This is a genomic window from Pseudomonas arabinosi (assembly GCF_047758675.1).
Classification (GTDB): Bacteria; Pseudomonadota; Gammaproteobacteria; order Pseudomonadales; family Pseudomonadaceae; genus Aquipseudomonas; species Aquipseudomonas arabinosi.
Map to the genome: position 1 here is coordinate 3177640 of NZ_CP180480.1, position 55911 is coordinate 3233550.

General features: G+C 57.3%; 53 protein-coding genes and 5 pseudogenes (1 of these 58 only partly in view). 24 read left to right on the forward strand and 34 right to left on the reverse strand.

From position 1 onward, the window contains the following. From ACMXYJ_RS14925 to ACMXYJ_RS14960, 8 genes are all read right to left on the reverse strand, one after another. Nucleotides 1-374, reverse strand: partial view of an MFS transporter gene (locus ACMXYJ_RS14925; protein WP_415760433.1) — the beginning only. It extends 946 nt beyond the left edge of the window; the window shows 374 of its 1320 coding nt (coding positions 1-374); it begins with the start codon at nt 372-374; the stop codon falls past the left edge of the window. Between the two features lie 50 nt (nt 375-424). After that, entirely contained in the window at nt 425-1651 is a 1227-nt protein-coding gene (locus ACMXYJ_RS14930; RefSeq protein WP_415760434.1) for a sugar MFS transporter, read from the reverse strand. Between the two features lie 116 nt (nt 1652-1767). Continuing rightward, a complete protein-coding gene (locus tag ACMXYJ_RS14935; RefSeq protein ID WP_415760435.1) occupies nt 1768-2115 on the reverse strand; it encodes an L-rhamnose mutarotase in 348 nt (115 codons plus the stop codon). Then, complete coding sequence (locus ACMXYJ_RS14940; protein WP_415760436.1) at nt 2112-2888, reverse strand: SDR family oxidoreductase; 777 nt, start codon at nt 2886-2888, stop codon at nt 2112-2114. Before ACMXYJ_RS14940 ends, ACMXYJ_RS14935 begins: the two co-directional genes overlap by 4 nt. After that, the gene (locus tag ACMXYJ_RS14945; protein WP_415760437.1) at nt 2885-3748 is read right to left on the reverse strand and encodes an amidohydrolase family protein; all 864 of its coding nucleotides are present in this window, start codon (nt 3746-3748) and stop codon (nt 2885-2887) included. The genes ACMXYJ_RS14940 and ACMXYJ_RS14945 overlap by 4 nt, the downstream gene beginning before the upstream one ends. Before the next feature lie 5 nt (nt 3749-3753). Further along, a complete protein-coding gene (locus ACMXYJ_RS14950) occupies nt 3754-5031 on the reverse strand; it encodes an L-fuconate dehydratase (protein ID WP_415760438.1) in 1278 nt (425 codons plus the stop codon). 14 nt (nt 5032-5045) lie between these two features. Beyond that, the gene (locus tag ACMXYJ_RS14955; protein WP_415760439.1) at nt 5046-5894 is read right to left on the reverse strand and encodes a fumarylacetoacetate hydrolase family protein; all 849 of its coding nucleotides are present in this window, start codon (nt 5892-5894) and stop codon (nt 5046-5048) included. 58 nt (nt 5895-5952) lie between these two features. Beyond that, the gene (locus tag ACMXYJ_RS14960; protein ID WP_415760440.1) at nt 5953-6693 is read right to left on the reverse strand and encodes an SDR family oxidoreductase; all 741 of its coding nucleotides are present in this window, start codon (nt 6691-6693) and stop codon (nt 5953-5955) included. Nucleotides 6694-6941: 248 nt separating this feature from the next. Between ACMXYJ_RS14960 and ACMXYJ_RS14965 the strand changes: the two genes are divergently transcribed. Beyond that, a complete protein-coding gene (locus ACMXYJ_RS14965; RefSeq protein ID WP_415760441.1) occupies nt 6942-7703 on the forward strand; it encodes a FadR/GntR family transcriptional regulator in 762 nt (253 codons plus the stop codon). Between the two features lie 203 nt (nt 7704-7906). On the opposite strand, the gene acs is transcribed toward ACMXYJ_RS14965, so the two are convergent. The 7 genes and pseudogenes from acs to ACMXYJ_RS15000 form a co-directional block, all read right to left on the reverse strand. Further along, the gene (gene acs / locus ACMXYJ_RS14970) at nt 7907-9871 is read right to left on the reverse strand and encodes an acetate--CoA ligase (protein WP_415760442.1); all 1965 of its coding nucleotides are present in this window, start codon (nt 9869-9871) and stop codon (nt 7907-7909) included. Between the two features lie 77 nt (nt 9872-9948). Continuing rightward, the gene (locus tag ACMXYJ_RS14975; RefSeq protein WP_415760729.1) at nt 9949-10662 is read right to left on the reverse strand and encodes a methyl-accepting chemotaxis protein; all 714 of its coding nucleotides are present in this window, start codon (nt 10660-10662) and stop codon (nt 9949-9951) included. 144 nt (nt 10663-10806) lie between these two features. Beyond that, nucleotides 10807-11832, reverse strand: a pseudogene (locus ACMXYJ_RS14980) (HAMP domain-containing protein); the annotation flags it as partial. Nucleotides 11833-12055: 223 nt separating this feature from the next. Then, entirely contained in the window at nt 12056-13576 is a 1521-nt protein-coding gene (exaC, locus tag ACMXYJ_RS14985) for an acetaldehyde dehydrogenase ExaC (RefSeq protein ID WP_415760443.1), read from the reverse strand. Between the two features lie 75 nt (nt 13577-13651). Then, complete coding sequence (phnX, locus tag ACMXYJ_RS14990) at nt 13652-14479, reverse strand: phosphonoacetaldehyde hydrolase (protein ID WP_415760444.1); 828 nt, start codon at nt 14477-14479, stop codon at nt 13652-13654. Between the two features lie 39 nt (nt 14480-14518). After that, a complete protein-coding gene (locus ACMXYJ_RS14995) occupies nt 14519-15862 on the reverse strand; it encodes an MFS transporter (protein ID WP_415760445.1) in 1344 nt (447 codons plus the stop codon). Nucleotides 15863-16135: 273 nt separating this feature from the next. Continuing rightward, nucleotides 16136-17302, reverse strand: a complete 1167-nt coding sequence (locus ACMXYJ_RS15000; protein ID WP_415760446.1) for a 2-aminoethylphosphonate--pyruvate transaminase — start codon at nt 17300-17302, stop codon at nt 16136-16138. A 587-nt stretch (nt 17303-17889) separates the two neighbouring features. Here ACMXYJ_RS15000 and dadA point away from each other — a divergent pair. Both dadA and alr read left to right on the forward strand, forming a co-directional pair. Then, nucleotides 17890-19194 (forward strand): D-amino acid dehydrogenase, encoded by a 1305-nt coding sequence (gene dadA / locus ACMXYJ_RS15005; RefSeq protein ID WP_415760447.1) that lies wholly within the window; start codon nt 17890-17892, stop codon nt 19192-19194. A 106-nt stretch (nt 19195-19300) separates the two neighbouring features. After that, nucleotides 19301-20374, forward strand: a complete 1074-nt coding sequence (gene alr, locus ACMXYJ_RS15010) for an alanine racemase (RefSeq protein ID WP_415760448.1) — start codon at nt 19301-19303, stop codon at nt 20372-20374. A 114-nt stretch (nt 20375-20488) separates the two neighbouring features. Here the strand turns inward: alr and ACMXYJ_RS15015 are convergent, their stop codons facing one another. Beyond that, on the reverse strand, nt 20489-21880 hold the full coding sequence (locus ACMXYJ_RS15015; protein ID WP_415760449.1) for an FAD-dependent oxidoreductase: 1392 nt from the start codon (nt 21878-21880) through the stop codon (nt 20489-20491). A 45-nt stretch (nt 21881-21925) separates the two neighbouring features. Continuing rightward, entirely contained in the window at nt 21926-22276 is a 351-nt protein-coding gene (locus ACMXYJ_RS15020) for a RidA family protein (protein WP_415760450.1), read from the reverse strand. Nucleotides 22277-22420: 144 nt separating this feature from the next. Here ACMXYJ_RS15020 and ACMXYJ_RS15025 point away from each other — a divergent pair, with 144 nt between their 5' ends. Together ACMXYJ_RS15025 and ACMXYJ_RS15030 are read left to right on the forward strand one after the other, a co-directional pair. Next, nucleotides 22421-23296 (forward strand): LysR substrate-binding domain-containing protein, encoded by an 876-nt coding sequence (locus tag ACMXYJ_RS15025; RefSeq protein ID WP_415760451.1) that lies wholly within the window; start codon nt 22421-22423, stop codon nt 23294-23296. Nucleotides 23297-23355: 59 nt separating this feature from the next. Further along, nucleotides 23356-23574, forward strand: a complete 219-nt coding sequence (locus ACMXYJ_RS15030) for a hypothetical protein (RefSeq protein WP_415760452.1) — start codon at nt 23356-23358, stop codon at nt 23572-23574. Between the two features lie 119 nt (nt 23575-23693). On the opposite strand, the gene ACMXYJ_RS15035 is transcribed toward ACMXYJ_RS15030, so the two are convergent. Together ACMXYJ_RS15035 and ACMXYJ_RS15040 are read right to left on the reverse strand one after the other, a co-directional pair. Next, nucleotides 23694-24224: a DUF2867 domain-containing protein gene (locus ACMXYJ_RS15035; RefSeq protein ID WP_415760453.1), complete on the reverse strand. Its 531-nt coding sequence runs from the start codon at nt 24222-24224 to the stop codon at nt 23694-23696. A gap of 23 nt (nt 24225-24247) precedes the next feature. After that, nucleotides 24248-24925 carry a DJ-1/PfpI family protein gene (locus ACMXYJ_RS15040; protein ID WP_415760454.1) on the reverse strand — a complete coding sequence of 226 codons (678 nt, stop codon included), beginning with the start codon at nt 24923-24925 and terminating at the stop codon, nt 24248-24250. Nucleotides 24926-25051: 126 nt separating this feature from the next. Here ACMXYJ_RS15040 and ACMXYJ_RS15045 point away from each other — a divergent pair, with 126 nt between their 5' ends. Then, a complete protein-coding gene (locus ACMXYJ_RS15045) occupies nt 25052-25606 on the forward strand; it encodes a TetR/AcrR family transcriptional regulator (RefSeq protein WP_415760455.1) in 555 nt (184 codons plus the stop codon). A 29-nt stretch (nt 25607-25635) separates the two neighbouring features. Here the strand turns inward: ACMXYJ_RS15045 and ACMXYJ_RS15050 are convergent. Further along, nucleotides 25636-25842: pseudogene (locus ACMXYJ_RS15050) on the reverse strand (HD domain-containing protein); the annotation flags it as partial. A gap of 358 nt (nt 25843-26200) precedes the next feature. Between ACMXYJ_RS15050 and ACMXYJ_RS15055 the strand changes: the two are divergent. Both ACMXYJ_RS15055 and ACMXYJ_RS15060 read left to right on the forward strand, forming a co-directional pair. Next, nucleotides 26201-26497, forward strand: a pseudogene (locus ACMXYJ_RS15055) (DNA/RNA non-specific endonuclease); the annotation flags it as partial. 303 nt (nt 26498-26800) lie between these two features. Continuing rightward, on the forward strand, nt 26801-27766 hold the full coding sequence (locus ACMXYJ_RS15060) for an endonuclease (protein WP_415760456.1): 966 nt from the start codon (nt 26801-26803) through the stop codon (nt 27764-27766). 298 nt (nt 27767-28064) lie between these two features. Here ACMXYJ_RS15060 and ACMXYJ_RS15065 read toward each other — a convergent pair whose 3' ends face one another. Then, nucleotides 28065-28685 (reverse strand): hypothetical protein, encoded by a 621-nt coding sequence (locus ACMXYJ_RS15065; RefSeq protein WP_415760457.1) that lies wholly within the window; start codon nt 28683-28685, stop codon nt 28065-28067. Between the two features lie 130 nt (nt 28686-28815). Here ACMXYJ_RS15065 and ACMXYJ_RS15070 point away from each other — a divergent pair. Further along, nucleotides 28816-28992 (forward strand): annotated as a pseudogene (locus ACMXYJ_RS15070) (transposase); the annotation flags it as partial. A 120-nt stretch (nt 28993-29112) separates the two neighbouring features. Beyond that, nucleotides 29113-29598 (forward strand): hypothetical protein, encoded by a 486-nt coding sequence (locus tag ACMXYJ_RS15075; protein WP_415760458.1) that lies wholly within the window; start codon nt 29113-29115, stop codon nt 29596-29598. 792 nt (nt 29599-30390) lie between these two features. On the opposite strand, the gene ACMXYJ_RS15080 is transcribed toward ACMXYJ_RS15075, so the two are convergent. Next, a protein-coding gene (locus ACMXYJ_RS15080; RefSeq protein ID WP_415759546.1) for an IS3 family transposase occupies nt 30391-31763 on the reverse strand; the annotation gives its coding sequence in 2 pieces (ribosomal slippage) (nt 30391-31292 and nt 31292-31763; 1374 coding nt in all). Nucleotides 31764-31848: 85 nt separating this feature from the next. Between ACMXYJ_RS15080 and tnpA the strand changes: the two genes are divergently transcribed. From tnpA to ACMXYJ_RS15110, 6 genes are all read left to right on the forward strand, one after another. After that, nucleotides 31849-32178, forward strand: a complete 330-nt coding sequence (gene tnpA, locus ACMXYJ_RS15085) for an IS66-like element accessory protein TnpA (protein ID WP_415760459.1) — start codon at nt 31849-31851, stop codon at nt 32176-32178. Continuing rightward, a complete protein-coding gene (gene tnpB / locus ACMXYJ_RS15090) occupies nt 32175-32510 on the forward strand; it encodes an IS66 family insertion sequence element accessory protein TnpB (protein ID WP_415760460.1) in 336 nt (111 codons plus the stop codon). Before tnpA ends, tnpB begins: the two co-directional genes overlap by 4 nt. A gap of 83 nt (nt 32511-32593) precedes the next feature. Further along, nucleotides 32594-34120: an IS66 family transposase gene (tnpC, locus tag ACMXYJ_RS15095; protein ID WP_415760461.1), complete on the forward strand. Its 1527-nt coding sequence runs from the start codon at nt 32594-32596 to the stop codon at nt 34118-34120. A gap of 56 nt (nt 34121-34176) precedes the next feature. Beyond that, entirely contained in the window at nt 34177-34554 is a 378-nt protein-coding gene (locus ACMXYJ_RS15100) for a DUF6678 family protein (protein WP_415760462.1), read from the forward strand. 128 nt (nt 34555-34682) lie between these two features. Continuing rightward, complete coding sequence (locus ACMXYJ_RS15105; RefSeq protein WP_415760463.1) at nt 34683-35051, forward strand: hypothetical protein; 369 nt, start codon at nt 34683-34685, stop codon at nt 35049-35051. A gap of 154 nt (nt 35052-35205) precedes the next feature. Beyond that, the gene (locus ACMXYJ_RS15110) at nt 35206-35619 is read left to right on the forward strand and encodes a hypothetical protein (RefSeq protein ID WP_415760464.1); all 414 of its coding nucleotides are present in this window, start codon (nt 35206-35208) and stop codon (nt 35617-35619) included. A 251-nt stretch (nt 35620-35870) separates the two neighbouring features. Here ACMXYJ_RS15110 and ACMXYJ_RS15115 read toward each other — a convergent pair whose 3' ends face one another. From ACMXYJ_RS15115 to ACMXYJ_RS15130, 4 genes and pseudogenes are all read right to left on the reverse strand, one after another. After that, nucleotides 35871-36203, reverse strand: coding sequence for a hypothetical protein (locus ACMXYJ_RS15115; RefSeq protein WP_415760465.1), 333 nt, complete (start codon nt 36201-36203; stop codon nt 35871-35873). A 544-nt stretch (nt 36204-36747) separates the two neighbouring features. After that, nucleotides 36748-36846: pseudogene (locus tag ACMXYJ_RS15120) on the reverse strand (carbamate kinase); the annotation flags it as partial. 186 nt (nt 36847-37032) lie between these two features. Further along, entirely contained in the window at nt 37033-37938 is a 906-nt protein-coding gene (locus ACMXYJ_RS15125) for an amino acid ABC transporter substrate-binding protein (RefSeq protein ID WP_415760466.1), read from the reverse strand. Nucleotides 37939-37974: 36 nt separating this feature from the next. Beyond that, nucleotides 37975-38901 (reverse strand): universal stress protein, encoded by a 927-nt coding sequence (locus ACMXYJ_RS15130; protein ID WP_415760467.1) that lies wholly within the window; start codon nt 38899-38901, stop codon nt 37975-37977. A 300-nt stretch (nt 38902-39201) separates the two neighbouring features. Between ACMXYJ_RS15130 and ACMXYJ_RS15135 the strand changes: the two genes are divergently transcribed. Beyond that, nucleotides 39202-40440: an MgtC/SapB family protein gene (locus ACMXYJ_RS15135; RefSeq protein ID WP_415760468.1), complete on the forward strand. Its 1239-nt coding sequence runs from the start codon at nt 39202-39204 to the stop codon at nt 40438-40440. Here the strand turns inward: ACMXYJ_RS15135 and ACMXYJ_RS15140 are convergent. Continuing rightward, complete coding sequence (locus ACMXYJ_RS15140) at nt 40352-40645, reverse strand: PAS domain-containing protein (protein WP_415760469.1); 294 nt, start codon at nt 40643-40645, stop codon at nt 40352-40354. The genes ACMXYJ_RS15135 and ACMXYJ_RS15140 overlap by 89 nt on opposite strands. 209 nt (nt 40646-40854) lie before the next feature. Between ACMXYJ_RS15140 and ACMXYJ_RS15145 the strand changes: the two genes are divergently transcribed. Continuing rightward, complete coding sequence (locus ACMXYJ_RS15145; protein ID WP_415760470.1) at nt 40855-41778, forward strand: universal stress protein; 924 nt, start codon at nt 40855-40857, stop codon at nt 41776-41778. Between the two features lie 40 nt (nt 41779-41818). Here ACMXYJ_RS15145 and ACMXYJ_RS15150 read toward each other — a convergent pair whose 3' ends face one another. Next, nucleotides 41819-42382 carry a GNAT family N-acetyltransferase gene (locus tag ACMXYJ_RS15150; RefSeq protein WP_415760471.1) on the reverse strand — a complete coding sequence of 188 codons (564 nt, stop codon included), beginning with the start codon at nt 42380-42382 and terminating at the stop codon, nt 41819-41821. A gap of 227 nt (nt 42383-42609) precedes the next feature. Here ACMXYJ_RS15150 and ACMXYJ_RS15155 point away from each other — a divergent pair, with 227 nt between their 5' ends. Continuing rightward, nucleotides 42610-43521, forward strand: coding sequence for a universal stress protein (locus ACMXYJ_RS15155; RefSeq protein ID WP_415760472.1), 912 nt, complete (start codon nt 42610-42612; stop codon nt 43519-43521). Here ACMXYJ_RS15155 and ACMXYJ_RS15160 read toward each other — a convergent pair. Both ACMXYJ_RS15160 and fnr read right to left on the reverse strand, forming a co-directional pair. Continuing rightward, nucleotides 43511-44494 carry a zinc-dependent alcohol dehydrogenase family protein gene (locus tag ACMXYJ_RS15160; protein ID WP_415760473.1) on the reverse strand — a complete coding sequence of 328 codons (984 nt, stop codon included), beginning with the start codon at nt 44492-44494 and terminating at the stop codon, nt 43511-43513. The genes ACMXYJ_RS15155 and ACMXYJ_RS15160 overlap by 11 nt on opposite strands. Before the next feature lie 24 nt (nt 44495-44518). Next, a complete protein-coding gene (gene fnr, locus ACMXYJ_RS15165) occupies nt 44519-45262 on the reverse strand; it encodes a fumarate/nitrate reduction transcriptional regulator Fnr (RefSeq protein WP_415760474.1) in 744 nt (247 codons plus the stop codon). A gap of 251 nt (nt 45263-45513) precedes the next feature. Here fnr and ACMXYJ_RS15170 point away from each other — a divergent pair, with 251 nt between their 5' ends. Further along, on the forward strand, nt 45514-47889 hold the full coding sequence (locus ACMXYJ_RS15170) for a phosphoketolase family protein (RefSeq protein ID WP_415760475.1): 2376 nt from the start codon (nt 45514-45516) through the stop codon (nt 47887-47889). A gap of 51 nt (nt 47890-47940) precedes the next feature. Beyond that, nucleotides 47941-48825, forward strand: a complete 885-nt coding sequence (locus ACMXYJ_RS15175) for a universal stress protein (RefSeq protein WP_415760476.1) — start codon at nt 47941-47943, stop codon at nt 48823-48825. A 69-nt stretch (nt 48826-48894) separates the two neighbouring features. Here the strand turns inward: ACMXYJ_RS15175 and ACMXYJ_RS15180 are convergent, their stop codons facing one another. The 3 genes from ACMXYJ_RS15180 to ACMXYJ_RS15190 all read right to left on the reverse strand — a co-directional run bounded on the left by ACMXYJ_RS15180 (nt 48895) and on the right by ACMXYJ_RS15190 (nt 51955). Then, on the reverse strand, nt 48895-49320 hold the full coding sequence (locus ACMXYJ_RS15180) for a potassium channel family protein (protein WP_415760477.1): 426 nt from the start codon (nt 49318-49320) through the stop codon (nt 48895-48897). Between the two features lie 66 nt (nt 49321-49386). Next, nucleotides 49387-51228, reverse strand: coding sequence for an ATP-dependent zinc metalloprotease FtsH (gene ftsH, locus ACMXYJ_RS15185; RefSeq protein ID WP_415760478.1), 1842 nt, complete (start codon nt 51226-51228; stop codon nt 49387-49389). Nucleotides 51229-51307: 79 nt separating this feature from the next. Continuing rightward, nucleotides 51308-51955, reverse strand: a complete 648-nt coding sequence (locus tag ACMXYJ_RS15190) for a BON domain-containing protein (RefSeq protein WP_415760479.1) — start codon at nt 51953-51955, stop codon at nt 51308-51310. 233 nt (nt 51956-52188) lie between these two features. Here ACMXYJ_RS15190 and ACMXYJ_RS15195 point away from each other — a divergent pair, with 233 nt between their 5' ends. The 3 genes from ACMXYJ_RS15195 (at nt 52189) to ACMXYJ_RS15205 (ending at nt 54915) form a co-directional block, all read left to right on the forward strand. Continuing rightward, on the forward strand, nt 52189-52443 hold the full coding sequence (locus tag ACMXYJ_RS15195) for an Lpp/OprI family alanine-zipper lipoprotein (RefSeq protein WP_415760480.1): 255 nt from the start codon (nt 52189-52191) through the stop codon (nt 52441-52443). 78 nt (nt 52444-52521) lie between these two features. Next, complete coding sequence (locus tag ACMXYJ_RS15200; RefSeq protein ID WP_415760730.1) at nt 52522-53442, forward strand: universal stress protein; 921 nt, start codon at nt 52522-52524, stop codon at nt 53440-53442. A 99-nt stretch (nt 53443-53541) separates the two neighbouring features. Continuing rightward, entirely contained in the window at nt 53542-54915 is a 1374-nt protein-coding gene (locus tag ACMXYJ_RS15205) for an MBL fold metallo-hydrolase RNA specificity domain-containing protein (protein WP_415760481.1), read from the forward strand. Nucleotides 54916-54977: 62 nt separating this feature from the next. On the opposite strand, the gene arcC is transcribed toward ACMXYJ_RS15205, so the two are convergent. Continuing rightward, a complete protein-coding gene (gene arcC / locus ACMXYJ_RS15210; RefSeq protein WP_095128425.1) occupies nt 54978-55907 on the reverse strand; it encodes a carbamate kinase in 930 nt (309 codons plus the stop codon). Nucleotides 55908-55911: the final 4 nt, after the last annotated feature.

A 55911-nucleotide genomic window follows, 5' to 3' on the forward strand; every position in this document is an offset into this window, starting at 1 on the left:
ACGCCCGGCGACAGACCGGCTTCGGCCACGCCCAACAAAAAGCGCAGGATGTAGAAGCTGGTTTCGTCGTGGGCAAACATCATCGCGGCCGAAACCAGGCCCCAGGTGACCATGATCCGGCTCAGCCAGATACGCGCGCCAGTCTTGTGTAGCATCAGGTTGCTCGGCACCTCAAACACGGCGTAGCCGATAAAGAAAATGCCCGCACCCAGCGCAAATGCGGCGTTACTCAGGCCGGTGTCGGCCTGCAAGGCGTGTTTGGCAAAACCAATGTTGGAACGGTCAATGATCGCCATCGCAAACATCAATGCGACAAAGGGCAAGATACGCCAACGAATTTTGCTGAGCGCCTGTTTCAATGCGGGGTTAGACATGAAGTGCTCCGATTATTATTTTTTGGAGTGCATCAACATCAAGACAGGTCTTACAGCTTTTTCAAGGCGCAACGGGCATAGGCCGCGACCACCAAAAAACAACCCATCGGCAACAGATACGACACGGCAGTGGAGGAGTGGTCGGCCACCAGGCCCATCACGTACGGCACCAATGCGCCGCCGACAATGGCCATGATCATGAATGAACTGCCGCGCTTGGTATGTTGGCCAAGGTTTTTGACGCCCATGGCGAACAGGGTCGGGAACATGATCGACATAAAGAAGAACATCGCGACTAGAGCCACCACCGATACGCCTTCAATACCCATCACCACCAAGGCGCTGAGCACCACGTTGATCAGTGCGTAAATCAGCAGCAGGCGCTGAGCGTTGATCCGGCCCATCAGCCAAGTGCTGAAAAAGCGGCCAAACATGAAGCTGAGCATGGCCACTGACAGGAGGTAGGCGGCCTGCTGGCTGCTCATCAGCGCCCAGTGTTCAGTGACGTAGTTGATGAAAAACGCACCGACGCCGACTTGCGCGCCAACATAGAAAAACTGGGTGATCACCCCAGTGACGAACTCGCGGTGCTGCCACAGGGATGTGCTGTTGTGCTGCTGAACCTGGGCTTCCTGCTCACGCAAGTCGGGCAGCGGGGTGCGAGCGATCAGTACGGCCACCAGCAACACCATCGCGGCAATCACCAGATAGGTCATTTGCAGCGACTGGGTGGTGTCGGCGCTATTGGCGCCGCTGAGGAACAACGCACCGCCAATCAGCGGGCCAAAAAACTGCCCCAGACCGTTGAACGATTGCGCCAGGTTCAAGCGCCGCTCTGCGCCGGCTGGAGAACCCAGTACCGTGGCATAGGGGTTGGCTGCGGTTTCAAGGCAGCCCAGGCCGCAGGCGATGGTAAACAGCGCGAACAAAAAGAACGGAAAGCTTTGTGCCGCCGCAGCGGGCATAAACAGCAAGGCGCCGATGGCGTAGAGGCACAGGCCCAGCAGGATGCCGGCCTTGTAGCCATATTTGTCCATCAACAACCCGGCAGGCAGGGCGATTAGAAAATACGCCCCGAAGTACGCACTTTGCAGCAAGCCGGATTGCGCCTTGCTGACGTGCAGGGTTTCTTGAAAGTGCTTGTTCAGGACATCCAGCAGGCCATAGGACAAACCCCATAGAAAGAACAGAGAGGTCACCAGAATCAAGGCCCCGCGATAGGACGTAATCGCCCGGATAATGGGCGGTGCTGCGACGTTCGAGTGCTTGAGAGACATGGCGTATTTCCTTTTTATTGTTGTTAGAACGGTGTATCTGTCTGCATGGATCTACTAGGGTCGGGGCGGGGTGTGCAATCGCGAGCAAGCCCGCCTTCATCGGTTCTTTGTTTGCCTCAGGCTTGGTCGGTGAGGCTGAATATCCGGGTCATCGGCGCCCACTTCTCTGACGGTTTTGTCCATGGCGTGGGTTGCTGAAAACGCCACATCAGCGCTTCCCATTCCTGCACTCGGGCATCGCTGGCCGCCGCCTGTGCAAGCGCTTGGGCGCTGAGTTCAGGGTCGGTGTCCATGACCATGAACAGCCGTGTGCCCAATCGCCAAATCTGCATGTCCAGTACGCCGTGCTGGCGCAGGTGCTCGCTGACATGAGGCCAGATTTGTTGATGCAGATGCTCGTATTCCGCAATCAACACCGGGTCGTCAATCAGGTCCAGTGCCAGGCATTGGCGCTGGACGCTCATGTCAGCGCCCGGTCCAGATGGGTGTAGCCGCCATCCACCACCAGCCATTGCCCGGTGGTATGAGAGGCGCGCGACGACAACAGAAACAGCACGCTGTCGGCGATCTCTTCACTCGTGGTCATGCGTTGGCCGAAAGGGATTTTTTCGACAATGCTCGCCAGCTTGGCTTTCGGGTTGGCAAACGTGTTGATCCAGCGCTCGTAGAGCGGTGTCATGACTTCTGCCGGGATCACCGCGTTGACCCGGATGCCGTCGCCACGCAATGAAGTAGCCCATTCGCGGGTCAGCGACAGTTGCGCGCCTTTGGCTGCGGTGTAGCCGCTTGTGCCGCCTTGCCCGGTGAGAGCCGTTTTGGAACTGATGTTGACGATGGAGCCGCGCGTGACCTTGAGCGCGTCCACGCACAAGTGAGTCATCAAGTAGTAATGGATCAGGTTTTTTTCCAGCGATTCGACGAATGCCGAACGCCCGGCTTCAAGACCTACGCCATCGTTGACCCCGGCGTTGTTGACCAGTCCGTCGATGCGCCCGAAGCGCTGCAGCACGCTGGCGACGGCAGCGCGACAAGCGTCTTCGTCACGTAATTCGACCTGAATAAACAGGCTTTGCGCGCCGCGCTGATCCAGTTCTCGCCTTAGTTCATCCGACAGCGGGCTATGGCCGAAAATGACCGGGATGGCACCTTCGTTGGCCAAGCCTAAAGAGATGGCGGCACCGATACCCGAGCCGCCGCCCGTGACGATAAAAACCTTGTCTTGCAGGTACAGATTCATTGCATCACTCCTTCAATCCCGTAGAGGGCGCAGGCATTGCCGCCCCAAATCGCGGCTTGCTGCGGCGCACTCAAACTGTGCAATACGCTGTCGACTACACGGGATGTGTCTGCGTAGTGACCGGCCAACAGGCACACCGGCCAGTCCGAGCCAAACATCAGGCGCTCAGGGCCGAACAGCTGCAGTGCTGTTTCCAGATAGGGCGTCAGTTGCGCGCTTTGCCAGTCTTGCCAATGGGCTTCGGTGATCAGCCCCGACAACTTGCAACTGACGTGGGGCAACGCCGCCAGCGGTGCGAGTTGTGCCGCCCAGGTGTGCAGGTTGTTGGCCTGCACGTCGGGCTTGGCCAAGTGGTCGAGCACCAGATGATGTTGATCGTGTCGCTGGCACAAGCGCGTCGCGGCCCGCAGGTCAGGGGCTTTGATCAGCACCTCATACACCAGCCCTTTACGCTGCAAGGTGGACAACCCCCGGTTAAACGCCGGGTTTTGCATAAACTCGCAAGGTGAGCTTTCGTCCTGTAGCTGATGACGAAAACCACGCAACACGGTGGCCTCAGCCCAGCGTTCCAGCGACTGTTCAAGGTCGCCGGCACACAGGTCAACCCAACCCACCACGGCACGTATCCACGGATAACGCGAAGCCAACATCAACAGTTGATCGGTTTCGCCCTCGCAGGCGCGAGCTTGCACGGCAATGCAGCCGTCAACTCCGGCGGCATCCAGCAAAGGCCTTAGATCATCGGGCTGAAAGTCCCGGCGCAAACACGCCATGTCGCGGCCGATCCAGGGGTAGGCCGCGGCGTCATAGCGCCAGAAGTGCTGGTGAGCATCCAGCCGAAGTGGGCATGAGGATGGCATCTCGGTTAGCCCCGATACCGGTACTGTTCGCGGGAGGCGGTTTTCATCTGGATCGAGAAGCCGGGTGCCTGCGGTGGCATGTACGCCGCATTACGAATCACGCACGGGTCTACGAAGTGTTCGTGCAGATGGTCGACAAACTCCACTACGCGACCTTCATGAGTGCCGGCGATGCACAGGTAATCGATCATCGACAGGTGCTGTACGTACTCGCACAAGCCCACACCGCCGGCGTGCGGACATACCGGCAAGTTGTACTTGGCGGCCATCAGCATCACCGCCAGCACTTCATTGACCCCGCCCAGTCGGCAGGCGTCGATCTGCACCACGTCAATCGCTTCACGCATGATCAGTTGTTTGAACACGATGCGGTTCTGGCACATCTCACCGGTGGCGACTTTGACCGGGGCGACACCCAGGCGAATTTTGCGATGACCTTCGACGTCGTCCGGGCTGGTGGGCTCTTCAATAAACCATGGGTTGGCGAAAGACAGCTCACGCACCCAGTCGATGGCTGTATCGACTTCCCACACCTGGTTGGCGTCGATCATCAACTGGCGATCAGGGCCCAGCACTTCACGGGCAATTCGCACGCGGCGGATGTCGTCCTTGAGGTCGTGGCCGACTTTGAGTTTGACGTGGGAGAACCCGGCGTCGACTGCTTCCTGACACAGACGGCGCAGTTTGTCGTCGGCATACCCCAGCCACCCCGCTGAAGTGGTGTAGCACGGGTAACCTTGCGCTTTGAGCAGGGCCAGGCGCTCGGCTTTGCCGCGGGCGCGTTCGCGCAGCAACGTCAGGGCTTCTGCGGGGGTGATGCAGTCGGTGATGTAGCGAAAATCAATGCAGCGCACCAACTGCTCGGGGCTCATGTCCGCAACCAGACGCCATACCGGCTTGCCCTCGGCCTTGGCCCACAAGTCCCAGGCAGCGTTGACCACCGCACCGGTGGCCAGGTGAATGGCGCCTTTGTCCGGACCGATCCAGCGCAGTTGGCTGTCACTGGTGACGTGGCGCCAGAAACGGCCCATGTCTTCGGCAATCCATTCCAGCTTCAACCCCACCAGCAGACTGGCGAGTGCATTGATCGAGGCACAGCAAATCTCGTTGCCACGGCCGATGGTGAAGGTCAGCCCGTGGCCTTCCAGGCCCGGGGCATCGGTTTCGAGAATCACATAGGCCGCTGAGTAATCCGGGTTCGGGTTCATCGCATCCGAACCATCGAGAGATTGCGAAGTAGGGAAGCGGATGTCTTCAACGCGTACAGCGGTAATCATGGTCATGGTGCAGCTTCCTGTCACTGGGCATTCACGGTGCGTTGGTTTTGTTCGCCGAGGCCGGCGATGCCCAGACGGATTTGCTGACCTGCGCGCAGGTACACCGGCTCTGGCTTGATACCCAGACCCACGCCAGGGGGAGTGCCGGTGGAGATCACATCGCCGGGTTGCAGGCTCATGAATTGGCTGAGGTAGCTGATGATTTTCGGGATCTGGAAAATCATCGTCCGCGTGTTGCCGTTCTGGTAACGCTTGCCGTCCACTTCCAGCCACAGGTCGAGCTGATGCGGGTCGGCGATCTCATCGCGGGTCACCAGCCAAGGGCCGAGCGGACCGAAAGTGTCGCAACCTTTGCCTTTGTCCCAAGTGCCGCCCAGTTCCAACTGAAACTCACGCTCGGACACGTCATTGATTACGCAATAACCGGCCACGTGTTCGAGGGCATCGCTTTCGCTGATGTAGCGGCCGCCCTTGCCGATGACCACACCCAGCTCGACTTCCCAGTCGGTTTTGCGTGAGTTACGCGGAATTTCAATGTCGTCATTCGGGCCGACAATGGCACTGGTCCACTTGCTGAACACCACGGGTTCGGCCGGGATGGCGGCGCCAGTTTCAGCGGCGTGGTCGGCGTAGTTGAGGCCGATGCAGATGAACTTGCCGACTTGGCCGACGCAAGCGCCGAGGCGTGGCGAGCCTTCAACCAGCGGTAGGTTGAACGGGTCGATACCTTGCAAGCGGGTAATGCTTTGCGGGCTCAGCGTGTCGCCTGCGATATCAGTGGCCACTGCGGACAAGTCGCGCAATTGACCGTTGTTATCAAGCAGAGCGGGACGTTCCTGGCCTTTTTCGCCATAGCGCAGCAGTTTCATATTATTTCCTTTGTTAGTTAGAACTAAGGGGGGCGCAGATCTTATGTGGGAGCCGGAATCAGTTACTCCAGCCGCCATCAATAATTTGCGCAGTTCCTGTTGTGAACCCGCTGGCACTTGAGCCCAGATACAGCGCCAGTTGCGCTATTTCCTCGGCGGCGCCGATGCGGCCCATGGGTTGGCGGGCAGCGAAAGCTGCGTAGACCTCGGCTGTGCTGCGACCTTCTCTTTGGGCTTGTTCACTGATGCGTTGACGCAGGGAGGGGGAGTCAACGGTGCCGGGGCAAATGGCGTTGCAGCGGATGTTCTGACTGACGAAATCAGCCGCCACTGAACGTGTCAGGCCAATCACCGCGCCTTTGCTGGCGCAGTAGGCAAATCGGTTGGGGACGCCTTTAACGCTGGAAGCCACCGAGGCCATGTTGATGATCGAGCCACCACCGTTTGCCAGCATGCCCGGCAAAAAAGCGCGGATCATGCGGTACATGGCGGTAACGTTTAGGTCCAGGGCGAAGGACCAGTCTTTTTCGCTGCACTCAAGGATGTTGCCGCTGTGAACCACGCCTGCGCAGTTGAACAGAACATCCAGGGGACCAAGCTCTTGGGCTAGGCTCTGAATGGCGCAGGCATCGGTGACGTCTAGAATATGGGTATGTGCACCTTCAAGTGCTTCGAGGGCGCCAGCATTGATGTCGGCGGCGAAGACTTCAGCACCAGCAGCGAGATACGCCTGGACACTGGCCAGGCCAATACCCTGAGCACCCGCCGTGATCAGCACGCGTTTACCGGAAAGATCCATAAGTGCTCCGTGACGCTAATTATTTTTTATTTTTTGTGAAGTTTTGGCCCAATGGTCAGGCCATTGAGGGCGCATCAAATGGCAAACCTGCTCAAGTGTCGGGATAAAGTTTGCTATGATCACTTCACGTTATGGGTTCAATGGTCAGGCCATTGAGCCTTTTATAGCATTCACCTCAATCATCAACAAGCGTCTGTTTCCACAAAAAGTGCTTGTCGAATGCTGTCCAAACCAGAGCTTATTTCTCAATGCCATTTCAAGTTATTGATAACCAAAGACTTTATCGGCAGATCGCCGACCAGTTGCGGGCCTTGATCGACAGCGGAGAATTTCCGCCGGGCAGCCGTTTGCCGGCCGAGCGCGAGCTGGCCAAGTTGCTTGGCGTGAGCCGCGCCTCTGTGCGTGAGGCGATGATTGCGCTAGAAGTAATCGGCTTGGTGGATGTGCGCGTCGGTAACGGGGTGCTGGTCTGCGAGCCTCCAGTACAAGCGGTATCGAATGAGCCGGTAATGGCTCAGGTCACGCGCAATCAGTGGAAAGAGCTGGACCCTGAACTGGGGATCGAGGTTGATTTCAGCGCTGAAATCCCGCCATTCGCCTTGCTTCAGGCCCGCCGGCTGATCGAGCCCGAAGCTGCCGCACTGGCGGCCGTGAATGCTAGCGATGAAGAACTGGCAGGCATCCGCGAGGCGTTCGAGCGCAACGTGCAGGACAACCGTGAAAATTCACACACTCACCCCGGCGACCGTCTATTTCATATTCGCATCGCCCAGGCCTCGGACAACCCGGCCTACGCACTGATGATTCAACACCTGTTGGGCCATCGATACGGCAGCATGTTCCAGCGTCTGCAAAGCCATTACAGTTCGGGTGACATGCCCCATCGTTCGGAAGATGAACATCGGCGTGTGCTGCAAGCATTGGAGCAACACGACCCCGACGCAGCGCGTCAGGCAATGGCCGAGCATCTGAGTGAAGTGATCAGGATTTTCAGCCGTAGCGCCCAGTAAGCATCAATCCGTAGCGGGGACGCTTAATCCCGAAGAGGGCAGTTGATTGCTGCCCTTCCTGACGGGCAGCAACAGACCCAGGACGTGTAAAAACGCATTCGTCACTTTGAAGTCAGCGCCGATTTTTGGGCTGCTTACGTCTGCCTCCGCAGATCGAAAAGGTTTTTACACAGCCTCGGCCACAAGCAGCCAGACAGATGCGTCTAGGAAATCACCGATTCACTCATGCTTCGGTGCGTGTTGATCAGCTTCAGCACTACGCCCGGATCTGCCAGAGTGGAGATATCCCCCAACCCATCGTATTCCGCCGTAGCAATCTTGCGCAGAATGCGGCGCATGATTTTCCCCGAACGAGTCTTCGGCAGGCCCGGCGCCCACTGGATGACATCCGGCGAAGCAATCGGGCCGATCTCCTTGCGCACCCAGTTTTTCAGTTCCTGGCGCAATTGCTCGTTCGGCTCTTCCCCGGTGATCAGCGTGACATAGACATAAATGCCTTGCCCCTTGATGTCGTGCGGCACACCGACCACGGCTGCTTCGGCGACTTTCGGGTGGGCGACCATCGCGCTTTCAATCTCGGCAGTGCCCATGCGGTGGCCGGACACGTTGAGTACGTCATCCACACGACCGGTAATCCAGTAGTAACCGTCTTCGTCACGACGCGCACCGTCACCGGTGAAGTACATGCCGCGGAACGTCTTGAAGTAGGTATCGACGAAGCGGTCATGGTCGCCATACAGCGTGCGTGCCTGGCCTGGCCACGAATCGAGAATCACCAGGTTGCCCTCGGCAACGCCCTCGATGATGTTGCCCAGGTTGTCCACCAACGCCGGCACCACACCGAAGAACGGACGTGCCGCAGAACCCGGCTTGAGCGCATGCGCACCCGGCAGCGGGCTCATCATGTTGCCGCCCGTTTCGGTCTGCCACCAGGTGTCGACGATCGGGCAGCGGGATTGGCCGACGTTCTTGTAGTACCAATCCCACGCTTCCGGGTTGATCGGCTCACCGACCGAACCCAACAGACGCAGGCTGCTGCCATCAGCGCCTTCAACGGCGGCCTTGCCCGACGCCATCATCGCGCGGATGGCGGTCGGGGCGGTGTAGAGGATGTTGACCTTGTGCTTGTCGACGATCTTCGCCACCCGGGTGATGTCCGGATAGTTCGGCACGCCTTCGAACAGCAGCGTGGTCGCGCCATTGGCCAGCGGGCCATAAACGATGTAACTGTGGCCGGTGACCCAGCCGACGTCGGCGGTGCACCAGTAGACTTCGCCCGGACGGTAGTCGAACACGCGCTCGTGAGTCATCGCCGCGTACAACAGATAACCGGCGGTGGTGTGCTGCACACCCTTCGGCTTACCGGTCGAACCGGAGGTATAAAGGATGAACAGCGCTTCTTCAGCGCCCATCTCTTTCGGCGCGCAGACACTGCCCGCCACTTTCATCAGGTCTTCGTACCAGATGTCGCGATGCTGGTTCCACTTGATGTTGCCACCGGTGCGCTTGCACACGATGACTTTCTGGATGCTGCTGGTTTCCGGGTTGGTCAGCGCATCGTCGACGTTGGTCTTGAGCGGGATCTTCTTGCCGGCACGAACGCCTTCATCAGCCGTGATCACCACTTTGGATTTGCAGTCGATGATCCGGCCCGCCAGGGCTTCCGGCGAGAAACCACCGAACACCACCGAGTGAATCGCGCCGATCCGGGTACACGCCAGCATGGCGACCACGGCTTCGGGGATCATCGGCATATAGATAGTCACCACGTCGCCGCGGTGCACATCCTGGCCACGCAGGGCGTTGGCGAACTTGCAGACTTGTTCGTGCAGCTCGCGATAGGTGATGTTGCGGCTTTCGGCAGGGTCATCCCCTTCCCAAATAATCGCGACTTGATCGCCGCGCTCGGCCAGATGACGGTCGAGGCAGTTGTAGGAAACGTTCAGGGTGCCGTCGGCGAACCATTTGATGTCGACATGGTGATCGTCGAAGGAAGTCTGTTTCACCGTGGTGAAAGGCTTGATCCAGTCGAGGCGCTTGGCTTGCTCGCGCCAGAAGCCGTCCGGGTTAACGACGGACTGCTGATACATGGCCTTGTAGGTCGCCTCGTCAGTCAGCGTGTTAGCCAGAACCTCGGGACGAACGGGATACAGAGAAGCCGCACTCATCTTTGTTACCTCGGTGGAATAGTTGTTTTTGTGATCTGAAACTGTTTGCAGCCTGAGCATTCGGGCAATGGCGAAACTCAAATCCTGAAGCGACTGAGCAGTTTGTCCTGCTGGCCGACGTGGTCCACCATGATTGAGCATTGACGAACCTGCTTGTCCGCACTGCCGGATACTTCAAGACTGATGTCGCGGATGTTCGTCGTGTTGCGATTGATTTCCTCGGTCGTGGCGCTCTGTTCTTCAGCGGCGGTGGCAATCTGCAGGTTCATATCATTGATGCGATAAATGGCCTCACGTATGCGCTCGAGGGTGTCATTGGCTGCATTGGCATCGCCCGCCGTCTTGCTGGCCGTGTCGCGGCTTTGCTGCATCCGCCCTTGGGCGTGTTTCACACCCGTCTGCAATTGTTCAATCATCAGGCGTATTTCCTGAGTGGATTGCTGAGTACGCGAGGCAAGAGAGCGCACCTCATCAGCCACCACGGCGAAACCGCGTCCCGATTCACCGGCACGTGCCGCCTCGATGGCCGCATTGAGTGCGAGCAGATTGGTTTGGTCGGCGATGCTGGTGATGACCGCCACGATCGATTCGATGCTTTGACTGAGCGTGGACAATTCATTTATCGCATGACCGGTGTCGTCCATCTCGCCAGCCAAACGCTTGATCGCCTCCGTTGACTTGGAGACCAGGGCCACCCCGTCTGCTGTTTCCTCGCTGGCAACGATCGCCGCCTCGGCAGCGGCTTGAGCGTTGCGTGCCACGTCCTCGGCTGTCGAGGCCATCTCGGTCATGGCGGTGGCGAGTTGATCCAGTTCCTGTAATTGAACCTGTACGCGATTGGCGGCCTGATCCGCTTCACATGACGTCGCTGTGGTGCTCTCGCGGACCTGTTGTGAGCTACTTTTTACATCGCCAATGAGCGCTTTCAGGTTCCTCAGGAACTGGTTGAATTCCCCGGAGACCAGCGCAATTTCATCATTGCCGACCACAGGTAGTTGGCGGGTCAGGTCGCCTTCTCCGCGATTGATGTCGGCCAACGATTCCTTGAGTTGATCCAGGGGGCGCAGTAGCCGTCTGACCAGCAGTCCCAACACCAATAGGCTAAGCAATACGCCCAGGCCAGTACCGATGACGGCTCGCCAGCTCAGGATATGGGCGGCGGCCATGACGATGTCCTGATCGAGCACCACCCCAATGTACCAATCCATGCCCTTGAGATCGGTGAGTGGGATGAAGGACACCAGGAGGGACTTTCCATCGCTACTGACTTCTTGAAGATGACTGTTGAGCGGTAGGGCGCTTCCTGCGAAAAGCTGGCTGTAGGGCTTGCCGTTCAGTTCAGCGTCCGGATGGGAAATGATGTTGCCACTCTTGCTCAGCAGAAAGGCATAACCGGCCCCGCCGAAATCCAGCGTATTGATGGCATCGGCAACCGCAGTCAAACGGATGTCACCGCCAAACACCCCGAGCAACTGACCCGCATCGCTGATTCGGGCGACAGCCGAGATCAGAATTTCACCGGTGGTGGAGTCCTTGTAAGGTTCGGTTAAAACGGCCTGGTTACCTGCCTTGCCGGTTGCGTACCAAGGGCGGGTACGACCGTCATAGTCGGGTTTGGGATTCCAGGACGCGGTGTTCTTAATGGGTTTTCCATCAGATTCAAGGGCGCCGAATACCAGCTTGAATTCGTCTTTCAGAATGGGCGAATCGATGATTCGTTGGGTCGCTTGCGCACTGTATTGGCTGTTGATCGCCTGGGATGCCAAATCCATAAGACGAAGTTTGCCGTTTAGCCAGTTTTCGATCTGGCGTGCGACCGCATTGCTCGATTGGGAAATGCTCGCCTCAACCTGGTGACGCAAAATCGTACGTATCTGCTCTACCTGGACCAGCGACAGGAGACTGGTCGTCACGAACAGCACACAAGCAGCCACAAGGCTTACCTTGTAACGGATTTTCATCGAGGACTCCAAAGGGGCGATCAAGGGGAGCAGAGCATCCAGTCCTTGAATGTCAGGTCATTGAGGACGCCATCGTCGGAACGCCGCCCGGAGCAAGCTCGCTCCCACAGGTTGTGGAGTGAACCCCACCTTTTGGAACTGGCCAAAATCACTGTGGGAGCGAGCTTGCTCGCGATGACTATTGAAAGGGCGACGCAGAAACATCTGCATCGCCCCTCACTTTTTAGAAGAAGCCCAACGGATTAATGTCGTAGCTCACCAGCAGGTTTTTGGTCTGCTGATAGTGGTCGAGCATCATCTTGTGGGTTTCACGACCGACGCCGGACTTCTTGTAACCGCCGAACGCAGCGTGCGCCGGGTACAGGTGGTAGCAGTTGGTCCATACGCGACCGGCCTTGATGGCGCGGCCCATGCGATAGGCGCGGTTGATGTCGCGGGTCCACAGGCCAGCACCCAGGCCGAACTCGGTGTCGTTGGCAATGGCCAGCGCTTCGGCTTCGTCCTTGAAGGTGGTGATGCTCACCACCGGGCCAAAGATTTCTTCCTGGAACACACGCATTTTGTTGGTGCCCTTGAGCAGGGTCGGCTGGATGTAATACCCGGTCGCCAGGTTGCCCTCGAGTTTTTCCACCTTGCCGCCGGTCAACAGCTCGGCGCCTTCGCCCTTGGCGATTTCCAGGTACGAAAGGATTTTGTCGAACTGTTGCTCGGACGCCTGGGCGCCGACCATGGTGTCGGTGTCCAGCGGGTCGCCACGTTTGATCGACAGCACTTTCTTCATCACGACTTTCATGAAGTCGTCGTAGATCGATTCTTGCACCAAGGCGCGGGACGGGCAGGTGCAGACTTCGCCCTGGTTGAAGAACGCCAGCACCAGGCCTTCGGCGGCCTTCTCGATGAAGGACGGTTCGGCCTTCATGATGTCTTCGAAGAAGATGTTCGGCGACTTGCCACCCAGCTCCACGGTGGACGGAATGATGTTTTCGGCGGCGCATTTCATGATGTGCGAGCCGACCGGGGTCGAGCCGGTGAAGGCGATCTTGGCAATGCGTTTGCTGGTGGCGAGGGCTTCGCCGGCTTCTTTGCCGAAGCCTTGCACCACGTTCAGCACGCCCGGCGGCAACAGGTCGCCGATCAGTTCCATCAGCACGGTAATGCCCAGCGGGGTTTGCTCGGCAGGCTTGAGCACCACGCAGTTACCGGCGGCGAGGGCCGGGGCGAGTTTCCAGGCGGCCATCAGGATCGGGAAGTTCCACGGGATGATCTGCCCGACCACGCCCAGCGGTTCATGGAAGTGATAGGCGGCGGTGTGTTCGTTGATTTCAGCGGAGCTGCCTTCCTGTGCACGGATGCAACCGGCGTAGTAGCGGAAGTGGTCGACGGCCAGCGGGATGTCGGCGTTAAGGGTTTCACGCACGGCTTTGCCGTTGTCCCAGGTTTCGGTGACGGCCAACAGTTCGAGGTTCTGTTCGATGCGGTCGGCGATTTTCAGCAGCGCCAAGGAGCGGTCCTGCACCGAGGTCTTGCCCCAGGCATCGGCCGCCGCATGGGCAGCGTCCAGCGCCTTTTCAATGTCTTCGGCGCTGGAGCGGGGGAATTCGGCAATCGGTTGGCCATTCACGGGCGAGGTGGTGGTGAAGTACTGACCGTTGACCGGCGCGACGAACTCACCGCCGATGTAGTTGCCATAACGGGACTTGAAGGAAACGATGGCACCGGGAGTGCCTGGGTGGGCGTAGTTCATGGTCGGACTCTCTTGTTGTTTTGGGTTGTGACCGTCCGTGGGACGGCCACTGTCAGTGACACAAACCGTGCAGAATCAGGAACCCTGAGGGGTTTCACCGCGTGCAAGGCGCGCATTGATGTCTTCAATGACGGCCGGTAGATCGACGATGGTGTCGATCAGGTAGTGCGGGCGAGAGCCTTCGAACATCTTGACGATGCGCGCACGTTCCTCGGCCAATTCCTCCAGGGATAGGTCTTTGAACTCTTCATAGGTCAGGCCCAGTGCGTTGCCGGAGCAGGTCAATGCGACCGTCCACATGCCAGCGCTGCGTCCTTCGAGAATGCCGGGCCAGGTGTCGTCGACTTTCACGCAAGCGGCGACGTCACTGATCCCCAAAGCGATCACGTTGGCCAGCGCCTGAGCCGGGTGCGGGCGCCCATTGGGGACTTCATCGGTGGCCACCACGTGGTCGGCGACGTAGCCGTTTTTCCGCGCCAGCTCGACGACTTTCTCCATGACCACCGCCGGATAACCGGAGCAGGAGCCGATTTTCAGACCCTTGTCGCGCAAGGCATCGATCGTATCGAGGGCACCGGGAATCAACGCCGAATGCAGAGCGATCTTTTCGATCTGCAGCGGCATGAAGCGCTCATAAAGTGCCGTGACATCATCATCGGTCGGCAGGCGACCGAAGGCGGCCTGGTAGCGTGCGGCAATCTGTGGCTCGTTGCACAGCGTGCGGATGTGATCCCACTTGCCCATGCCCATCGGGCCCCGCGCTTCTTCTAAAGAGACGGCAACGCCGAATTCGCCGAAGGCTTCCACGAAGATCTGAGTCGGTGCGAAAGAACCGAAGTCAACGACGGTGCCTGCCCAGTCCAGAATCACGGCTTGCAGTTGAGAAGGTTGTTTGTAATGCATGGTGATTGCTCCAGTGATGGATAATTGGTTAGTTCGAATTCAGGAATTGGTGCCGACAATGACTGGTTGCACCGGAGTCGAAGCAAGCGCCTTGCTTTCGATTGTTTTCGGGCGGCTGTTCCAGAAGGGCACCAGTATCAGACTGGCTAGAAGCGCTGAGGCAGTGAACACCAGGAATATGGTGGTGGTGTCGAAGTAGCCGGGCAGCAAGCCACCAAGAATGGCACCTACCGAACCGCAGCCGTTGACGAAGCCAGCCGCGGAGGCCGCTCCGTCCTTGCTACCGAAATCAATGGCAGCCGAGCCGCTCAGCATCGAATCCGGCCCGTAGAGGGTCAGGCCCATCATGAACAGCAGGCCGACCACCATATAAAGGCTGCCGCTCTGCATCGCGGGGACAAACAACCCTAGGCAGATGGTGAGGACAACCAAGCTAAGGACACAGGCCGGCATCCGACGAGCGCCGAAGTACTTATCTGATGCGATACCGATAAGGATCGGGCCCACCAGGCCCGCCAATTCGAAGGCGGTGGGTACGATGGCAGATGCGACTTTGCCGATTTCAGGCATCCGTTCGTAGATGATTACTGGGCCCCACAGGAGAATTGCATAGCGCGCGGGCTTAAGCATGAAATAGGCAAGGCCGAGAATCAGCACGGTTCGATTTTTCATCACGGCGCGCAAGCCAGCCCACATACTTTCGCGTGGCACCACGACGTTGCTGACGGGTTCGATCTCGATCTCGACAGGAGGCAGACCTACGTCCTCCGGCCGGTTGCGTTGCAGGAAAAAGAACAGCACCGCTACCACCAGTACCACCACAGCACTGCTGATGAACGACATGCGCCAGTCGTGGAAGACCTGATAGGCCCACCAACCTGCAAATGGCGTTGCCACCAATCCGCCGAACGCGTAGCAGGTGCACCAGTAACCCATTACGCGGCCACGTTCGCCAGTGCTGAAGAAGCTCCCGATATTCTTGCACAGGCCTGACCAACCGGTGGATTGAGCGAGACCCTGTACCAGCATGCAGGAGACGAAAATCGGTAAGGTGGCGTAGGTCCCCATGAGCAGCGCCGCCAGCGCTGAGATGACCAGGCCGCTAAGTACCACGACCCTTGGTCCGAAGCGGTCGGCGAAATTACCCCAGAGGAACTGGCCCACGGCATAAGCGGCCAAGTAGAGGGCGTCGAGATTGGCCATCATGGCCTTTTCGAGCATGAAGTTTGGGTCTTCGCCAATACCCAGTTTGGCAACAGAAAACGCCTTGCGGGTGAAGTAGAAGGCGGCATAAGCCACCCAGGTGATGAGAAAAACTTGCACGCGCCAACGCTGGAGAGATTTCCAGCCGGTTGCGAGAGGACTTGTGGTGTTCTTGTTCATGGTGTACTGATCCCGTGTGAGGTGCCAGACAGCGCAAATGAGGTCGGTTTTTGTTTTTGTTTTCGGTACACAAGTCTGTCCAGGCGCACGACATCGATCAGATGGCCGTGAGAATGGCATCAGGCTTCAAGGTATAAATAACTGCGGTCGCTGACTCCTGCCCGGCGCTGCCGAGCGATACGTCACCGAATCCATGGTTTAAAAAAGATCTCTGCCCAAAGGCGCTACCCATTGCACCAGTGCTCGAATCGGCAGAAACCTTAAAGGGGTCGATCAGGCTGCGGGCTTGAACATGTCCACGTCCATGGCGACGAGACTGTCTGCGATAGCGCGGAGCAATTGGTGGACGATGTATTCGTCGATCTGGCCGATGCAGCCAATACGGAAACTCTCAGCAACGGTCAGCTTGCCCGGGTAGATGATGAACTGACGGGCCTTGAGTTCTTCGTAGAAGCGCGTGAAATCAAAATTGGGATGTTCAGGGCTGAAGAACGTGGTGATGATCGGCGACAGCCAACGGTCTTCCAGCAGTGTCTTGAAGCCCAACTCGCGCATACCTGCGACCAGTACGTCGCGGTTGCGTGTGTAGCGGGCCAACCGGCCATGCACGGCGCCTTCGGCGCTGTGCTGTTCCAACGCCTTGTGGAAGGCCACGACACTGTGGGTCGGCGGCGTGAAGCGCCATTGACCGGTGCGCTCCATGTAGGCCCACTGTTCGAAGAGATCGAGGGACAGCGAGTTGGCGCGGCCTTTGGCGGCTTCAATGACAGAGCGGCGGATGATCACGAAACCAAAGCCTGGAATGCCCTCGATGCATTTGTTGGCGGATGACACGACCACGTCAAAGGCTATTTCATTCACAGTCAACGGCACGGCCCCGAAGGAGCTCATGGCATCGATAATCAGGCTCTTGCCGTGGGCCTTCACGACATCGGCGATTTCACGCAGCGGGTTGAGGATGCCGGAACTGGTTTCGCAATGGACGACGAAGACATTGGTGATGTCCGGGTTAGCCTTGAGCAGGGCATCCACTTCCTCCGGCTGTGGAGGCAGGTAATCGCCTTTGTCCAAGGTAATGAAGGCACGACCGAGGTATTCCAAGGTCTTGGTGGCGCGCTGACCGTAGGCGCCGTTCATTAGCACCAGGGCTTTACCGTCACGCGGGATGGCGGTGGCCAATGCGGCCTCTACCGAGTAGCTACCGCTACCTTGCAATGGCACGCAGGCGAAGCTGTCATCCTGTACGCCGGCCATGCTGAGCAATTTCTGGCGAACTTCAGCAGTGACTTGGTTGAAGGCACCGTCCCATGAGCCCCAATCGCGCAACATGGCTTCCTTGGTGGCTTTGGAGGTGGTCAGCGGGCCTGGGGTCAACAGGTAGGGCTCGCCCAAGGCAGGGGTTGCCAGCGGTTGGGTAGGCGGGAATTCAGCGGTGGTCATGATCTTCTCCGGCGGTGTTGTTTTTGTGGGGAGTGATGCACGGATTGATAAAAACACCTGCGCAGAAATAACTGAAATCGATTTATCACATTACAAATACAAGCTGAGCTTATAAGTGAGATTTCATCGCCGCCGTAAATCAGCCCCGATCTGTCTGTGCGTTCAATTTGGATTCTGTTGGTTCAAATCTCTTTTCATGACGATGCAGCTCTTGGATTTACGTACTTGCCCAAGTAGCAGTTTGCGATTCGATGTCGTCGCGGAAAAATAACCTTCACACCTGGATTCCCGACTCTTCGGTACAGGGTGTGGTCGACAGCTCGACCTTTTCTTCCAGCTCGGGAAAGGCGATCCGCCCAAAGCGTTTTGTAAGGTCCGCAGGCGGTTGCGCCCGGTGCTGTCCTGCCTGTTTTTTGGGTCTCGCTGAAGGTGTGCGCAGGGGATATACCTTCGTGAAAAGCGCTTATGCCGAGAATTGTCGCCAATTTTTTGCACTTATACAGTGAAAGCCACTGGTCAATCTTTCCTAGACTGCGCCCATCCAGCCCTACAAAAATTTCAGTGGACAGCCACAAATGGGAGTGAACATGCGAGTTCTCGTGCTTGGTAGTGGTGTGATCGGTACCACCAGTTCTTATTATCTGGCCCGTGCCGGGTTTGAAGTGGTGGTTGTGGACCGGCAGCCAGCTGCCGCCATGGAGACCAGCTTCGCCAACGCCGGGCAGGTTTCGCCGGGTTATGCCTCACCATGGGCCGCGCCGGGCGTGCCGCTCAAGGCGATGAAGTGGCTGCTTCAACGCCACGCGCCGCTGGCGATCAAGGCCACTGGCGACATCGACCAATACCTGTGGATGGCGCAGATGCTGCGCAACTGCACCGCCAGCCGTTACGCGGTGAACAAGGAGCGCATGGTGCGTCTGTCCGAGTACAGCCGTGACTGCCTCGACGAGCTGCGTGCCGAAACCGGCATCGCCTACGAAGGCCGCAGCCTCGGTACTACTCAACTGTTCCGCACCCAGGCTCAACTGGATGGCGCTGCGAAAGACATCGCCGTGTTGAAAGAGTCCGGCGTACCGTTCGAGCTGCTCGACCGCGAAGGCATTGCCCGCGTTGAGCCAGCCCTGGCCAGCGTCACCGACATTCTCGCCGGTGCCCTGCGCCTGCCGAGCGACCAGACCGGCGACTGCCAGATATTCACGACCAAGCTTGCGGGAATGGCTGCGAGCCTCGGTGTGCAATTCCGTTTCGGCCAGGATATCCAGCGCCTCGACTTTGCCGGTGATCGCATCAATGGCGTGTGGATCGATGGCAAGCTGGAAACCGCCGACCGCTACGTGCTGGCGCTCGGCAGCTACTCGCCGCAACTGCTCAAGCCGCTGGGGATCAAGGCGCCGGTGTACCCGCTCAAGGGTTACTCCCTGACCGTGCCGATCACCAACCCGGCGATGGCCCCGACTTCGACCATTCTCGACGAAACCTACAAGGTCGCGATCACCCGTATCGACAACCGTATCCGCGTCGGCGGCATGGCGGAGATCGCCGGTTTTGACCTGTCGCTGAACCCGCGCCGGCGCGAAACCCTGGAGATGATCGTCAACGACCTTTATCCTCAGGGCGGCAATCTGGCCGAGGCCAGCTTCTGGACCGGCCTGCGCCCGACCACTCCTGACGGCACGCCAATCGTAGGCGCCACCCCCTTCAAGAACCTGTTCCTGAACACCGGTCATGGCACGCTCGGCTGGACCATGGCGTGCGGTTCCGGTCGCTTGCTGGCCGATCTGATGGCGAAGAAAACGCCGCAGATCAGCGCCGAAGGCCTTGATATTTCCCGTTACGGCAGTGATACGCCGGAGCCAGCAGAGCATGGCGATCCAGCGCCGGTTCACCCGTGAGCGAGAACGTCTAGCCAATCCATTAGCATGCGTTGCGCACGGCCAAATCGCCGTGTGCCAGCGTTTGTTTTTACTTCTCACAATACTGCTAAGAAAGGCTGCCGCCATGCGTCCTGCCCGTGCCCTGATCGACCTTCAAGCCCTGCGTCACAACTACCAAATCGCCCGTGAAGTCACGGGGGCCAAAGCCCTCGCGGTGATCAAGGCCGATGCCTACGGTCATGGCGCGGTGCGTTGCGCCCAAGCGCTGGAAGCTGAGGCGGACGGGTTTGCCGTGGCCTGCATCGAAGAGGCGTTGGAGCTGCGAGCCGCGGGCATTCGTGCGCCGGTGTTGTTGCTGGAAGGTTTTTTCGAGGCCGATGAGCTGTCGCTGATCGTCGAGCATGACTTCTGGTGCGTGGTGCATTCGCTGTGGCAGCTCGAAGCCATCGAGAACGCTGCACTCAGCAAGCCGATCACGGTCTGGCTCAAGCTCGATTCGGGCATGCATCGGGTGGGCTTGCATCCAAAGGATTATCAGGCGGCCTATCAACGGCTGCTGGCCAGCGGCAAGGTGGCGAAGATTGTACTGATGAGCCACTTCGCCCGGGCCGATGAGCTGCACAGTCAGGCCAGTGCCGAGCAGGTCGCGGTGTTCGAAGCGGCGCGTCAGGGCTTGTCGGTCGAGGTCAGCCTGCGCAACTCGCCGGCAGTGCTCGGTTGGCCGCAGATTCCAAGTGATTGGGTGCGCCCGGGCATCATGCTCTACGGCGCGACTCCGTTTGAAGAAGCCAATGCCGTGGCGTCCCGCCTGCAACCAGTGATGACCCTCGAGTCGAAAGTGATCTGCGTGCATGAACTGCCGGCCGGCGGGCCGATCGGTTACGGCGCCACCTTCATCACCCAGAAACCAATGCGCGTGGGCGTGGTGGCCATGGGTTACGCCGACGGCTATCCGCGCCAGGCACCGACCGGTACGCCCGTGATGGTTGCCGGGCAGCGCAGCCAGTTGATTGGCCGGGTGTCGATGGACATGCTCTGCATCGACCTGACCGATGTGCCGCAAGCCGGCCTCGGTTCGACCGTCGAGTTGTGGGGCAAAAATATCCTCGCCAGTGACGTGGCGGCCGCCGCGGGCACGATTCCTTACCAGATCTTCTGCAACCTGCGCCGGGTGCCAAAACTCTATTACGAAGCCTGACCAAAGCACACCGCGCCCTGTGACTTGACCGTGTTGTAAACAAAAAAACGCCTGGCCAATAGCCAGGCGTTTTTTTGTTGGCAAGCGTAAACATTTCGCTGCTCGATCGAGGCGTTACCCCTTGTCCGCCTTTCCGGCAGCCGCGGCGAATTTTGCCAGTCGTACATCCAGTCGTCTTGGCCGTTGGTTATGGTCCTCCGCTTGCTCCTTGCGGCGAACGGCGTTGCGCACCATTAGTGAACCCAGGTAGCGAATAGGCTCCGGTGGGAAATGGCCGAGCGGGCCTTGCAGCAGCGGCGAGCGTGTCCAGGGGTTGTCCAGGCCCAAGACCAGCGATGACAGGATCTGTCCTCCCATATGACAGGGACCGACGCCGCTGCCGGAATAGCCGAAACCATAGAAGATATTGCCCCTTGCGCCCATACGGCCGAAGAAAGGCAGCCCGGTAACCGAGCGATCGGACGGACCGTTCCACGTGGCGGCAATGCCGACATCGGCAAACTCCGGAAAGAACTCCGCCAGGGTGTTGCGCAACAACCCTGCGTAAGGTGAAGGTTGGTCGAATACCGGCAGAATGCGTCCGCCGTAGGCAAAGGTGTTGCCACCTTTGCCGAGCATGATCCGGCCGTCCGGGGTGTTGTGGTAGTAGTGCACGAAGATCCGCGAGTCGAGTACGGTGACCCCGCTGGTCAGGCCGATTCGCTCGAGCAGATCAGGTCGCGGCTCAGTGATGATCATATCGCTGGAGACGATGGCCACTGAACGCTCGAACTCTGGAAATGACCGCGCCATCCAGGCGTTGATCGCCAGCACCACGTGATTGGCGACCACTTGCCCGTCGGGCGTCTTGATGGTGGCCGGCAGCCCTTGTTCCAGGCCGGTCATCGGTGAGCCTTCAAAGATTCGCACGCCCAGTTCCAGCGCGACCCGACGCAGACCGCGGACCAGCTTGCCCGGCTGCACACTGGCAGCTGCTGGCGAAAACCAGCCTTCAATGTGCCGGGTTGAACCCGCCATACGCTGCACGTCAGCTAGCGCGTATTTGGAGAAAGAGTTGATGCCATTGCGCTCCAATGCCGCTATCACCCCGTCGGTCGAACCCACCTGGGCGCGGTTGGTAGCAGTGTAGAGCGTGCCATCGAGACGGTAATCGGCATCCACCGCGTACTTTTTGCAAAAGTCACCGATGGCGTAAATGCTCTGCTCCGATTCCTTGACCAGGCGTACCGCCTCTTCGACGCCGAACAAGCGCTCCAGAGTGAAGTACTTGGCCGACCAGGACAGTGCGCAGCCGCCGTTGCGCCCGCTGGCGCCGGCACCGCAAATGTCGGCTTCGACGATGACCACATCCAGTTCGGGGTTCTGTTCCTTGATCATGATCGCGGTCCACAAGCCTGTGTAACCGCCACCCACGATGCAGACATCGGCGCGGGTGTCCTGCTGCAGCGGCGGGCAAGGCGTGTCGGGTTGGTTTTTCAGGGCTTTGTCGAGCCAGTAGGGTCGCATGGGGTCATCTCCGTTGATCGGTTCGAGGCAAGAGTCAGGACGTCATCAGGCGCACGCGGCGACCACAATCATTTCCACGCGCCAACCGGGATCGATCAACTGCGCGAGGGTGCACGCACGCGTGGGGGCATGGCCTGCGGGGAAAAAATCATCCCAGACCCTGTTCAGCCCTTCATAGTCTTCGCGATGGGCCAGCAAGATGCGCACCGATAGCACCCGAGTACGGTCGCTGCCGGCACTGAGCAAAAGCTGCTCGATACCCGCGAGCACCTCATGGGTCTGCGCCTCGATATCGCCACTGAGGTCGGTGGCAACCTGGCCACCGATGTAGAGGTCGTTGTCGTACCGGACCATGTCCGAACGGCGTTTTATCGTGGCGAAACGTTCAATTTTCATAGAGCACTCCAGGTCAATACCAGCGGCGCAGCTGTTCAAACAGCGGTCAGAGGACTTGCGAAAACCATGCTTGCAGTTCATCGTTCATAAATAAAATCGATTTATCGAATGCATGAATAAGCTGAAACTATAGATAGGTCTCCAATGGCGATTTCCCATACGCAACTCAAGGCATTCCACGCCGTTGCCATGAATGGCAGCTTCACCCGGGCAGCCGAGCAGCTCTGCCTGTCCCAGCCAGCGGTGTCCGACCAGGTGCGCAAGCTCGAGGATTACTACGGCGTGATGGTGTTCTATCGCGACAAGCGTCTGGTGCGCCTGACGGAAGTGGGCGAGCGATTGTTCGGCCTGACCCAACGGCTGTTCGATATCAGCGTCGATGCCCACGATATGCTGATGGACTATCGAACCCTGTCGACCGGGACCCTGAACCTCGCCGTGGATGCGCCGGTGCACGTACTGCCCTATGTCGCTCGCTTCTGCAGCCGTTACCCCGGTGTCGACGTGAAGATTGAAACGGCCAATACCGATGAGGTCCTGCAGCGGTTGTTCGGGCACCAGGCAGACATTGCCCTGCTGGGGCGGCACATCGAAGACGACCGTCTGCTGACGCTGCACCTGCGCAGTGATCCCATGCTTGCCTTCGTCGCCCATGACCATCCCTGGGCTCAACGAACCTCCATTTGCCTGGCTGATCTGGATAACACACCGCTGATCTTGCGCGAGCAAGGCTCGGTCACGCGGCTATCCCTCGAAGAGGAGATGGCAGCGGCAGGCCTGCGCATCCGCAAGGCGATCGAAGTGGAGGGACGTGAGGCAGCACGCGAAGCCGTGGCGATTGGTATGGGCGTCGGTGTGGTCTCGGCGGCCGAGTTGGGTTCTGATTCCCGACTTCGCGGATTGCCGATCAGCGACTGTCAGCGGTGCTTTACCGAGACCTTGGTGTGCCTACGGGCGCAGAGCTCGCGGCGAATCCTGACGACCTTTTTCGACATCGTTCGAGAAGGGTTGGATGAGTGAAGTGGTCATTCTGCGCCAATCTCAAGTCGAGATTTTTCAAGGAAGACCAAGGATGATTCATGAGCGAAGATGGAAGCGTACCTATCCCCGTGTTACCCAAACTTCCCCCAGAAAAACGGTATCGTGACGGAGAAGTTATCGACCTGCTTGCAGTGTTTGTTGGCAGAAGCGTTAAAGGTGTTATTAAGCGCTCTATCAGGTCGTTAGGTACTGTTGTTCTGGAAGCGGTTAAATATATAGCCGGAGTTTTAATCAAGCCGATTCAACGAGTTCCGTAATGGTGCCTCCGTTAAACACATTGGTCGCCACTGGCAACAATTATAAGATTTCTTATTTTCAAGATCAGGACTGGTATGAGTCTGATCCAGTCGGCACGCATGAACGGGCGCGCTCAGCCTTAGGGGCAGGTAGCCAGAGGCCAACCGACGCGCGCTGCACGGAGGAGGTTGGCCTTAACAACCAAGCGGTGAAATGGGGCAATAACGAAGATGTAGGCCCGCCCTAGACGGTTGTGGCACTGGACCACGGTTGAAAAAACGAGTTGGCGACTGCCTTCTGGCTCTGCCTCTTCAGAACATAGGATCGATATCCGGAAGTCGAGGTGCTTGTCGTCCTCTCCCAGCACGATTTCAGTCTGGTTCGTGCTGTAGACCTTGAAGACTCCAATCCGATTAGCAAGTGATGCCAAGTGTTTGGCTGTCTTGAGACCAAAACAGGCAACGATAGTGTCTCGGACATTCAAGAGCCATCCGATCCAGGATGGCTGGTGGGAAAAGATGAATCGAGCCAGCAAATCTGGATTGCTGGATGTGCCCGCAGGGAGCCGAATCGCAAAAGCGTCCGCTAGGTTCATAGACTTGTAAAAGTGGGAAATGCCGGACCTCGATGGGACTGGCACGGACATAATGAGCTCAAATTCTCGGGGCATCGGGGATCTCTCCTGAGTTCTAACTACCAATTCGACGACATGCCATGTCGCGTTTCTTGTTGCGATGGTTTGTCGTATAACGCTCCTTGTCGCCCTGTGGCGCCAACTTCTCCTTGTCGGATACTGAGCCCGATCAAGGCATCATAGAGCTCTTGCTGCCCAGCTGGCAGAACAGGGAGCAACGTCGCACGGCGCTTGTCGACATCGAACCAGGATTCAACCAACCATCCCACCAGATAGAGCGCCGAAAGGCATCCGCCCGCGGTTGCAACGTTCCCCTGGCATACAAGAGGTTGGTCCATGGGCTCAAGTCCCAGAGCTTGCAAGCTCGATCGTGCATCCGGGTGTGTAGTTGCCTGGCCGCTGAGCAGCCCAAGCCGTTCGAGAATGAAAGCTCCGGCGCATATGGAGCCGATTCGCTGGCGTCTGGAGTCAAGTTCAAACGACGGCAGGAAATCTGGGGCGGCGAGTGCAGCGGGTATCCCTTCCTTGCCGCTGACGAACAGTACCGCGTCGGCACTATTGGCCTCGGAAAGCGGACCGTGCACCGAAACAGGCAGGCCGTGCGCCGATCGCACGATAGAGCTGGAACCCAATATTCGGACGTGCCAGTCCTCAGTGTTGCGGCCTAAAATGTCCCACATCAGGAATAGGTCGATATCAGTGAATTGGTCGAAAGCAACCAGAACGATTTTCTTCAAGGCGAGCTCCATGGAAAGTGCTGGCGTGCAAAACGCAACGGCCATCTTTGCTGGTGTTCGCAGCGTATCAATCGGTTGCGCACCATACACAGTCTGTATGGCGCTAAACATGGAGCGAAATAACGGGTGAGAAAACTAACTCGTAACCATTGGATCGCGGCTGGTTTTGAGGCCCTCGACCAAATAGGGCATATTGGCGTTTCGGCCGAGAGTCTATCGCGCCGATTGAATGTGACCCGCGGATCGTTCTATCACCATTTCCGCAATCGCGAAGACTTTGTCCGCACCTTGCTGGCCGCTTGGGAAGAAGACTACACGGAGCGCATGCTCGCTTATGCGGCGCAGGGTCGTAGCGCGGGCGAAACCTTGAAACGCTACTTGAGTATTGCCGCTGAGAAACAACCTGGGCGGGAAGTTTCCATCCGAGCGTGGTCGCTGCACGATCCGTTGGTAGGCGAGTTTCAGCTGCGTGTTGACACAAGACGACTGGACTTCGCGATACGGACGTGCCGCCGCTTGGTCCATATGCCAGGCCAAGCAGAAGTGATTGGTCAGGTGGCCCATCTGTGCCTGATTGGTGGTCAACAGGCAGGGCTGCGGGGTGATGCCGCTCGCTTCAACCGCTTCCTGCATCGAGCCTTTTCACTTTTCGAAGGGGCTCTTCCACCGTGGCGGGCCTAAGCCATGAGCTAAATTGGGTAACTGAATAAATAGAGGTTTTCCAACAGGAAGCGGCTGGCAGTGTCGACGCCGTCGACCTCAAAACGTGGGTCGGCCGCAAATTCGTACGTCAGCCCCAGGTCGTGCAGCAGTGCGGCGAGATAGACGGCCTCGCGGTCGTATTTCAGGCCTCGCTGCTGGTCGAGGAATTCGGCAAACCACCACGTGCGATGCACGTGATGCAGGAGCACTGTCGAGGCCTTCGTGCGACGCATGGGGGTGAGTCCAAAGGCGTACGCACAACGTTTCGCGCCAGTTAACGAGCCCGCTCAGGCATGTCCAATACTCATGAGCTTGGTCGAGCGGGCTGCTGATTCATTTGAGTCAGTAGAATGTAAACGCTGCTCAGCATTTATGTGATTTGTCATGGTCAATAAATCCCGCAGGACCGCCAGCGGTCGTACTGCTCGGAGCCGACCGGATCCACATCGGCATTTTGATCAAGGACAGTGAAAGCATGCTCGCCGCAAGATAATCAGCAACCGCCTCCATCTGGTTCCGTGAATCGGGACTCGCCGTACGTTTACCCCTCAATTCAATTCGAAGATTAAAAGCATTCACCTACGCAAAATTGCAGTTGGGCTGTCGGCCCTTGTTTTGCTCTCGACTGGGGCAGAAGCCCGCAGTCTGCTGGATCTCCTCAAGCCACCCACCCAGCATCAGGAACACGTGTCCCGCTCGGGCTCGGTCAGCCAGAACGCGGCCCTGGAACTCTATACAAACAAGCAGAAACAGGCATCGTTTGATGGCTGCGCAGAGCTGTTCCCAGCAGCGAAACCGATCAACATGGCCACTGTGCCTGCAACCATGAAACCCTTGGCCCTGTGCTCTGACAACTTCGCGGTCCTGTTCTATCCACTAGTCAATAGTGTCGATGGTAAAAAAATGAGAATGTGGGTGGTCACGGACCTTTATGGGTTGGGGTTTATCAGTCAATCTCCCAGCGGAAATAATGAGATTTTCATCCGCCAGCTCGCCCAAGTGTAAACGGTGACCTATTTGGTGCCTTCACCGTTTACATTTTGAGTTAACGACATGTCCACTGTTCTCGGAGATAAGGTTCCAACTGGCCCTGGCGTCGACAGGCGTCTTGAGCAGCGGTAGGTGTGGAGTTCGTGCGTATAATACGCCCCCCTAAATTGCTAATGTTTTCCAATGAAAAAACTGCTTTCCGTAGTGGCGCTGACCCTCTCGGTAATTACCCCTGCCTTCTCAAGCCCCCCCACGACCTTTTCCGAAGCCAAAGTCATAGCCAAGCAGAAAATCTACCTCGACCAGGCGAACAGCTCCATGGGCGAGTTGTATTGCGGCTGCAAATGGACGTGGGTTGGCAAATCAGGTGGTCGTATCGATGCTGAGTCATGCGGCCTTAAGGCCAGAAAGCAAGAGAATCGGGCAGAGCGGACTGAGTGGGAACACATCGTTCCAGCCTGGACATTCGGTAACCAACGCCAATGCTGGCAGAACGGTGGTCGAGAGCATTGTGTGGACGATGACCCAGTATTCCGAGCGATGGAGGCCGATCTTTTTAACCTCTACCCATCTGTTGGAGAGGTGAACGGCGACCGTAGCAATTTCAACTATGGCATGGCCTCCGGAGTAGCGCCGCAGTATGGGCAATGCAAGACGCGGGTTGATTTCGATCAACGCGCCGCGGAGCCGCGTGACGAGGTTAAGGGGCTTGTCGCGAGGACAACCTTCTACATGTTCGACAGATACAAGCTGAGCATGTCTCGTCAGCAGCAACAGATACTGATGGCCTGGGACAAGCAGTACCCGGTTTCGTCTTGGGAGAAAGAGCGAGATCGACGCATTGCAGCAATCATGGGGCACTCCAATCCATTCGTAACTGGCGAGCGTCGATGGTCGCAAGGATACAAGGTCGTTGGTGATGGGGTGGTTAGCGCCATTCCAGTCAATCCTCCGCGGGCACCAGTCCAGCCATTCCTTGCGAACGCCACCGGAGTCGGTTCGATCATTGGTAACCGGAAGAGTCAGGTCTACCACCTCTCGATGGGGTGCCCTGGGTATGGTCAGGTGTCTGCGAAAAACCAAATAACTTTTGACTCTGAATCTCAGGCTCAAGCGGCGGGATACCATAAAGCAGGCAACTGCAAGTAGCGGTAGTCATGTGTTCGCCACCATAACGTGGGCAAGCAGGCCCACAGTCACGACGGCGAAGCGTCCACTTGCCATGTCGATTGGATCTGGCTACTCAGTCAAACATTTGGACGGTGGGGTACTTCGATCCACTCGCTTCGTGTAAACCACTTTTATGGCTTGTTATCAAAGGTGGTTTACAGCGTGTTGACGGCGACGCCGAATAACTATGAAGCGATTGCGAAGAGCTTCGATCACTACCTGCAACAGATGATCGATGACGACTACGCGTTCATTTGCCAGGACGCCTGACGCCGGTTTACTGCCAGGGAAATGAGCGATGGGTCACTCGTCGCAACGGAACCGAAAGCGCGGAAAAACGCGCTTCGATCTGCATGCACTGATCGCCGGTCATGCGCTCTCCCAGACACAACGGCAACCCCCGACAACCCTGTAACGCACTGGCAATGTTGATTTCAAGGACAGCGCTGACCTCCCGCGCCGCGACACTCAACTGGTCAGGCGCGCATTCAGCCAGAAACAGGTCGTACTCGGCGTACAATTCCCGCGCCAAACCGGGTTCTGCTGCCTTTGGGTCATCACCGCCGGACACCTCAAGGAAGGTATCTTGCTCAGCGTAATGCTCAAGGGCGATGGCGTAGTCCTCCAAGCTAGAGTGCAGCTGCTGTCGCTTCTGTACACACAACACGTCTGCAAAAGTAGCCGCTTCCAGGCACGACGACAGGTCGTACAGGGCGCCAAAGTCCGACACGCGACGCTCATCGTCTTCATCGAGGTTCGAAACCAGGTAAAAGCGGCTGTCCACCAACGCTGTATCGCCCTGAACGTAGACCCAAGCGTATCGCTTCCATAAAGCCCGATCATCAGAGCATGCAGCAATAGCCTCTACTGTCTCGCGAAACGAATTGAGCTTGAACATCCAGCAACGTCTCCTTGCAAGTAACGAGCGGTGACTATACCAAGGCTTCAGGAAAACGCGATCTGACGAGCAAGCCCTGACTGCCAATGCATGACCAGTAAGACACTCAGGCGCCGGATCAGTTTGGCGGTTAGCCGTCCGGCGCAGTTCCTACTAGAAACTGGGCAAACGCAGTGTCCTGTACAAAGCCAAGTGCAACATAGAAAAAGCCAAGACGCAGATAAGGGCGAAGGTCGAACACTCGTTCCAGGTGATCAAGCGCCAGTTCGGTTATGTGAAGAGGCGCTTCCGACCATCCGCTCGCGATCAGTTTTCAGTTGGGTTAATAACGACAGATTGGCTCAACCCTGGCCAACACCGCACAATCATCCAGGGGGCATTGACTTATCGGAAATGCCCCGCCCCTTACAAACGATAGGCACGCCACGTGAATTTTTCCGAATACTTTGCAACTAACGATGGATCGCTCCCTGAGGTTGTGGTGACGTATTCAGATTCGTTGCTTGTACCGCAGGCATTTCAATATCTGTTCGATCATGGCGCGAAAAATGTCACTGTTGACGGCGGCTATCTTTGGATTAAAGCATCCCAAAGTGGAAAGCCATTCTCCGGCCCTCAGGATGCTTTGCTTGTAAGCTCAGGAGCAGCAGAGGCATTCCACGTCGTTCTCGATGGGCTTTACGGCACCCGGGGTCAAATACCTGACCTAGGTGTTTACGTTTTTACTAATAGCCTCACATTGGACTATCGGATGGGGGCTCAGTGGGGACAAGATCAGATCTACTCATTGTTGGAGCTACTGCGGCAGCTAAGAGACCTCGGCGGCGTTGTATCTATCCCATGGTGGGGAGCTGAGGGGGAACACGACTTCCTTGCGGTCCTGGAGAGCCCCGAACGAATTATTCATACTTAAATTTACCGCGGGTCGTGACAGGCAGAAATCGGCCAGAAGCAGTCACTCATGAGTACCTGCTAAACTCTCACACACTACTAGACTGCTAGGTCGCCAGACTTGAATCCCGCTCTCACCATCAACCCGAAAGATGGCTCTATCCATATAGCAATCGCTGGATGCAACTTTGTAATCGAAAGAACATTTACCTCAGATACCACAGCGGCTCCACTCGCGCAGTTCTACCGATCCGAACAGGATCACAAAAACGGGTACGTATGGCGTACGTATCAGGGAATCAGTATTGAAGGCGTATCGGGTGGTTTGGCGCTTTGCTTCCACTCTGGTCGACTGACTGAAGTCCATATTGGCGCGTCTGTGCCAAGCACAGGAACCGAAAACGGCTGGCCCACGAGAGAATCAATTGAACTAGAAATAAACTTTCTAAAAAATTCATTCAGGCGACAGCTTTCACGCTCATTCCAGACCGACCTGGAAAGGTTTTCATGGGGAAGCGCTTGGGCCAAATTTGATGAGAAAGGATTCTCGGCTAGCGCTGGAATAAGCTATACACCGATATCACCAAGATCACATACCTAAGCACTACCGTCCACATAGGCATTGGCTCTCGGATTTTGATGTTGAGTTTAGGCTGATGTCGATTCCGATCGGTCGCCACCAGCAGCAATCGGCCAAAAGCAGACTGTGGACAGGTGTAAGCGTCCGGGCAATACACCTTCCTGACGCCATCGCTTAAGGCGATGGTGTCCACCTAAATTTGAACTGACCCCACAAAGTTGGACGACTTTCTATCTATGCCTGAGCGGCCTGAATTCTGTATTCAACAGGACTCAGGCCGTTTAGCTTCAGTCTGATACGCGAGTGATTGTAATACTGGATGTACTCGTCGATGCCTGCGTGAAGCTCATCCAGGTCGTTAAATTTATTCAGATAAAAAAATTCGGACTTCAGTGTGCCGAAGAAACTCTCCATGGCCGCGTTGTCATAGCAGTTACCCTTGCGCGACATGCTCGGCGTAACGGAGCATTTTTTGAGAGCCCGCAGGTAAATGGGCATTCGATACTGCCAGCCCTGGTCTGAGTGCAAAACCGGTTTCTCATGCGGCTGAAGCCGCTTGAATGCACCTTTGAGCATCTTCCCGACCATATCGAACAGCGGTCTTCTGGCAACCTCGTAGGAAATGATTTCGCCGTTGTACAGGTCCAAAACGGGAGACAGATAAAGCTTCTGACCTCCAACTTTGAACTCTGTAACGTCGGTTACCCACTTTTGATTGGGTGACGGAGCTTCGAACTCACGCTTCAAAAGATTAGGCGCTGCCTTGCCTACCTCCCCCTTGTAGGCCCGGTATTTCTTCACCCGCACCAAGCTCTTGAGCTGAAGCTGCGCCATCAGTCGCTGAACAGTCTTGTGATTGACGAGATGACCAGCGCTCCGTACAGCAGCCGTTATGCGGCGATAGCCATACCGGCCCTTGTGCTCGTCGAACGTCGAGCGAATCTTGTCTTTCAGCTCTGCGTACTTATCAGCCGCTTGCAGCGCCTTTTGCTGATAGTAAAAGGTGCTGCGTGCCAAACCGGCAAATTTCAGCAGGCTTTCGAGAGAATGCAGCGGCCTCAGTCCTATTACGATTTGCGCTTTTTCTGCTGCGCTATTCGTTTCTTCTCCTGAACCAAGGCATCGAGCTTTTTTAGGTAGTCGTTTTCCATCCGCAACTGCTTCACCTCGGCAAGCAAATCATCGCGTGAGCGCGATTCGTCATCGGTTGAGCTGGGTTGAACAGGAGGAATGGTGGTCGGCATTTTTTTCGGACGTCCGGCTCTATTAGGCTGCTTGGTAAGGGCATCAAAACCGCCCTCATCAAAGCGGCGTTCCCAGAGGCCGATGATGTCGAACTTACGGATGTCGAACAAGGCCGCCGTCTGCCGATAGGACAGCTGTTCCTCACGCATACGGTTCAAAACAGACAGTTTGAAGTCGTTGCTATAGCGCTGCAGCTTTTTCTCTTTAAGCCCAGCAACGCCATGCACTTGATAGGCCGCGACCCACTGGCGAAGGGATGAAAAGTCCACATTGTGACGGTGTGCAACATCCCTCAAACCCGCGCTACCGGAACAATAGTCCTGCACGGCTGCGAGTTTTGCTTGCTCTGTGTACTTACCCATGACACCCCCAAAGGTTGTGTCCAACCTTTGGGGGTCAGTTCAAATTTAAGTGGACACCATTTCTAGCCTTTTTAAGCGGACACCCATGCCAAAAGAACGCCGTTCCTATTCAAAATCCTTTAAAGCCCAGGTCATTGCCGAGTGTGCGCAGGCTGACACCTCGATTGCTAATGTCGCCTTGACCCACAACCTCAACGCAAACCTTGTCCATAAATGGATTCGGGTGCATGCGCAGGAGAACCTGGCACTGCAAACTGCCTTTATACCGGTCAAGGCATTGTCTTCGACAGCGGCTCCTCAAATTGCGGCCACGATTCGAATCGAAGTACCTCATTCAAAAGGCGTAGTCGTGGTGAGTTGGCCGGCAGAAAATGCAGCGGCATGTTCCGCTTTTCTGCGAGACCTGCTGCGATGATCCGCATCGACACCATCTGGCTAGCCATCGAGCCCATGGACATGCGCGCCGGTACTGAAACCGCGCTGGCGCGAGTTGTCGCGGTGTTCGGTGCGGCGAAGCCGCACTGTGCTTATCTGTTCGCCAACCGCCGCGCCAATCGTATGAAAGTGTTGGTGCATGACGGCGTGGGGATTTGGCTTGCAGCCCGGCGCTTGAATCAAGGGCGCTTCTTTTGGCCAAGCGTGCGGCACGGCTCTGAAGTCGAGTTGGATGCAGAGCAACTTCAAGCCTTGGTGCTCGGTTTACCTTGGCAACGTGTCGGTTCCGGAGGAGCCATCACGATGCTCTAACTCTTCTGCCATAGCGCGCTTGCCAGCGCAATTGGCCCATCCGTCTATCGCCGCCACTAGCCCTCTCTGGCAAAATCGGCGGCATGACTTCCCATCCGAATCTCGATCAATTAAACCCTGAAGAACTGCGCGCCTTGGCGGCGCAGTTGATCCAGCGCGTCGAGACGATGGACAAGCAAATCTCTCATCACAAGTCGGTCAACGAGAAACTGGCCCACGAGATCGCATTGCTCAAACGCTTCAAGTTTGCCAAGCGCAGCGAGCAGTTGAGCCCGGATCAAGCCAGCCTGCTCGACGACTTGATCGATACGGATATCGCCGCTATCGAAGCCGAACTTGAGGCGCTGCAACCGGCACCTGTCGAAGCCAAAGTACGCCAGCAACCCAAGCGCGCACCTCTGCCACCGCAGTTTCCCCGCACGCTGATCCATCACGAACCGGACAACAGCCACTGCCAGTGCGGTTGCGCCCTCAAGCGCATCGGCGAAGATGCCAGCGAAAAGCTCGACTACACTCCCGGCGTGTTCACCGTCGAGCGCCACATCCGTGGAAAGTGGGCCTGCGAACAGTGCGAAACGTTGATCCAGGCGCCAGTACCGGCGCACGTCATCGACAAAGGCATCCCGACAGCGCGCCTGCTGGCTCACATCATGGTGGCCAAGTTCGCCGACCATCTGCCGCTGTATCGCCAAGAGAAAATCTTTGGCCGCGCCGGGCTGCCCATCGCTCGCTCGACCTTGGCGCAGTGGGTGGGCAACTGCGGCGTGCAACTTCAACCGCTGGTTGATGCGCTGCGCGAAGCCGTGCTGACGCACGGCGTTGTCCACGCTGACGAAACGCCGGTACAAATGCTGACGCCTGGCGCGAAGAAAACTCATCGTGCTTACGTCTGGGCCTATGCCACCAGTCAGTTCTCCGATCTGGCGGCGGTCGTTTACGACTTCAGCCCGAGCCGTGCTGGCGAACATGCTAGAAATTTCCTCGGCCACTGGAACGGGAAGCTGGTCTGCGATGACTTCGCTGGCTACAAGGCAGGCTTTGAACTGGGCGTTACAGAAATCGGCTGCATGGCCCATGCACGCCGAAAGTTCTTCGACTTGCACGCGACCAACAAGAGCCAGATCGCCGAAAAGGCATTGCACTACATCGCAGCTTTATACGAAGTTGAGCGAGAAGTCCGCGAGCTGGAACCGGGCGATCGGCAGCGAATACGGCGAGAGAAAGCAGCGCCAATCATCGACGTACTTCATACCTGGATGATCGCCCAGAGGCAGCTTGTGCCTGAGGGATCGGCCATTGCCAAGGCTTTGGATTACAGCCTCAAACGCTGGATAGCGCTGACGCGCTATCTCGATGATGGGGCCGTCCCAATTGACAATAATTGGTGCGAAAACCAAATCCGGCCTTGGGCACTTGGGCGTTCGAACTGGTTGTTCGCGGGCTCTTTACGCAGCGGTAAACGTGCAGCTGCGATCATGAGTTTGATCCAGTCGGCAAGGCTCAATGGACATGATCCGTATGCGTACTTGAAAGATGTCCTCAATCGCCTGCCGACGCAGCGGATGAGTGAGATTACTGAGTTGCTGCCACACAGGTGGGCGCCCGTTTAATCACGCAAGGTGTGTTGGGTTAGACTGTTCTCACTTCATACAATTGCGCGAATCTTATGTATCAGCTGCCTGAACTCGACGAGATTACAAAAGCGAAAATTCGCAGGCTGCTGACTGCGGGCATCATTTTTCCCGTCATGAACAACACCAAATGGGCTGAGCTGATCAACGCAATGATTAACGCCCCGCAAATGAAGCCAGAGTTCAGATTGCACAGTACCTTAGCTCCAAGCGATTACTGCACAGATTGGGATCGAGAATGGCATTACCACATCCATCCGGTAGCAGAAATCGAGTGGGTCGAACTCAGAGCGGTTTCACTGGATTGGCTACTCTCCACGCTAAGAAAGCACAACCTTCCCTTTTCTCTAGAGGATGGAGTGCCACGCGTTTGGGGATATACCAGACCTAGCATGCAGCCTCTTTGGGACTGAGTTGCTGAGGTTTCGCCTAGCTGACAAACTTATGCTAGATGACTTTGCCGGACGCATACGGACAGGTAGCCGCTGATGTCTCTACGCTGGGCGATCTAGTGACAGCACAGCGGTAAAAAGGAGTAGTGATGTTGGAAGTTGCCATTGATCGAGATAGCGTTCATGCGGGAGATGATCTGGGATGCCATGCGACGTCGATCACACTCGATCCATCAGCAACGCTGCGTGCCTTAATCGAAGCGATACAAGATGCGGGCTACTTACCTGGTATCAATGGAGGCAAGGCTACTTGGATTATTTGTTCGTCTGACAAACCAATAGGTGTTTTAGCGCAGCAGTGGCTAGAACCTAAATTGACCGTGCCGCCCGAGAGCATCGTGGATCAATATTTCGGAAATACCGAACATCGCCTTCTGTTCAGATATTGGTGCCAGGCAGATCCAGATCAGGTCTTTTCGCATATCAAGGCCGGAAAAGAGCCACCATCACGATTTTAGGATTGGCGATGGACATTTCTGTCGATCAATGCGGTTCATATGACTGCTATGGGTCGATTTCCGCCCTTCGCGACAGGCAGAAATCGGGCCAGAAGCGGCCATTGCGACGATGCAGTACGATACACGCCCACCGGTAGATCATCAGGGCTAACCCATGCAATTCCATGGTTTCGTGTTCGGGCATATCGAGGTTGAGATCCACGACCGTGCGTACGATCTGCATAACTACTACCAAGCCAGCGCCATCAATTACGACATCGTGGATAGGTCGGCTGTACTTATCTTTACTCGACGGACTGAAGCTTGGGTGCCGACCGAAGAAGCACGCAAGATTACTATCAGCTTCCATGAGGTCGATTACTTTTCAGCAAGTGGGCGGGATGAACACCCAATTGATGGCGATAGTAGTGTTATTCATTCGATTGGAGCCGTGGAGTCCGACGCCGAGACACAAGCCTTTTACCTCACAGATAACATCCCACCAGATCATCACCTTGTCATGTGCTTCGAGTCTGGGCTGAGATTACGAGTACAGGCCGCTGAAGCACGGTGCGAAATCGTGTTCTGAACAGCATAAATTCTGGCGCTCGACGTCTGCTTTGGGTCGATTTTTGCCTGTCGCCACCCTCAGATATGTAGCTTGGGGTTGGCGACCAGTTAAACATTGAGATGTTGGATGGAGTGATGGTGTTAAATCCAGTCCGGGATACGACTAACGCCCCTAATATTTGAGGCTTCAATCGACACGAATCTGTTGGGTGACCCCGCGGTAAGTGAATGCGGCTTAATGCCCTGCGGGCGAAAAGTGCGAGTACCCACTTACATCGATTTGACCGAGACTACTTCCACAAACCTGAATTTTTTTCTGGCCGTCTTAGTAGCTTCTTGTTCTGCAACTAGGGAGCTTAGCGTATCGGCCTCATGCACCATCTCGTGCATCTCGCCTTCAAATTCGTTTCCCACACGGAGCGTAACTCTCAACCTAGGTGTGAAGCCTTTTGAGACTGTCTTTTTCTTCGGTGCCTTCACCGGTTGCACGATCACAACATCCGGGACTGTGTCCTGCACGTCTGAGTTAATTGCCGGCACAGAGGGCTCAGAATCACCGAATAGCGCCCGGCGCATCTCATCTTCCATCAATTCTGTATTCATACCATTTCTCAGAGGGGTGTTATCTATAGCCTGATCGATTCTATCAGGATGACCGGACTCTGTTGTAAAGCGTCGCTGGGGTGAGACCTCAAGTGGTAAAGGGCCAACAGATACCGGCGAGCGTCAGCGTCTGTCCATATGCCGCCTATCATGGCGGCAGCTATCGGCCGACGCTGTGTAAAAACGTTTTCGATCTTCGGAGGCAGACGAAAACAGCCAAAAAATCGCGTCCCTACGCAAACTTTTGGTCTACTCAACCAAACGGTCGGCGCCAGATTTTCACGTAGCAACGCTGACTTCAGACCATTCATCCCAGGTCGTCACAGTCTTAGCGAGCTCTATCATCTGCTCGACATCGATTCCCTTGTTGATGCATTCCGAAACCTGATGATTAAGCCACGCTTGCCCGGGAATTTTTCATGAGTCGGCACATCCCTGAACCAAATGACCCGCAGCGAACTGCGAGATCCAACAATGTTCTCAGGCATGCGAGGGGGGGCGTCTGTAGGTGTTGGAATGGATGGGTCGTTATCTACAGGCTCGGCTCGATGGCGATCCGGATATTGCCACGCTGATTCTCTGCGGTTCGAGGTTCACCCCGACGGAGCAGAGCATTACCGCCCAAAGCAACGACGATACGCATAATGTGGTCCTTCTAGATAAGGGCGAGCAACACGTCCCTTCTGGCTGAACCGTGCGAGTGTGAATGCGGGCTTGCTCGCGACAGCGGGGTGGTACCGAGCATCAATATCGAATGTTGAGCCGACTTCGTGAGCAAGTTTGCTCCCACATTGATCGGGGATGAACGGCACACCGCCGACGCTATCGCTTAAGGCAGCGCATAGAGCTTGAACAGCTTCCTGGTTGTGTCGCTGACGCCTCCCAAGTGCCTGTCGTATGCCAGCTCGATCTCACCCGAACGGTACATTTCACTCAGCGCGGTATCCACCAGCAAGCGGAAGCGCTCATCGTCCCGCTCGACCATCATTGCGGTCGGTGAGTAGTCAAAGATGCGGTCCAGCAATACGAGACTCTTGTCAGGATATGTGTTGTCGAGGATGTGCGTCAGCACCATGCGCTCAGCGAAGAAAGCATCAGCTTTGCCATTGGCAACCAGTTTGAGCCCTGCATTCGCGTCTTCGACTGTGACCCGCGTCACCGTTACGCCCAGCGCGCGCAGTTGGTCGCGGACCCACCGGTCAATGACGCTGCCAGCAACTGTCGCATAAGTCATGTTGGCCAGACCGCGATTGACAGACGCGCGCCAGGCCGGGCCGGTCTTGTCCACCTGGCCATTCAGTATTTTGAGCAACCCGGCAGGCGCATTCTTGCGTACCACGACGGAAAGACCGGCGGTGTAGATGGGAATCGAGAAGTTGACTATTTTGCGCCGCTCCAGCGTTGCCAGTGTCGGCGTGCAAACGATGTCAACTTTTCCGGTGCTGATGGCGTCGACTTCTTCGTTGATCTTGAGAGGCTGATAGCGTACTTGCAAAGAGGGTAGACCCAGTTCGTTCTTGACCTTGTCGACTACCTTCAGGCACAGGTCGATCCCATAGCCGCTGGCCTTGTCACCTTCCTGGGTGCTGAACGGAGCGAAGTCAGGCAAAAAGCCCAGGGTGAGCGATTGCCCGGTCTGCACGCGCTCAAGGGTACTGGCATTTGCTATTACCGGTATCAGCGTGATGACGCAGGCAAGCATCAGGTTGGCGGCATTGTTCAGTGGTGCGTTCATACCCCGTTCTCCCACTTTCTGATTCGTGTGCTTCTTTCAGTCAGCCAGTTCTTCTGGTGAAACCACCCACACGCTGCACTGCATTTTGTACAGCAGATGTTCCACCGTACTGCCGACCAATCGGTCAATGCCCCGATGGCCGATCCGGCCCATGACGATGACGTCGATGTCATAGGCATCCGCGTAACTGGAGAGAACCTTGGTCGGGTTGCCCATGATCATGTGCTGGCGCTCCGGCGGGATCCCGTTGCGCTCGGCCAGCTCGCGGAAGGCATCGGCCTGTGCATCGAACAGCGTCTTGGCAGTACCTGAGGAAAAGAATGCAGAGGCGTTGTCGAAGCCGAATTCGTCGGCGCTGATGGAGGACAGGTCATGGGCATAGATCACATCGAGCGTCGCATTACAGGTGCTCGCCAGTTTTGAGGCCTCGCGCAGAATCCTGTCGTTGAAACCTTCGTATTGGCCATCGCGATGGAAAGGATCAACTGCGGCGACAATCTTGCGTGGCAGGGCGTGCTCCACGTGACTGACAAAATGCAAAGGCACGGGGCATTCGCGCAGTAAATGAATATCAAGGGGTGTGAACATCAGGCGTGACAGCAGCGATTCGTACTCAAGAGCCTTGATCAGTGCGGCCATCGGCTGTTCTTTGAGGTGAATGAGGATTTCCTGCAAGGGTCTTTCCACCCAGACCACTTCAGTGGTGACGTGCACTCCGATTTTGCGTAAGGGGCGGGCCTGCTCTTCCAGCCATTGGTGATGGCGCTCGACATACCCGAGTCGCATCTGCTCCAGCGCTTGTTCGTTGACCATGCCCGCGGTCGCCAGCCCTTCCAGGTAATCGAACGCCACAATATGCAATGCCGCACCCGAAGCCTTGGCCAACGCTGCGGCCCGGTCGAAAGCGGGGCTGTTTTCCATCAGGGGCGAGACGACCAGCATGAAACGTGATTGCTCAGACATGACAAATCTCCCGTAGGTAATCCAGAAACGCCTGTGCTCAATGGCAACGGTGCGTCTGGGCAGTGAAGCCTTAGGCTAATCCTGCCGCTTGCCGGGGAGGGGAGATTGATTTTTGTCAAACTGGCGAGGGACGAAAAATTCTGTCCGACGTGCGGTTAGTCGCGCCGGCTCCATCGTGAAATGGTTGACCATTATCAACCTCCCGTCCGTCATAGCGGCGCAGTCTTCAGGACGTGCTGAACTCAAGCGCAAGAATGGGACTGGAGGGATCGCCATGGCGACCATGAGAGCGGGGCATCCATGATCGAAACCTTGGGCTTGGCGGGAGTGGCCGCTGCGCTGGGGATCGGCATGCTCATCGGTCTTGAACGCGAACGGCACAAGGGGCGAGGGGACAGCCGTGCCTGTGCTGGCTTGCGTACGTTTGCGATTACCGCGTTGTTGGGTTACGGGGCAATGTTGGTCGGTGGTGGTCTGCTGGTGGGGATCATGGCTTTCGGACTGGCAATGCTGGTCAGCGTGGCGTATTGGCGAAGCTTGAGTAACGACCCGGGTGTGACCAGCGAAGTGGCGTTGCTCACGGTGTTGGTATTGGGTGCGTTATGTAGCACCGCGCCTGAGCTGGCCATTGTCATTGGTGTGGTGATTGCCGGGCTGCTGATGTACCGGCAGAAGTTGCACCACTTTGCCCGCAGCCAACTGACCGAAGCGGAAATGCGCGACGGGTTGGTGTTACTGATTACTGCACTGGTGGTGCTGCCATTGGCACCGGACCGTTTCATCGGCCCGTATGCCGCCATCAACCTGCGCACCATTTGCACCCTGACCGTATTGCTGATGGCGGTGGGTGCGATGGGGCATATCGCCGTGCGTACCTTGGGCAGCCATTACGGCTATGCGATCAGCGCCATCGCTTCCGGGTTTGCTTCCAGTACCGTGACCATCGCCGCCATGGGGCATCTCGTTAACAAAGAGCCAGAGCACATCAAAATTCTGAGCGCGGCAGCGATACTGTCCAATCTGGCTACCGTCACCCAGGTCGGCCTGATCCTGGGGGCGGTCGATACCGGCCTGTTGCGTCACATGTGGGGTCCGCTGTTTTGCGGTGCTGCTGCCACGGCGTTGTATGGCCTGGGCTTGATGTTTCCCAGACCTGCGACCGGCGCCAACCAGCCGATCAAGGTGGGTGGTGCGTTCAATCTAAAGCTGGCCCTGGTCGTCACGCTGACCATGACCGGCATCACTTTTCTGTCGTCAGTGATGCTCAGCCACTTTGGCGAGGCAGGGGTGATGTTGACCGCGACCTTTACCGGTTTTGCCGATGCGCATTCCTCGACGGCGTCCATTGCCTCCCTGGCCAAGGCCGGGCTGTTGCCTTTCGATGCCATTGCCGATCCCGCGCTGATTGCTGTCAGCAGTAACTCGCTGAGCAAATGCCTGGTGGCCTGGGTCAGCGGCGGACGACGGTTTGCCGCTTATGTGATTCCCGGCCAGGTATTGCTGACGCTGGCGATGTGGGCGGGCACTTTGTTGTACTGAAGTCGTTTGTTGAGTTTTTAATCAGAGGGCAGCGCCAGGAGGCTGAAACGGCAGGTATTGCCACCGGCTCCGGTTTGGAATAGCCACTCAAGAGGCAGAACGCTTTATTGATCCAGACGATGCACCCCGTCCGCTCTGTGATCAATACCGGATTTGTCGCAGCATCCAATGCTCTTACCAACAACTGCTGGTCATATTCGATCATTGCCCCTCCGACATTGCCATTGACACGTTAAACCTTGATTCAGGCCAGGGCGATGGAGGAGGGAATCCGTTGATCAAGATCAACCTTATCTGCCGTAATCAACGTCATACAGGACGTCGTTTCTGATAAAGATCAAGTCGCCTCAGGCAGGAACGCTCAATCTGGATTTCTATTCACTCCAGCCAGATGGCCGCGTGCCGAGGTGCCCCATGTCGCAGACACAGCGTTTACTGTTAATAGCCCCCCCAGCCATGACCCGCACACCGGCGTTCGATCGCGCCGCCGCGTTGGCGTTAGTCATGCAATTGCCGTTGCACATCGTGGCGTTCGATTATTTGCAGGCCCTGGCGGTAGCCGGCCTGTTCGCCCCTGAACAAATCAGCCTGGCCCGGGACGGGTATTTGCAAACCCATCGGCAGTGGCTCGCGGAGCAAGCCGGGCTGATGAGCAAACACGGGGTCGAGGTCACCAGCGAGGTGGTGTGGGTACAGCATCCTTATGAGGAGATTCTGCACTTCGTCAACGAAATGCCGCTGGCGCTGATCATCAAGGAAGCCCAAGAAGAATCGGCATTGAAACGGGTGTTTTTCACGCCGCTGGACTGGCAGTTGCTGCGCGATTGTCCGGTGCCGGTGCATCTGGTGACCAATGCCCTCAATCCACGACCCCGCAGCGTGCTGGCCATCGTCGATGTGATGCGCAGTGAAGATCAGGACCACGTGTTCAACGACCAGATTATCGACGCTGCGACCAAGCTGGCTGAACAATGTGACGCCCGGCTTGAGCTGCTGCATGTCTTTGACTGGACGGCCGTGTATGCGCAGGACATGGGATTTGGTGCGCTGCCGCTGGCCGTCGGGAATTATGAAGCGTTGGGCGTGGCTCAGGCCGAGGCATTTGCGGCCCTGGCAGAGCGTCACGGTGTGCCACCGGAATGTCGGCACTTCAGCGAGGGCGCACCGGTGTCGAGTATTTGTGAATTTGCCGCCGACCATCGCACCGATGTCATCGTCATGGGAACGGTGCAGCACAAGGGGTTGAACAAGCTATTGGGGACCACTGCCGAACAACTCCTGCATCGGGCGCCGTGCAGTGTGCTGGCGATAAAACCAGGCAAGATTTTGCAATCCTGAGAACTTGAATCATCGCCCCGCACATCGCGGGGCGATTTTTTTACAGGGAAAGACGATGAATGACCTGACGGCTGTCATCGGGATCATTGTGCGTCTCGAAACCCAGGGATTTGGCCAGGTCACGCATCGGTGCATTACTGGAGGCATCCACCGAATACATCTGGCGAAAGTTGTTTTTGCGAGCGGTTTTGATCAAATGCTCCATCAGTAACGTACCCAGGCCCAGATGTGTCCATTCATCGGCGACTGTCACGGCGCATTCACATTCATGCTCGCCCGTGGCGGCGTAGCGGCTGACGCCGATCTCAATCAATTGGCCGTTTTCGTGGACCAGCGCGATGTAGGCTGTGCGCTGTTTGTTATCGGTGTCCATCAACTGGTTAAGCATGGCGGCGCCAGGTTCGTTGATCTGCGCAAGAAAACGCATGTGCCGGGACTCGGGAGACAGCCGTTTGATAAAGGCGTATTCACGCTCGCGATCTTTTTCCGCCAGCGGCCGGATCAGCACATGGCGGCCGTCCTTGAGTGCTTCAATCCAGTATTGTCCGGTGACCGCGGCGTAGGCGGCAGCGGCACGATCATTGTGGTCTTTGACAGTGAGCATGGGGTATTCCTCCATCCGGTTTGAAAGGTTGACGCACGGTGACGAACCGTACGATTCATTCCTTTCTACGCCGTTGCTGGTGCTTGAATCTGATCTGGATCAGAGACTCGTGACGAAGCGCATTCATTCGTACCTGGTTGATGTAAATCAACTTGGGGCAGGGGGCAATGGGTGCAGTCTGGGACACCTGCCGGCCCGTGCGAGCCGGTGTCGAACCGAGGTGTGTGATGGGCCAATATCAACGTTTGTTGCTGATCGCCGACCAAACCTTGCACCAATCCCCGGCGATGTTGCGTGCCGTCGCGCTGGCCAAGGCAAGTGGGGCTGCGCTGGATGTGCGGGCCTTTGTCGAACCGGCACCGGTGGTGCATTTGTGGGACGAGAAAGTCGACGACGCGAGGTATCAGGGCTATTTGCGCCGCTGTCGTCGTTGGGCCGCCGACGAGATGGACCGGCTCAATGAAGTCGGGCTAGAGGTGACCGTCGAAGCGGTATTCACCAGCCATCCGCTGCTGGACATCCTGAAGACGGTCGAAGATCTCAAACCCGACCTGCTGATCAAGGACGTCACCTTTGAGCCACTGCTCAAGCGGGTGTTCACTACACCTCTCGATTGCCACTTGTTGCGCGAATGCCCGGTCCCCGTGCATTTGGTCAACCAAGTACGGTACAGCTTGCCGCACCGCATTGTGGCGGCGGTGGATCCGTTCGATCCATCAACCCAGATCAGCGGCCTCAACGACACTATCATCCAGACCGCGAACGCATTGGCCTTGCAGTGCGACGCGCCGCTGCACTTGCTGTATGCCTTTGATTTGTCGCCGGCCTTCAATGGTGACGCGCCGCTGGCCGGCGGCGGCTGGGGCGTGGACTACATCGAGGAGCTGCGTGAGTCGTTGCACCTGGCTTTCGTCACCCTGGCAGATCGCTACGGTGTGCCGCCTGAACGTCGACATTTCGTCATGGGGCTGCCGGTGCCGGTGATCAGTGAGTTCGTCGAGCAATACTTGGCCGATGTGGTGGTGATGGGCACCGTGCACCGGGTGGGCATTGACCGGATAATCGGCAGCAACACCGAACGGGCCTTGTACTCGGTGCCGGGGAGTATTCTGGCGGTGGGACGGGGCGTCAGGGCGTGAGGACGATTGCACCGTTGAATTGGCCCGCCCTTAAATACGCCAGGGCTTCATTGGCCTCGTCGAGGGCAAACCGGGTGACGTCGCACTGCATGGCTGTGTGTTGCAGCTCTGCGAAAAATGCGGTGCCGTCTTCTCGAGTAAGGTTGGCCACCGAACGGACGCTGCGCTCGCCCCACAGCAGCCGATAGGGAAACGCGGGAATGTCGCTCATGTGAATACCGGCGCAAATCACGCAGCCGCCCTTGACGGTGACTGCCAGCGCTAGCGGCACCAGTGCACCGACGGGAGCGAAAATCAGGCTGGCATCGAGCAGGTGTGGCGGAGGCTGATCCGAAGGGCCGGCCCATTCGGCCCCCAAGGATCGGGCATAAGCCTGGCCTTCGCTGTCATCCGGACGGGTGAAGGCATACACCTGCTGCCCCCGAGCCCGCGCCACCTGAATCGCCAGATGCGCTGCTGCACCGAAACCATACAAGCCCAGGTGGCGTGCGTCTTTGGCCATTTGCAACGCGCGAAAGCCGATCAGCCCGGCACACAGCAGTGGTGCTGCTTGAATGTCCGAGAGCACTGCGGGAATAGCGAAACAGAAACGCCTGTCGGCCACGGTGTACTCGGCGTAACCACCGTCCAGATGACAACCGGTGAACTGCGCCTGATCACACAGATTCTCCCGGCCCGAGCGGCAGAACTCGCACTGACCGCAGGTCCAGCCAAGCCAGGGAACGCCTACCCGCTGGCCGATCCAGCTGGGCGCAACGTCGGCACCTACCGCTGTGACTTCACCGACGATTTCATGTCCCGGTACCCGCGGCAATACCGCTTGTGGTAACTCACCGTCCACCAGATGCAGATCGGTGCGGCACACGCCGCAGGCCAGGACTTTGATTAACAGTTGGTGTGGCCCGGGTGTCGGGATGGGGCGCTCTTCCCGTTGCAGCGGCTGGCCGGGAATATGAAGAACCATGGCACGCATGACAATCCTCCAGACGTGCGGGTGTCAGCGTGGGGAGCGATGACACCCCGCGACCAGCTGCTTGAGCCCTTCCATGTTCTGGATTTTGACGTCTCGGCCCGTTATTTCTACCAGTCCCTGATCCCGCAGGTGCGCAATGCCCCGGCAGATGGTTTCCAGCCGCAGCCCCAGGTAGGAGCCGATTTCTTCGCGACGCATTTTCAGCATGAAGTCCCTGGATGAATAGCCGCGGATACTAAAACGTTGCGACAGGTTCAGCAGAAAAGCCGCCAGTCGCTCATCCGAGTTCATATTGCCCATCAGCATCAACATGCTGTGATCACGCACGATTTCACGGCTCAGGAGCCTGTTAAGGTTGTGCTGCAGCGACGGCAGGTTTTGGGCGAGTTTCTCCAGTTGCGCGAAGTGGATGGGACAGACTTCGCTGTCCTCGAGGGCAAACGCATTGCAGGCGTGCTCATCGGCGCTGATGGCGTCCAGACCGAGCATCTCGCCGGGTATGTGAAAACCCGTGACCTGTTCACGACCATCGACTGACAACACGCTGGTCTTGAATGAGCCGATACGGACCGCGTAAAGCGAACGCAACGGATCACCCGTGCGGTACAACGCGGCACCCTTTTTAACCTTGAAGCGCTGCACGATCAGCGTATCCAGTCGCTCGACTTCCGCGCCGCTCAGGCCAATTGGCAGGCACAACTCCAACACGCTGCAGTTGGAACACGCGGCCTTGAGGTAATGAACTTGAAGGGGACGAGTTTCAGGCATGGGAGAGACGCCATCCGGGGTTTTCTAAGCATAGATGGTGAGTCTTAGGGCGCGCAGCTCATTCGGGCGTTCGCCGGGGTAATCGACGAACGGGGAAAACCCACGTCTTGCGGGCCGATGTTCAGAGCACTCCCACGCCATTCAACTTGGTTGCCGGCGGTGAGACTTGATGTAAATCAAGTCCTGGGCGTTTCAGACTCCCAGAATCCACGAATGACTAGCAGTGGGTCGAGCCGTTGACGGAGAACTTCATGAGCGATTTCCTGAATGCTGAACAACTGGAGGGGCTGGATGCCTATTGGCGCGCATCCAATTATCTAGCTGTCGGGCAGATTTACCTCAAGGACAACCCGCTACTCAAGCAGCCCCTGACCCGGGCGCACATCAAGCCGCGTCTGTTGGGCCATTGGGGCACAACGCCCGGGCTGAACCTGATCTACACCCACCTCAATCGGTTGATCAACCAGTACGACCTGAACATGCTCTTCGTTGCCGGCCCCGGTCATGGTGGGCCAGCGGTTGTCGCGCAGACTTATCTGGAAGGGACGTATACCGAGTTTTATCCCTCGGTGGAACGCAACACCAACGGTTTGGTTCGCCTGTTTCGGCAGTTTTCCTGGCCATACGGGATCTCCAGCCATGTGTCGGCGCAGATTCCGGGCTCGATCCATGAAGGCGGCGAACTGGGCTATTGCCTGGCCCATGCCTACGGGGCCGCATTTGATAACCCTGACCTGATCGTCGCCTGCGTGATCGGTGATGGCGAGGCCGAAACCGGTACGCTGGCGGCCAGTTGGCACTCCAACAAGTTCCTCAACCCTGCTCGTGACGGGGCTGTATTGCCGATCCTGCACCTCAACGGCTACAAAATCGCCAACCCCACGGTGCTGTCCAGAATCAGTGAGGAGGAACTGTCAGCGCTGATGTATGGCTATGGTTACGACCCGTATTTCGTCGAAGGTGATGACCCGGTGCAGGTGCATCAGGCGATGGCTCTAACGCTGGACACGATGGTGCTGAAAATTCGTGAAATCCAGCTTGAGGCGCGTCGGTCTGGGCCATCCGGACCACCAGAGCGACCGCTTTGGCCAATGCTGATATTGCGCACGCCCAAAGGCTGGACCGGACCGAAATTCGTCGATGGCCATCGCGTCGAAGGCACCTGGCGCGCGCATCAAGTGCCGCTGGCCGATTTCCAGCAGCCGATTCACCTGCGGCAACTGGAGGAATGGCTCGAAAGCTATCGTCCCGGTGAACTGTTTGATGCCAATGGCGCCTTGCTGCCGGAGATCGCCGCACTGGCACCCACCGGGCACCGGCGCATGAGCGCCAATCCCCATGCCAACGGTGGATTGCTGTTGCGACCTCTGGATTTACCGCGCTTTAGCGACTATGCCGTGAAATTCGAAGCGCCTGGCAGCCTGCGCGCAGAGGCCACGCGGGTACTGGGCACTTTTTTACGCGATGTGATGAAAAACAATCTGCTATCGAAAAACTTTCGTCTGTTCGGCCCGGATGAAACTGCGTCGAATCGACTGGATGCGGTCTACGAGGTCAGCGCCAAAGCATGGATGGAGCCGCTGGAGCCGGACGATGTGAACCTGTCGGTCGATGGCCGGGTCATGGAGATCCTCAGCGAACAGGTGTGCGAGGGTTGGCTCGAAGGCTATTTGCTGACGGGCCGCCATGGTTTGTTGTCCTGTTACGAGGCGTTCATCCATATCGTCGACTCGATGGTCAATCAGCATGCCAAATGGCTGAAAACCGCCGCAGAGGTGCCGTGGCGCAAACCCGTTGCTTCGCTCAATTATTTGCTGACGTCCCATGTCTGGCGCCAGGACCATAACGGTTTTTCCCACCAGGACCCGGGGTTCATCGATCTGGTGGCCAATAAAAAGTCGGACGTCGTGCGGATCTACCTGCCGCCCGATGCCAATTGCCTGTTGTCGGTGGCTGACCACTGTCTGAGAAGCCGCAACTACATCAATGTCATCGTCGCCGGCAAGCAACCGGAATGGCAGTGGCTGGATATCGATGCCGCCATCGGTCATTGCCAGACCGGCATCGGTCGATGGGACTGGGCATGCCGGGATGATCAAGACCCGGACGTGGTCATGGCCTGTGCCGGTGACGTCCCGACTTTGGAAACCCTGGCCGCCGTGACCCTGTTGCGCGAGTACGTACCGGATCTGCGGGTGAGGGTGGTCAATGTCGTGGACTTGATGGTGCTGCAGCCGTCGTTCCAGCATCCCCACGGCTTGTCGGACAGTGCGTTCGATGAATTGTTTACCGTCGACAAACCGGTGATCTTCGCCTTCCATGGCTACCCTGCGCTGATCCACCGACTGTTGTACAAACGCAACAATCACGAGAATTTCCACGTTCGTGGTTTCAAGGAGGAGGGCGCGACCACAACACCGTTCGACATGGCGGTGATCAACAACCTGGATCGCTATCAATTGGCGCTGGACGTCATCGAGCGGGTGCCCCGGCTGCACGATCAGTTACAAACCGCGCGGTCGCGCTATTGGTCGACCCTGGAGAAACACAAGCTTTACCTCATTGAACACGGGCAAGACATGCCCGAAGTACTGAACTGGCAATGGACGCCAGTGGCGGGTCGCTGAGGTCCGACAGGGCCGCGCGGCATCGAATACCCACCTGACTGGAGGCAGATCATGAGCCAGTATCAACGGTTGTTACTGATCATCAACCCGGCCCTGCGCCATTCCCAGGCAATCAATCATGCTGCAGCGCTGGCCAAGGCCAGCAGCGCGAGTTTGCATATTGCCGCCTTGATTCCTTCGTTGAAAATGTTGTCGCTGCTCGAAGAAGGCGACCGGGAAAAGGCTCGGGAGCGTTACCTGCAAGACCATCATGACTGGCTAAAGGACCAGGCAAAAAATCTGCGGGGCAGGGGGATCGATGTGACCACCGAGGTGGCCTGGGCCGATGACATGAAGCAAGACATCCTGGATCACGTCTCGGAAATGCAGCCCGACCTGTTGATCAAGGAAGTTCAGCATGAATCAGCGCTCAAGCGTGCCTTTTTCACGCCTCTGGACTGGCATTTGCTGCGTCACTGTTCGATACCGGTTTACCTGGTGGGCGGGAGCGGCTTCGTCTTGCCACGCAAGGTTGTGGCGGCGGTCGAGGTGTCGGATGCCGAGTCTCCCGACGACGAACTCAATGACCGGATCATCCAGCAAGCCAGCGGCCTCGCCATGCAGTGTGATGCCGAGTTGCATTTGCTGTACGCCTGCAATATTTCCGCCGCCTTTCTGGCGGACATGGGCGGTCTTACGCTGGCTGACCTCACCAAAGCGTTGCGCAGAGACCTGGAAAAATCTTTCCTCAACTTGGCCGGTCGGTATGGTGTGCCCTCTGATCGTCGACACTTCATTCAAGGACACCCCGTCACGGCGCTGAGCGAGTTCGCTAACGAGCATCAAGTGGATGTGATCGTGATGGGTAGAGTCCAATCCCATGGGGTGGACAAGCTGTTGGGCAGTACGACCGAGCATATTTTGTATCAGGTGCCTTGCAGCGTCCTGGCGGTCTGAGCCTGAAGAGACACAGGCCGCTTATGCCAGACCGACAGACGGGTCTGGCAGAGCGTATGCCTGTGCTTGTTATTTGCTCTTCCAGTATTTCTGCATTTCGAGAAATAGAAACGAGGCCGTCCAGGTGATGAGTACCAGACCGGTCAATGCTTGCAGGCCGGTCAGGTACTTGAGATTACCCACGGGTGAAATATCGCCGAAACCGATCGTCGTGTAGGTCGTGAAGGAAAAATAGACGCAGTCCAGCAGCGAACCATCGAAGTTGCCCGTCAGGCCGCCCCATTCGCCGGAGCGCACCATCAGGTAATAGACCAGCGCGAAGCACCAGACTTCTAGCGCGTGGGCTATCAGGGCGCCGAACACCCCGACGACAATCCTGAAACGGCTCCAAAGCTTGAGCCGCGGCAGCCAATCATTCAGACGTAACAGGCATTCGTAGTGGATCACCACGACGATGACCACCACCAGTGTATTGATCAACGTGACTGCCAGCATGGCGAACCTCCGGCGGTAGAGAATGCGTAGCGGTCCGCACTAAGGGGTGTCATCAAGACACGTTCCTCAGGGTGGCGTCACGGTCAGTTGGGAGGATGGCGGGGCGGGTTTGATCGGCATGAGCGGTGGAAACTCTTCGGGCGTCAGGGTTTCTTTTTCCAGCAACAAGTGTGCACCGGCGTCCAGGTCACCCCGACGACTGTCAAGCAGGGCTTTTGCCCGCCCATAGGCTTCATCGAGCAGGGCACGAATACCCAGGTCAACTTCCCTGGCCGTTTGTTCCGAATAGTCTTTCTCACCAACACCCTGCATACGCTCGCCCAGATAGGTCGCGCTTTGCCGCTCCAGCACCGACTGTCCGAGTTCGGTGCTCATGCCAAACCGGGTGATCAATTGTCGGGCGATATCAGTGGCGCGAGCCAGATCATCGGCAGCCCCGGTAGAAATCTGGCCATAAGCAAGGTATTCGGCGGCGCGTCCGGCCATCAGAACAACAATCCGGTCCTTGAGCATTTGACAACTGATGAGGAAGTGATCCTCGGTCGGCCTCTGCAGCGTATAGCCCAGCGAGCCGATGGCTCGGGGCACAATGGAGACTTTGTGAACGGGGTCCATGGCCGGCAGGCTACTGGCAGCCAGGGCATGCCCCATTTCGTGATACGCCACCACCTGGCGCTCGTCGGGGTGTAGCACGCTGCTCTTGCGTTCAACCCCCGCGACGATACGTTCCACTGCCGCCGTGAAGTCATCCAGGCTGACTGCTTCGGCGCCACGACGAGTGGCCACGATCGCCGCTTCGTTGACCAGATTAGCCAGATCAGCGCCCGTGAAGCCCGTGGTGATGTCGGCAATACGCTCGCCATCCAGGCCCGGCTCCACAGTGATTTTTTGCAGATGGACCTTGAGAATCGCTTGCCGGCCTTTACGGTCCGGGCGATCAATGAGCACCTGGCGGTCGATCCGGCCGGCTCGCAGCAGCGCCGGGTCCAGGATCTCTGGCCGATTGGTCGCAGCCAGTAATACAACGCCCTCACGAGGATCGAATCCGTCCAGTTCTGCCAGTAGCTGGTTGAGGGTTTGCTCCTTTTCGTCATTGCCGCCAAATGCGCCAACGCCTCGCATTTTGCCCAGCGCATCCAGTTCGTCGATGAAGATGATGCAGGGCGCCGCCTGCCGCGCTTGCTCGAATAAGTCGTGCACACGGGCGGCACCGACTCCAACGAACATTTCGACAAATTCTGACCCCGAGATCGAGAAAAACGGCACACCGGCTTCACCCGCAATGGCTTTGGCCACCAGGGTTTTGCCGGTTCCCGGCGGACCGACCAACAACGTGCCCTTGGGAATGTGCGCCCCCAAGCGTGCGTATTTGGCCTTGTCCTTGAGAAAAGAGACGATTTCTACCAGTTCGGCCTTGGCTTCATCGATACCCGCGACATCGGCGAAGGTCACCCCGGTATCGCGCTGGACGAACACCTTGGCCCGGGACTTGCCGATGTTCATCAACCCGCCCATGCCTTGTTTTTCCGCCATGGAGCGAAACAGAAAATGCCAGATCACCATGATCAGGAAAAACGGCAGCAGCCAGCCCAGCAGTCCATTCAAAAAGGTGTTTTCGTTTACCCCGGTAAAGCCGACACCCGATTGCGCGAGTTCCGTCGCCAGCGCCGGATCGACCCGCACGGTGGAGAACAGGTTGTGCCCGTCAATGGGCTCCTGCAGTTTGCCGCTGATCTGATCCTTCTCGACCCGTAAATCGCTGACCTTTTGCTCGTTCAGCAGTTGCAAAAACTGACTGTATGGAATGCTCTGCACGACACGACGATCAATAAACAGAAATTGAACGAGGGTGAGCACGACAAACGCGATCGCGAAGTAGGACAGGTTCCATTGGTGGTTCTTTTTCATGGCGATGACTCGACAAAAAACACGGGCCGGGCAGCCCGTAATCCGCCTGGAAAACCACCGGCTCCCCAGGGGTATTAGCTCACGCAAGCAGTAAATGGTCTTCCACTTTGCTTACGCCCGGCACCGACCATGCAGCCCGTTCCGCTATCTGGCGTTCGCGCCACAAGTGAACCCGGCCTTCGAGTCTCACCACATCACCCTCGACAGTGACGTGAATCTCCTGGGCATCCACTTCGGCGCTACGCTTTAGCGCTGCCTCGATACGTTGCTGGATATCGAAGACATCCAGCCGAGGGCGCAAGGTGAGGCGATTACTCACGCCAACCACGCCGGATAACTTGCGCACCGACCGCTCCACGGTTTCTTTCTGGTATTGCCAGTCCACTTGGCCTTCCAGGGTGATCCGTCCGCTCTGCACGATGACTTTGACGTCGCCTTCGGGAACGTCGGAACTCCAATGGATGATTTTCAAGGCGCGGGTGGCGATCGAGTCGTCCGAAGTACCCGTGTTTTTGGCCAGCCTGACTTGAATTTCATCGGCTAGCGCACGAACGCCTTTGATGCCTTTCACCGCGCGTTCCGCACTGATTTTCTGGGTGTAGTTGCTGACGTGACCGGAGAGCGTGACGACGCCATTGTCCACCGCAACGCCGATGTTGGCAGCATCGATTTCCGGCACGAATTCCAGCTCTTCCAAAATAGTTTTACGCAGGCTCAAGTCGCTCATGACGGTGTCCTCTTTTTGATGCGGTATTGACGGGACGCAGCGCCCGGTTCTTTTTTTTTACGCCTGAGCAGCGCAAAGACATTGAGTTAAATCAACAAGGCTTCAGTGAGTTCCTCACTAATCGCCAGCGGGCCATTAGTTGACAAAAATCAGAGTGTGCAGGCGATAACGTCAGATACTTGGGTCAACTATCTATAGATTTTCCAGTTGCGTTAAACCGAGGGGAAAAAGTCATGAATAAGCGCTTTTCCTTTGTATTGCTGAGCGTATTGTTGGCATCGACTGCCGGTTGCAGTCATAAGCACACTCAGGAGTTCGACGCCCGATTGGAGGCCGCCGAAAATAACGCCGCAACGGCGAGACTCAGGGCCGATGAGGCCTACATCAAGGCGGAACAGGCGCAGGCAACGGCCAGTCAGGCGCTACGCACTGCTGATGAGGAGAAGGTACGCGCCAGTCGGATGACCAATAAAGCGTCTGGCAAGTAATGAGCGATTGCACGAGTCCCTGACAGGAAGTCGGGTTTGCAGTCAGGCAGGTAACGCGTTCCAAGGACGAGGTCTATGATGCTGAAACTTAAACGTATCCTATTGATTGCCCCCAGCGAAATGACCCGCACCCCGGCGTTTGACCGGGCGCATGCACTGGCCTGTGCCACCGGAGCCTTGTTGCACATCGTCGCATTCGACTATGTGCAAGCGCTGGCGGTGGCCGGGCTGTTTGATCACGATGCGATGGCCCAGGCACGGGAGGGCTACTTGCAGGTGCATCGACACTGGCTGGAGCAGCAAGCCCGGTTTCAGCGATGCATCGGGTTGCAGGTAACCACCGAGGTGGTCTGGGCCAAATCCACCCCGGCGCATATGCTTGAGTACGTCAATGACTTCCATGCGGATCTGGTGATCAAGGACACCCAGCATGTACCGGCACTCGATCGCGCGTTCCATCGGCCCCTGGACTGGCTGTTGCTGCGCAACTGTCCGGCCCCCTTGCATCTGGTTACTGAAGCTAAGAATCCCGAACCGTTGAAAATTCTAGCGACCATCGATCTGTCCCATCTGGAGGAGCTGACCCAAGGGCTCAATGACCGGATTCTCGACCTGGCCTCAACGTTGGCGGCCTCCTGTGGCGCCGCCTTGCACGTGTTGAATGTCAATAACTGGTCGGTGATGGGCGACGCTACGAGGAGTGTGCCGACACTGAGTCTGGATGACAATTTGAGAGACGCAGTCAACGATGCCCAGGAGGAGGCCTTTGAGGTACTTGTCGAACGCTATGGCATCGAAAAAAAATGCCAACATCTACTGACCGGCATTCCCCACAAGGTGATCGGACTTTTCGCCCAACAGAATGCATTCGACATGGTGGTGCTGGGCACGGTCTATCACCACGGGATCGACAGGTTGATCGGCAGTACTGCCGAGAGCGTACTGAACAGGGCCCCGTGCAGCTTGACGATCGTCAAGCCATTGCCTTGGTTTGACTGAAACGACGACCCGGTCGCACCCGCTGTTGATAAAAATCAACTGCTCTTGCGCCAAAAGGGGCGATCAATAGCGCTCCCATGAATGTTCAAGGAGACGGTCATGCGAATGACATTTCTCGGTGCAGCAGGCACAGTCACCGGCAGCAAATACCTGCTGGAACATCGCGACCAACACGTACTGATCGATTGCGGCCTGTTCCAGGGCTATAAACAACTGCGGTTGCATAACTGGGACCCGTTCCAGCTCCCGGTTGGCAACCTCGGCGCCATCGTCCTTACCCATGCCCATCTGGATCACAGCGGCTACCTACCCGTATTGGTGCGTAGCGGTTATCGCGGTCCGGTTTATGCCACACCCGCCACCTGTGAGCTGGTGAGGATCCTTCTATTGGACAGCGGCCGCTTACAGGAAGAAGCCGCCGAGTTCGCCAATCGGCATGGTTTCTCCCGGCACAAACCGGCGTTGCCACTTTATACCGAGCAAGATGCCGAGCGGGCACTGAAACTGTTACGACCAGTGGAGTTGCATCACAGGGTCGAAATTGTCCCGGGCATGACCATCCAGCTTCGTTGCGCGGGGCATATATTGGGCGCGGCTACGGTGGAGGTGATCACCGATGGCATCACGCTTGTCTGTTCAGGGGATCTGGGGCGGCCAGATGATCCATTGATGTTCGCTCCAGAAATCATCGAGCAGGCTGATTACCTGCTCGTGGAATCGACCTATGGTGATCGCAAGCATCCGGTCGAGTCGCCGGAGGCGCAATTGGCCGAAGTCATCACCCGCACCACGCTGCGTCATGGCATTACCTTGGTGCCGTCGTTCGCGGTAGGGCGCGCCCAACTGTTGATGTACCACCTATATCGGCTGAAACAACGACACGCGATTCCCGATGTGCCGATCTATCTCAACAGCCCGATGGCCACCGACGTCACGAGTTTGTACCAGCGTTTTCGCAGCGAGCACCGTTTGTCCCCCGAAGAATGCGAAGGCATGTGTCACGTCGCACAGTTCGTGCGCACCACCGCGGATTCGATCAAACTGGATCAGCAGCGCACCCCGGCGGTGATTATCGCTGCCAGCGGCATGGCCACGGGGGGGCGTGTGATCCACCACCTCAAGGCGCTGGCCCCCAACCCAATCAATACGTTACTCGTACCTGGTTTCCAGGCCGGCGGTACCCGTGGCGCGCAAATTATTGCGGGCGCTCCTTCGGTGCGCATTCACGGCAAGGATGTACCGATAAGGGCTGAGGTGGTGCCGATGGAAACCCTGTCCGCGCACGCCGACGCCGATGAAATCATGCAATGGCTGCGCGGATTCAAGCGGCCGCCGAAACACACCTACGTGGTGCACGGCGAGCCCAATGCTTCGGATGTACTGCGTCGACGTATCAGCCTGGAATTGGGGTGGTCGGTTTCGGTGCCGGAGTATCGCGACAGCGTCGAACTAATCCAAATTGATCAGCCTTGAAGTTCATTACGCTGACGAGAGGACCCTCATCAGCGGGTGCCCTTCAGTACCCACAAGCAATGTCAACGGAAGCGGATACCTTCCTCGGTTGTACTGATTTGAGTGCCTGCTGCGCCGTTGACGATGTCTTCAATGTCGGCCAGTGACCCGATGGCTGCCACTTTGCCGGTGTTGCGAGCGAACTGGCAGGCTGCCTGCACCTTTGGCCCCATGGAGCCGGCCGCGAAGGCAAGTTTTTCCAGTTCATCAGGATGAGCATGGGCGATAGTTTTCTGGGTGGGTTTGCCGAAGTCGATGAAGGCGGCGTTGACGTCGGTGGCGATCACCAACAGATCACTGTTCAGCTGTTCGGCCAGCAGCGCCGAGCACAGGTCCTTGTCGATCACCGCTTCCACACCCTGGAGTTTGCCATCGGCGCCGTACACCGTCGGAATGCCGCCACCGCCGGCACAAATCACGATGCTGCCTTTTTCCAGCAACCATTTTATCGGGCGGATTTCGAAGATGCGTTTCGGTCTTGGGCTGGCGACCACTCGGCGGTATTTGTCGCCGTCCGGGGCAATGGCCCAGCCTTTTTCCGCGGCGAGTTTTTCCGCTTCGGCCTTGGTGTAGACCGGGCCGATGGGTTTGCTCGGGTGCTGGAACGCCGGGTCGTTGGCGTCGACTTCGACCTGAGTCAGCAGCGTGGCAAACGGCACTTCGAAGTCCAGCAGGTTGCCCAGTTCCTGCTCGATGATGTAGCCGATCATGCCGTCGGTTTCGGCGCCAAGCACGTCCAACGGGTAAGGGGACACCGAGGTGTAGGCCGCCGCTTGCAACGACAGCAGGCCGACTTGTGGACCATTGCCGTGGGCGATTATCAGTTGGTTGCCAGGGTGGATCTTTGCGATCTGCTCAGCGGCGATCCGGATGTTGGCGCGCTGGTTGTCCGCGGTCATGGGTTCACCCCGGCGGAGCAGGGCGTTACCGCCCAAAGCAACGACGATACGCATAATG

Excerpts from the sequence above, each read along its gene's own strand:
- ACMXYJ_RS15175 (WP_415760476.1), top strand. The coding sequence starts at position 47,941 with ATGAGCCAGTATCAACGGTTGTTACTGATCATCAACCCGGCCCTGCGC.
- ACMXYJ_RS14955 (WP_415760439.1), bottom strand. The coding sequence starts at position 5,894 with ATGAAACTGCTGCGCTATGGCGAAAAAGGCCAGGAACGTCCCGCTCTG.
- ACMXYJ_RS14930 (WP_415760434.1), bottom strand. The coding sequence starts at position 1,651 with ATGTCTCTCAAGCACTCGAACGTCGCAGCACCGCCCATTATCCGGGCG.
- ACMXYJ_RS15105 (WP_415760463.1), top strand. The coding sequence starts at position 34,683 with ATGTTGGAAGTTGCCATTGATCGAGATAGCGTTCATGCGGGAGATGAT.
- ACMXYJ_RS14945 (WP_415760437.1), bottom strand. The coding sequence starts at position 3,748 with ATGCCATCCTCATGCCCACTTCGGCTGGATGCTCACCAGCACTTCTGG.
- alr (WP_415760448.1), top strand. The coding sequence starts at position 19,301 with ATGCGTCCTGCCCGTGCCCTGATCGACCTTCAAGCCCTGCGTCACAAC.
- tnpA (WP_415760459.1), top strand. The coding sequence starts at position 31,849 with ATGCCAAAAGAACGCCGTTCCTATTCAAAATCCTTTAAAGCCCAGGTC.
- ACMXYJ_RS15155 (WP_415760472.1), top strand. The coding sequence starts at position 42,610 with ATGGGCCAATATCAACGTTTGTTGCTGATCGCCGACCAAACCTTGCAC.
- ACMXYJ_RS15200 (WP_415760730.1), top strand. The coding sequence starts at position 52,522 with ATGCTGAAACTTAAACGTATCCTATTGATTGCCCCCAGCGAAATGACC.
- acs (WP_415760442.1), bottom strand. The coding sequence starts at position 9,871 with ATGAGTGCGGCTTCTCTGTATCCCGTTCGTCCCGAGGTTCTGGCTAAC.
- ACMXYJ_RS15160 (WP_415760473.1), bottom strand. The coding sequence starts at position 44,494 with ATGCGTGCCATGGTTCTTCATATTCCCGGCCAGCCGCTGCAACGGGAA.
- ACMXYJ_RS14995 (WP_415760445.1), bottom strand. The coding sequence starts at position 15,862 with ATGAACAAGAACACCACAAGTCCTCTCGCAACCGGCTGGAAATCTCTC.
- ACMXYJ_RS15150 (WP_415760471.1), bottom strand. The coding sequence starts at position 42,382 with ATGCTCACTGTCAAAGACCACAATGATCGTGCCGCTGCCGCCTACGCC.
- ACMXYJ_RS15065 (WP_415760457.1), bottom strand. The coding sequence starts at position 28,685 with ATGTTCAAGCTCAATTCGTTTCGCGAGACAGTAGAGGCTATTGCTGCA.
- exaC (WP_415760443.1), bottom strand. The coding sequence starts at position 13,576 with ATGAACTACGCCCACCCAGGCACTCCCGGTGCCATCGTTTCCTTCAAG.
- arcC (WP_095128425.1), bottom strand. The coding sequence starts at position 55,907 with ATGCGTATCGTCGTTGCTTTGGGCGGTAACGCCCTGCTCCGCCGGGGT.
- ACMXYJ_RS14965 (WP_415760441.1), top strand. The coding sequence starts at position 6,942 with ATGCCATTTCAAGTTATTGATAACCAAAGACTTTATCGGCAGATCGCC.
- dadA (WP_415760447.1), top strand. The coding sequence starts at position 17,890 with ATGCGAGTTCTCGTGCTTGGTAGTGGTGTGATCGGTACCACCAGTTCT.
- tnpC (WP_415760461.1), top strand. The coding sequence starts at position 32,594 with ATGACTTCCCATCCGAATCTCGATCAATTAAACCCTGAAGAACTGCGC.
- ACMXYJ_RS14960 (WP_415760440.1), bottom strand. The coding sequence starts at position 6,693 with ATGGATCTTTCCGGTAAACGCGTGCTGATCACGGCGGGTGCTCAGGGT.
- ACMXYJ_RS15130 (WP_415760467.1), bottom strand. The coding sequence starts at position 38,901 with ATGTCTGAGCAATCACGTTTCATGCTGGTCGTCTCGCCCCTGATGGAA.
- ftsH (WP_415760478.1), bottom strand. The coding sequence starts at position 51,228 with ATGAAAAAGAACCACCAATGGAACCTGTCCTACTTCGCGATCGCGTTT.
- ACMXYJ_RS15170 (WP_415760475.1), top strand. The coding sequence starts at position 45,514 with ATGAGCGATTTCCTGAATGCTGAACAACTGGAGGGGCTGGATGCCTAT.
- phnX (WP_415760444.1), bottom strand. The coding sequence starts at position 14,479 with ATGCATTACAAACAACCTTCTCAACTGCAAGCCGTGATTCTGGACTGG.
- ACMXYJ_RS15015 (WP_415760449.1), bottom strand. The coding sequence starts at position 21,880 with ATGCGACCCTACTGGCTCGACAAAGCCCTGAAAAACCAACCCGACACG.
- ACMXYJ_RS14975 (WP_415760729.1), bottom strand. The coding sequence starts at position 10,662 with ATGACCGAGATGGCCTCGACAGCCGAGGACGTGGCACGCAACGCTCAA.
- ACMXYJ_RS15060 (WP_415760456.1), top strand. The coding sequence starts at position 26,801 with ATGAAAAAACTGCTTTCCGTAGTGGCGCTGACCCTCTCGGTAATTACC.
- ACMXYJ_RS15025 (WP_415760451.1), top strand. The coding sequence starts at position 22,421 with ATGGCGATTTCCCATACGCAACTCAAGGCATTCCACGCCGTTGCCATG.
- ACMXYJ_RS15135 (WP_415760468.1), top strand. The coding sequence starts at position 39,202 with ATGATCGAAACCTTGGGCTTGGCGGGAGTGGCCGCTGCGCTGGGGATC.
- ACMXYJ_RS14935 (WP_415760435.1), bottom strand. The coding sequence starts at position 2,115 with ATGAGCGTCCAGCGCCAATGCCTGGCACTGGACCTGATTGACGACCCG.
- ACMXYJ_RS15100 (WP_415760462.1), top strand. The coding sequence starts at position 34,177 with ATGTATCAGCTGCCTGAACTCGACGAGATTACAAAAGCGAAAATTCGC.
- ACMXYJ_RS15030 (WP_415760452.1), top strand. The coding sequence starts at position 23,356 with ATGAGCGAAGATGGAAGCGTACCTATCCCCGTGTTACCCAAACTTCCC.
- ACMXYJ_RS15140 (WP_415760469.1), bottom strand. The coding sequence starts at position 40,645 with ATGATCGAATATGACCAGCAGTTGTTGGTAAGAGCATTGGATGCTGCG.
- ACMXYJ_RS15020 (WP_415760450.1), bottom strand. The coding sequence starts at position 22,276 with ATGAAAATTGAACGTTTCGCCACGATAAAACGCCGTTCGGACATGGTC.
- ACMXYJ_RS15145 (WP_415760470.1), top strand. The coding sequence starts at position 40,855 with ATGTCGCAGACACAGCGTTTACTGTTAATAGCCCCCCCAGCCATGACC.
- ACMXYJ_RS15195 (WP_415760480.1), top strand. The coding sequence starts at position 52,189 with ATGAATAAGCGCTTTTCCTTTGTATTGCTGAGCGTATTGTTGGCATCG.
- ACMXYJ_RS15180 (WP_415760477.1), bottom strand. The coding sequence starts at position 49,320 with ATGCTGGCAGTCACGTTGATCAATACACTGGTGGTGGTCATCGTCGTG.
- ACMXYJ_RS15190 (WP_415760479.1), bottom strand. The coding sequence starts at position 51,955 with ATGAGCGACTTGAGCCTGCGTAAAACTATTTTGGAAGAGCTGGAATTC.
- ACMXYJ_RS15115 (WP_415760465.1), bottom strand. The coding sequence starts at position 36,203 with ATGAATACAGAATTGATGGAAGATGAGATGCGCCGGGCGCTATTCGGT.
- ACMXYJ_RS14940 (WP_415760436.1), bottom strand. The coding sequence starts at position 2,888 with ATGAATCTGTACCTGCAAGACAAGGTTTTTATCGTCACGGGCGGCGGC.
- fnr (WP_415760474.1), bottom strand. The coding sequence starts at position 45,262 with ATGCCTGAAACTCGTCCCCTTCAAGTTCATTACCTCAAGGCCGCGTGT.
- ACMXYJ_RS14950 (WP_415760438.1), bottom strand. The coding sequence starts at position 5,031 with ATGACCATGATTACCGCTGTACGCGTTGAAGACATCCGCTTCCCTACT.
- ACMXYJ_RS15035 (WP_415760453.1), bottom strand. The coding sequence starts at position 24,224 with ATGCCCCGAGAATTTGAGCTCATTATGTCCGTGCCAGTCCCATCGAGG.
- tnpB (WP_415760460.1), top strand. The coding sequence starts at position 32,175 with ATGATCCGCATCGACACCATCTGGCTAGCCATCGAGCCCATGGACATG.
- ACMXYJ_RS15000 (WP_415760446.1), bottom strand. The coding sequence starts at position 17,302 with ATGACCACCGCTGAATTCCCGCCTACCCAACCGCTGGCAACCCCTGCC.
- ACMXYJ_RS15205 (WP_415760481.1), top strand. The coding sequence starts at position 53,542 with ATGCGAATGACATTTCTCGGTGCAGCAGGCACAGTCACCGGCAGCAAA.
- ACMXYJ_RS15110 (WP_415760464.1), top strand. The coding sequence starts at position 35,206 with ATGCAATTCCATGGTTTCGTGTTCGGGCATATCGAGGTTGAGATCCAC.
- ACMXYJ_RS15125 (WP_415760466.1), bottom strand. The coding sequence starts at position 37,938 with ATGAACGCACCACTGAACAATGCCGCCAACCTGATGCTTGCCTGCGTC.